Source organism: Ilumatobacter fluminis (genome assembly GCF_004364865.1).
GTDB classification, from domain to species: domain Bacteria; phylum Actinomycetota; class Acidimicrobiia; order Acidimicrobiales; family Ilumatobacteraceae; genus Ilumatobacter; species Ilumatobacter fluminis.
Genome location: NZ_SOAU01000001.1, coordinates 3,633,000 through 3,689,152, shown reverse-complemented (window position 1 = coordinate 3,689,152; position 56,153 = coordinate 3,633,000). Strand labels below are relative to the sequence as shown.

General features: G+C 68.8%; 59 protein-coding genes (2 of these 59 cut by a window edge). 33 read left to right on the top strand and 26 right to left on the bottom strand.

From position 1 onward, the window contains the following. A protein-coding gene (locus BDK89_RS16730; protein ID WP_133870037.1) for a DEAD/DEAH box helicase crosses the window boundary here: on the top strand, positions 1-215 show its 3' end. It extends 4,243 nt beyond the left edge of the window; the window shows 215 of its 4,458 coding nt (coding positions 4,244-4,458); its start codon lies off the left edge, out of view; it ends in the stop codon at positions 213-215. A 69-nt stretch (positions 216-284) separates the two neighbouring features. Here BDK89_RS16730 and BDK89_RS16725 read toward each other — a convergent pair whose 3' ends face one another. The 3 genes from BDK89_RS16725 to BDK89_RS16715 form a co-directional block, all read right to left on the bottom strand. Then, positions 285-1,286 (bottom strand): GGDEF domain-containing protein, encoded by a 1,002-nt coding sequence (locus BDK89_RS16725; protein WP_243839258.1) that lies wholly within the window; start codon positions 1,284-1,286, stop codon positions 285-287. A 91-nt stretch (positions 1,287-1,377) separates the two neighbouring features. Then, positions 1,378-1,971: a TetR/AcrR family transcriptional regulator gene (locus BDK89_RS16720; protein ID WP_133870035.1), complete on the bottom strand. Its 594-nt coding sequence runs from the start codon at positions 1,969-1,971 to the stop codon at positions 1,378-1,380. A 58-nt stretch (positions 1,972-2,029) separates the two neighbouring features. Continuing rightward, positions 2,030-2,293: a hypothetical protein gene (locus BDK89_RS16715; RefSeq protein ID WP_133870034.1), complete on the bottom strand. Its 264-nt coding sequence runs from the start codon at positions 2,291-2,293 to the stop codon at positions 2,030-2,032. Between the two features lie 68 nt (positions 2,294-2,361). Here BDK89_RS16715 and BDK89_RS16710 point away from each other — a divergent pair, with 68 nt between their 5' ends. After that, complete coding sequence (locus tag BDK89_RS16710; RefSeq protein WP_133870033.1) at positions 2,362-3,096, top strand: enoyl-CoA hydratase-related protein; 735 nt, start codon at positions 2,362-2,364, stop codon at positions 3,094-3,096. Positions 3,097-3,128: 32 nt separating this feature from the next. Beyond that, the gene (locus tag BDK89_RS16705) at positions 3,129-3,707 is read left to right on the top strand and encodes a DUF6886 family protein (RefSeq protein ID WP_133870032.1); all 579 of its coding nucleotides are present in this window, start codon (positions 3,129-3,131) and stop codon (positions 3,705-3,707) included. A gap of 102 nt (positions 3,708-3,809) precedes the next feature. Here BDK89_RS16705 and BDK89_RS16700 read toward each other — a convergent pair whose 3' ends face one another. Beyond that, complete coding sequence (locus tag BDK89_RS16700) at positions 3,810-5,501, bottom strand: sortase (protein WP_133870031.1); 1,692 nt, start codon at positions 5,499-5,501, stop codon at positions 3,810-3,812. A 141-nt stretch (positions 5,502-5,642) separates the two neighbouring features. Here BDK89_RS16700 and ccmA point away from each other — a divergent pair, with 141 nt between their 5' ends. From ccmA to BDK89_RS16650, 10 genes are all read left to right on the top strand, one after another. Next, positions 5,643-6,293: a heme ABC exporter ATP-binding protein CcmA gene (gene ccmA, locus BDK89_RS16695; RefSeq protein ID WP_133870030.1), complete on the top strand. Its 651-nt coding sequence runs from the start codon at positions 5,643-5,645 to the stop codon at positions 6,291-6,293. Then, positions 6,290-7,006, top strand: coding sequence for a heme exporter protein CcmB (locus BDK89_RS16690; RefSeq protein WP_133870029.1), 717 nt, complete (start codon positions 6,290-6,292; stop codon positions 7,004-7,006). Before ccmA ends, BDK89_RS16690 begins: the two co-directional genes overlap by 4 nt. An 11-nt stretch (positions 7,007-7,017) precedes the next feature. After that, entirely contained in the window at positions 7,018-7,788 is a 771-nt protein-coding gene (ccsA, locus tag BDK89_RS16685) for a cytochrome c biogenesis protein CcsA (protein WP_133870028.1), read from the top strand. Then, positions 7,785-7,940 carry a heme exporter protein CcmD gene (locus BDK89_RS16680; protein ID WP_133870027.1) on the top strand — a complete coding sequence of 52 codons (156 nt, stop codon included), beginning with the start codon at positions 7,785-7,787 and terminating at the stop codon, positions 7,938-7,940. The genes ccsA and BDK89_RS16680 overlap by 4 nt, the downstream gene beginning before the upstream one ends. Position 7,941: 1 nt before the next feature. Continuing rightward, positions 7,942-8,430 carry a cytochrome c maturation protein CcmE gene (locus tag BDK89_RS16675; protein WP_133870026.1) on the top strand — a complete coding sequence of 163 codons (489 nt, stop codon included), beginning with the start codon at positions 7,942-7,944 and terminating at the stop codon, positions 8,428-8,430. Further along, a complete protein-coding gene (locus tag BDK89_RS16670) occupies positions 8,430-10,472 on the top strand; it encodes a heme lyase CcmF/NrfE family subunit (RefSeq protein WP_243839202.1) in 2,043 nt (680 codons plus the stop codon). The genes BDK89_RS16675 and BDK89_RS16670 overlap by 1 nt, the downstream gene beginning before the upstream one ends. Continuing rightward, positions 10,465-11,094 carry a TlpA family protein disulfide reductase gene (locus tag BDK89_RS16665; RefSeq protein ID WP_166657643.1) on the top strand — a complete coding sequence of 210 codons (630 nt, stop codon included), beginning with the start codon at positions 10,465-10,467 and terminating at the stop codon, positions 11,092-11,094. The genes BDK89_RS16670 and BDK89_RS16665 overlap by 8 nt, the downstream gene beginning before the upstream one ends. Next, on the top strand, positions 11,091-11,636 hold the full coding sequence (locus tag BDK89_RS16660) for a cytochrome c-type biogenesis protein (RefSeq protein ID WP_133870024.1): 546 nt from the start codon (positions 11,091-11,093) through the stop codon (positions 11,634-11,636). The genes BDK89_RS16665 and BDK89_RS16660 overlap by 4 nt, the downstream gene beginning before the upstream one ends. Then, complete coding sequence (locus BDK89_RS16655; RefSeq protein WP_133870023.1) at positions 11,620-12,372, top strand: tetratricopeptide repeat protein; 753 nt, start codon at positions 11,620-11,622, stop codon at positions 12,370-12,372. Before BDK89_RS16660 ends, BDK89_RS16655 begins: the two co-directional genes overlap by 17 nt. Positions 12,373-12,526: 154 nt before the next feature. Further along, positions 12,527-15,364, top strand: a complete 2,838-nt coding sequence (locus tag BDK89_RS16650) for a beta-propeller domain-containing protein (protein WP_166657642.1) — start codon at positions 12,527-12,529, stop codon at positions 15,362-15,364. 31 nt (positions 15,365-15,395) lie between these two features. Here BDK89_RS16650 and BDK89_RS16645 read toward each other — a convergent pair whose 3' ends face one another. The 4 genes from BDK89_RS16645 to BDK89_RS16630 form a co-directional block, all read right to left on the bottom strand. Further along, entirely contained in the window at positions 15,396-15,863 is a 468-nt protein-coding gene (locus BDK89_RS16645) for a SixA phosphatase family protein (protein WP_133870021.1), read from the bottom strand. Between the two features lies 1 nt (position 15,864). Continuing rightward, positions 15,865-16,668, bottom strand: coding sequence for a DUF4328 domain-containing protein (locus tag BDK89_RS16640; RefSeq protein WP_133870020.1), 804 nt, complete (start codon positions 16,666-16,668; stop codon positions 15,865-15,867). Positions 16,669-16,874: 206 nt separating this feature from the next. Continuing rightward, positions 16,875-17,180 (bottom strand): metallopeptidase family protein, encoded by a 306-nt coding sequence (locus BDK89_RS16635; protein WP_166657784.1) that lies wholly within the window; start codon positions 17,178-17,180, stop codon positions 16,875-16,877. Between the two features lie 52 nt (positions 17,181-17,232). After that, positions 17,233-18,390, bottom strand: a complete 1,158-nt coding sequence (locus BDK89_RS16630) for an Mrp/NBP35 family ATP-binding protein (RefSeq protein WP_133870018.1) — start codon at positions 18,388-18,390, stop codon at positions 17,233-17,235. Positions 18,391-18,442: 52 nt separating this feature from the next. Between BDK89_RS16630 and BDK89_RS16625 the strand changes: the two genes are divergently transcribed. Then, entirely contained in the window at positions 18,443-19,168 is a 726-nt protein-coding gene (locus tag BDK89_RS16625) for a helix-turn-helix transcriptional regulator (protein WP_166657640.1), read from the top strand. A gap of 60 nt (positions 19,169-19,228) precedes the next feature. On the opposite strand, the gene BDK89_RS16620 is transcribed toward BDK89_RS16625, so the two are convergent. The 3 genes from BDK89_RS16620 to BDK89_RS16610 all read right to left on the bottom strand — a co-directional run bounded on the left by BDK89_RS16620 (position 19,229) and on the right by BDK89_RS16610 (position 22,241). Further along, entirely contained in the window at positions 19,229-20,443 is a 1,215-nt protein-coding gene (locus BDK89_RS16620) for an MFS transporter (RefSeq protein WP_133870016.1), read from the bottom strand. Between the two features lie 116 nt (positions 20,444-20,559). After that, complete coding sequence (locus BDK89_RS16615; protein ID WP_133870015.1) at positions 20,560-21,204, bottom strand: DJ-1/PfpI family protein; 645 nt, start codon at positions 21,202-21,204, stop codon at positions 20,560-20,562. A 50-nt stretch (positions 21,205-21,254) separates the two neighbouring features. Next, complete coding sequence (locus tag BDK89_RS16610) at positions 21,255-22,241, bottom strand: GlxA family transcriptional regulator (RefSeq protein WP_133870014.1); 987 nt, start codon at positions 22,239-22,241, stop codon at positions 21,255-21,257. A gap of 118 nt (positions 22,242-22,359) precedes the next feature. Between BDK89_RS16610 and BDK89_RS16605 the strand changes: the two genes are divergently transcribed. The 4 genes from BDK89_RS16605 to BDK89_RS16590 are packed head-to-tail and all read left to right on the top strand — an operon-like array spanning position 22,360 to position 25,922. Next, positions 22,360-22,590 (top strand): DUF3107 domain-containing protein, encoded by a 231-nt coding sequence (locus BDK89_RS16605; RefSeq protein WP_208294104.1) that lies wholly within the window; start codon positions 22,360-22,362, stop codon positions 22,588-22,590. A gap of 7 nt (positions 22,591-22,597) precedes the next feature. Continuing rightward, positions 22,598-23,545 (top strand): ArsA family ATPase, encoded by a 948-nt coding sequence (locus BDK89_RS16600; RefSeq protein ID WP_133870012.1) that lies wholly within the window; start codon positions 22,598-22,600, stop codon positions 23,543-23,545. Continuing rightward, positions 23,545-24,690, top strand: coding sequence for an ArsA family ATPase (locus tag BDK89_RS16595; protein ID WP_133870011.1), 1,146 nt, complete (start codon positions 23,545-23,547; stop codon positions 24,688-24,690). The genes BDK89_RS16600 and BDK89_RS16595 overlap by 1 nt, the downstream gene beginning before the upstream one ends. Then, the gene (locus BDK89_RS16590) at positions 24,687-25,922 is read left to right on the top strand and encodes a class I SAM-dependent rRNA methyltransferase (protein WP_133870010.1); all 1,236 of its coding nucleotides are present in this window, start codon (positions 24,687-24,689) and stop codon (positions 25,920-25,922) included. The genes BDK89_RS16595 and BDK89_RS16590 overlap by 4 nt, the downstream gene beginning before the upstream one ends. Positions 25,923-25,956: 34 nt before the next feature. Here the strand turns inward: BDK89_RS16590 and BDK89_RS16585 are convergent, their stop codons facing one another. Next, positions 25,957-26,559 (bottom strand): HD domain-containing protein, encoded by a 603-nt coding sequence (locus tag BDK89_RS16585; protein WP_133870009.1) that lies wholly within the window; start codon positions 26,557-26,559, stop codon positions 25,957-25,959. A gap of 172 nt (positions 26,560-26,731) precedes the next feature. Between BDK89_RS16585 and BDK89_RS16580 the strand changes: the two genes are divergently transcribed. After that, entirely contained in the window at positions 26,732-28,225 is a 1,494-nt protein-coding gene (locus BDK89_RS16580) for a sensor histidine kinase (RefSeq protein WP_133870008.1), read from the top strand. Positions 28,226-28,350: 125 nt separating this feature from the next. Continuing rightward, the gene (locus tag BDK89_RS16575) at positions 28,351-29,190 is read left to right on the top strand and encodes a mechanosensitive ion channel family protein (protein ID WP_133870007.1); all 840 of its coding nucleotides are present in this window, start codon (positions 28,351-28,353) and stop codon (positions 29,188-29,190) included. A 21-nt stretch (positions 29,191-29,211) separates the two neighbouring features. Here BDK89_RS16575 and BDK89_RS16570 read toward each other — a convergent pair whose 3' ends face one another. Continuing rightward, positions 29,212-29,517, bottom strand: a complete 306-nt coding sequence (locus BDK89_RS16570) for a WhiB family transcriptional regulator (protein ID WP_279586796.1) — start codon at positions 29,515-29,517, stop codon at positions 29,212-29,214. Between the two features lie 191 nt (positions 29,518-29,708). Here BDK89_RS16570 and BDK89_RS22215 point away from each other — a divergent pair, with 191 nt between their 5' ends. Then, positions 29,709-30,380, top strand: coding sequence for a glycerophosphodiester phosphodiesterase (locus tag BDK89_RS22215; protein ID WP_133870005.1), 672 nt, complete (start codon positions 29,709-29,711; stop codon positions 30,378-30,380). 13 nt (positions 30,381-30,393) lie between these two features. Here the strand turns inward: BDK89_RS22215 and BDK89_RS16560 are convergent, their stop codons facing one another. Next, the gene (locus tag BDK89_RS16560) at positions 30,394-31,308 is read right to left on the bottom strand and encodes a diacylglycerol/lipid kinase family protein (RefSeq protein ID WP_166657639.1); all 915 of its coding nucleotides are present in this window, start codon (positions 31,306-31,308) and stop codon (positions 30,394-30,396) included. Positions 31,309-31,432: 124 nt separating this feature from the next. Here BDK89_RS16560 and BDK89_RS16555 point away from each other — a divergent pair, with 124 nt between their 5' ends. From BDK89_RS16555 to BDK89_RS16545, 3 genes are all read left to right on the top strand, one after another. After that, positions 31,433-32,209, top strand: coding sequence for an electron transfer flavoprotein subunit beta/FixA family protein (locus BDK89_RS16555; protein ID WP_133870003.1), 777 nt, complete (start codon positions 31,433-31,435; stop codon positions 32,207-32,209). Between the two features lie 18 nt (positions 32,210-32,227). Continuing rightward, positions 32,228-33,193, top strand: coding sequence for an electron transfer flavoprotein subunit alpha/FixB family protein (locus BDK89_RS16550; protein WP_133870002.1), 966 nt, complete (start codon positions 32,228-32,230; stop codon positions 33,191-33,193). Between the two features lie 121 nt (positions 33,194-33,314). Then, entirely contained in the window at positions 33,315-34,520 is a 1,206-nt protein-coding gene (locus BDK89_RS16545; RefSeq protein WP_133871138.1) for an MFS transporter, read from the top strand. Between the two features lie 34 nt (positions 34,521-34,554). Here BDK89_RS16545 and BDK89_RS16540 read toward each other — a convergent pair whose 3' ends face one another. From BDK89_RS16540 to BDK89_RS16525, 4 genes are read right to left on the bottom strand one after another with little or no spacing between them, the layout of a single operon-like run. Beyond that, positions 34,555-35,550, bottom strand: coding sequence for a DUF6183 family protein (locus BDK89_RS16540; protein ID WP_133870001.1), 996 nt, complete (start codon positions 35,548-35,550; stop codon positions 34,555-34,557). Positions 35,551-35,566: 16 nt separating this feature from the next. Further along, the gene (locus BDK89_RS16535) at positions 35,567-36,337 is read right to left on the bottom strand and encodes an SCO1664 family protein (RefSeq protein ID WP_243839198.1); all 771 of its coding nucleotides are present in this window, start codon (positions 36,335-36,337) and stop codon (positions 35,567-35,569) included. Next, positions 36,319-36,843: a DUF3090 family protein gene (locus BDK89_RS16530; RefSeq protein ID WP_133870000.1), complete on the bottom strand. Its 525-nt coding sequence runs from the start codon at positions 36,841-36,843 to the stop codon at positions 36,319-36,321. Before BDK89_RS16530 ends, BDK89_RS16535 begins: the two co-directional genes overlap by 19 nt. Beyond that, entirely contained in the window at positions 36,840-37,487 is a 648-nt protein-coding gene (locus tag BDK89_RS16525; protein WP_133869999.1) for an MSMEG_4193 family putative phosphomutase, read from the bottom strand. The genes BDK89_RS16530 and BDK89_RS16525 overlap by 4 nt, the downstream gene beginning before the upstream one ends. A gap of 27 nt (positions 37,488-37,514) precedes the next feature. Here BDK89_RS16525 and BDK89_RS16520 point away from each other — a divergent pair, with 27 nt between their 5' ends. From BDK89_RS16520 to BDK89_RS16510, 3 genes are all read left to right on the top strand, one after another. Next, positions 37,515-38,234, top strand: coding sequence for a uracil-DNA glycosylase (locus tag BDK89_RS16520; RefSeq protein WP_133869998.1), 720 nt, complete (start codon positions 37,515-37,517; stop codon positions 38,232-38,234). Between the two features lie 88 nt (positions 38,235-38,322). Then, a complete protein-coding gene (locus tag BDK89_RS16515) occupies positions 38,323-38,646 on the top strand; it encodes a hypothetical protein (RefSeq protein ID WP_133869997.1) in 324 nt (107 codons plus the stop codon). Between the two features lie 78 nt (positions 38,647-38,724). Beyond that, complete coding sequence (locus BDK89_RS16510; RefSeq protein ID WP_133867369.1) at positions 38,725-39,873, top strand: IS30 family transposase; 1,149 nt, start codon at positions 38,725-38,727, stop codon at positions 39,871-39,873. 90 nt (positions 39,874-39,963) lie between these two features. Here the strand turns inward: BDK89_RS16510 and BDK89_RS16505 are convergent, their stop codons facing one another. The 3 genes from BDK89_RS16505 to BDK89_RS16495 form a co-directional block, all read right to left on the bottom strand. Further along, positions 39,964-41,157 carry a Coenzyme F420 hydrogenase/dehydrogenase, beta subunit C-terminal domain gene (locus BDK89_RS16505; RefSeq protein WP_133869996.1) on the bottom strand — a complete coding sequence of 398 codons (1,194 nt, stop codon included), beginning with the start codon at positions 41,155-41,157 and terminating at the stop codon, positions 39,964-39,966. Positions 41,158-41,519: 362 nt separating this feature from the next. After that, positions 41,520-42,623 carry a fasciclin domain-containing protein gene (locus BDK89_RS16500; RefSeq protein ID WP_133869995.1) on the bottom strand — a complete coding sequence of 368 codons (1,104 nt, stop codon included), beginning with the start codon at positions 42,621-42,623 and terminating at the stop codon, positions 41,520-41,522. A 120-nt stretch (positions 42,624-42,743) separates the two neighbouring features. Further along, positions 42,744-43,082, bottom strand: coding sequence for a P-II family nitrogen regulator (locus BDK89_RS16495; protein ID WP_133869994.1), 339 nt, complete (start codon positions 43,080-43,082; stop codon positions 42,744-42,746). Positions 43,083-43,334: 252 nt separating this feature from the next. Between BDK89_RS16495 and BDK89_RS16490 the strand changes: the two genes are divergently transcribed. Beyond that, complete coding sequence (locus BDK89_RS16490; protein WP_243839197.1) at positions 43,335-44,816, top strand: DEAD/DEAH box helicase; 1,482 nt, start codon at positions 43,335-43,337, stop codon at positions 44,814-44,816. Positions 44,817-44,935: 119 nt separating this feature from the next. Here BDK89_RS16490 and BDK89_RS16485 read toward each other — a convergent pair whose 3' ends face one another. From BDK89_RS16485 to BDK89_RS16475, 3 genes are all read right to left on the bottom strand, one after another. Next, on the bottom strand, positions 44,936-45,274 hold the full coding sequence (locus BDK89_RS16485; protein WP_133869993.1) for a P-II family nitrogen regulator: 339 nt from the start codon (positions 45,272-45,274) through the stop codon (positions 44,936-44,938). A gap of 42 nt (positions 45,275-45,316) precedes the next feature. Beyond that, entirely contained in the window at positions 45,317-46,684 is a 1,368-nt protein-coding gene (locus BDK89_RS16480; RefSeq protein ID WP_133869992.1) for an ammonium transporter, read from the bottom strand. Between the two features lie 322 nt (positions 46,685-47,006). Beyond that, positions 47,007-47,276 (bottom strand): helix-turn-helix domain-containing protein, encoded by a 270-nt coding sequence (locus BDK89_RS16475; protein ID WP_133869991.1) that lies wholly within the window; start codon positions 47,274-47,276, stop codon positions 47,007-47,009. Positions 47,277-47,404: 128 nt separating this feature from the next. Here BDK89_RS16475 and BDK89_RS16470 point away from each other — a divergent pair, with 128 nt between their 5' ends. From BDK89_RS16470 to BDK89_RS16460, 3 genes are all read left to right on the top strand, one after another. Next, positions 47,405-48,640, top strand: a complete 1,236-nt coding sequence (locus tag BDK89_RS16470) for an acyl-CoA dehydrogenase family protein (protein WP_133869990.1) — start codon at positions 47,405-47,407, stop codon at positions 48,638-48,640. Between the two features lie 198 nt (positions 48,641-48,838). Next, on the top strand, positions 48,839-49,618 hold the full coding sequence (locus BDK89_RS16465) for an ABC transporter ATP-binding protein (protein WP_133869989.1): 780 nt from the start codon (positions 48,839-48,841) through the stop codon (positions 49,616-49,618). A gap of 1 nt (position 49,619) precedes the next feature. Next, positions 49,620-52,157 (top strand): ABC transporter permease, encoded by a 2,538-nt coding sequence (locus BDK89_RS16460; RefSeq protein ID WP_133869988.1) that lies wholly within the window; start codon positions 49,620-49,622, stop codon positions 52,155-52,157. A 97-nt stretch (positions 52,158-52,254) separates the two neighbouring features. On the opposite strand, the gene BDK89_RS16455 is transcribed toward BDK89_RS16460, so the two are convergent. Both BDK89_RS16455 and BDK89_RS16450 read right to left on the bottom strand, forming a co-directional pair. Next, positions 52,255-53,490, bottom strand: a complete 1,236-nt coding sequence (locus tag BDK89_RS16455) for a cytochrome P450 (RefSeq protein WP_133869987.1) — start codon at positions 53,488-53,490, stop codon at positions 52,255-52,257. A 5-nt stretch (positions 53,491-53,495) separates the two neighbouring features. Then, positions 53,496-54,110 (bottom strand): winged helix-turn-helix domain-containing protein, encoded by a 615-nt coding sequence (locus BDK89_RS16450; RefSeq protein ID WP_133869986.1) that lies wholly within the window; start codon positions 54,108-54,110, stop codon positions 53,496-53,498. A gap of 81 nt (positions 54,111-54,191) precedes the next feature. Between BDK89_RS16450 and BDK89_RS16445 the strand changes: the two genes are divergently transcribed. Beyond that, a complete protein-coding gene (locus tag BDK89_RS16445) occupies positions 54,192-55,574 on the top strand; it encodes an MFS transporter (protein ID WP_166657637.1) in 1,383 nt (460 codons plus the stop codon). 36 nt (positions 55,575-55,610) lie between these two features. After that, positions 55,611-56,153: the 5' end (the start) of a transglutaminase family protein gene (locus tag BDK89_RS16435; protein ID WP_133869983.1), read on the top strand. Its footprint extends 2,802 nt past the window's final position; only the first 543 of its 3,345 coding nucleotides appear in the window; the start codon lies at positions 55,611-55,613; its stop codon lies off the right edge, out of view.

Here is a 56,153-nt window from a genome sequence, read left to right as displayed (position 1 = left end):
ATCACCTCGTCACCTTCCCGCACACCGAAGCGGAGCAGCGGTGGGCCGACGGTCTCGCCCAGATCGTGTCCGGCGGTCGACAGGACAGTGTCGAGGTGCGCAAGGTGAACGGTGAGCCGACGCCGACCGACGTGGCCGAGGCGCTGGTCGAGCGGGGATTCACGCAGGGCTACCGGGGCCCCGTCCTGCGCAACGAACGCGCCCGCCGCCGCTGAGCGGCCCCGTACCACGACGAAGGCCGGACCCCCTCGAGGTCCGGCCTTCGTCGTGGAAGTCGGTGTTGCTCAGGCGGGGCTGAGTTCGATCGAGGTGGCGTCGACGATGCGGTCGCGGCCTGCGGTCTTGGCGGCGATCAGCGCCTTGTCGGCGGTCTCGACGGTCGTGGCGACGTCGGTGGCCTCGACGTCGTCGGTGCGGGCGACCCCGACCGAGATGGTGAGGTTCGTCTGGTCGGGCAGCACGATGGTACGAGCAGCCTCGAGCACACGGTCGGCGACGCCTCGGGCGTCGTCCTCGGTGGCGCCGGGGAGCATGATGCAGAACTCTTCGCCGCCGTAGCGGTAGACGACGTCGTCGTAGCGGACGTGGGCCGAGAGCATCGAGGCGACCCGGCGGAGGATCTCGTCGCCCTCCTGGTGACCGAACCGGTCGTTGACCGACTTGAAGTTGTCGACGTCGACCATGATCACGGCGACGGGATCGTCGATGTCGTGCGAGGCGATGTCGTGGTCGAGGCGGCGTCGGTTGGCGAGGCCGGTGAGGCCGTCGCTCCAGGCCATGGCGGCCAGCTCGTCGTCCGACTCACGGCGACGCAGCGAGTTGGCGAGAGCGGCGGCCCCGAGCACGAGCAGGGACATGGCGGCGACGGCGAGCAGCCCGAGCGCCGGGCCGTTCGAGCCAGTCTCGGTCGGCAGCGCAGCGGCAGGCGTGGCCGAGATGCGCATCAGGTCGTCGAGCGCAGCGTCGTACACCTGCGACGGAGGAGCGAATCCCTGCCCCTGAGCGGGGAGCGGGCTGAGCACGGCGCGGGACGCTGCGGTCAGCTGGACCCCGAGCTCGTCGAACTGTTCGAGCACCATCGAGCCGGTGCCGTCGACGACCCGCAGGCGAGCGGTCGAGGCGGTCGGGTCGGTGGCGGCAGTCGCGACGAGCGTCTGCTCTTCGGCGACCAGTTCGGCTGCTGCGTCGGCGAGTTCGCGCACCGCGTCGTCCTCGGCGCCGGCGGCGACCGTGGACGGCGTGGCAACGACCGCCAGCGCCGTGGCAATGAGTGCGGTTCGGAACATCTTCACGCTGATTGCATCGGCCCCGCGGCGATTCGCCTTGAGCGGATTGACGACCTGTGAGCAGGCCTTGACGCAATCCAGAAGTTGGGTGTCAGCGACTCTTGCGATCGACGGCTCGGAGTCCGGCCCAGGCGAGTTGGCTGACGACGCGGGCGATCTCGTCGGGGTCGAAACGCTCGCCGGATCCGACGAGACGACGACTGGCACCTTCGGCGAGGCCGACCAACCCGTGCGCGATGGTCTCGCGGTGGGCGGGGTCGAGATCGACGTCGATCAGCCCGGCGATCGCGGTGGCCGCTGCGTCGTTGATCCGGCGGACCTGGGCGGCGAACTCGCCCTCCTGGCGGGCGCTGCCGCCGAACAGCAGGGTGAACTCCTGGTGGTGATCGGCGACCCAACCGAAGTAGGCGCCGAAGCCGCGTTCGGTTCGTTCGCGCCCGTCGGCTGCTTCGGTGGTCGCCTTGGCGATCGTCTCGATCAGGCGTGTGCCGACCTCGTCGAGCAGGGCTCGGTAGAGATCGGCCTTGCTGTCGAAGTGCTGGTATAGCACCGGTTTGGTGACGCCGGCGGCCTCGGCGATGTCGTTCATCGACGTGCCGAAGTACCCCGACCGCCCGAACTCGTCGATGGCGACGTCGAGGATCTGTTGCCGGCGTGCGTCAGCGGAAAGGCGGGGCGAACTCATGAGTTACCGAAGGGTAACCGATCGGTCGTCACAGCGGACGGCTCCGTACGGCGGCATCTCACAGTCCGCGTTCGACATCGTCGCGTTCGGCGGCCTTGACGGCATAGCCGAGCACGATGCTCGGTGCCAACAGGATGAACGACACGACGAGCGACCCTATGATCAGCGACGCCATCGTCGGGCTGAACCCGAACGCGAACGCGATCACGAACAGTGCCATCGCCAGCGCCAGGAGCAGGTAGCCGACCCGGTTGGCGATCAGCGTCCACTTGGCGACCTGGGCCCGCTTGCGGCGCACCGGGTCGTCGTGTCGATTGCTCACGGGGCGACCGAGCCGAGAATCGGGTTCGATGCGGGTGTCGACGGGCGGCTGCTCATAGTGTTCGCCACATGGTACGGGTCGAGCAGCGAGACGACATCGGCGACGGCGTGGTGTTGATCACGCTCGATCGCCCCGACCGACGCAACGCCGTCGACCACGAGACGCTGCTCGCGCTGGTGGACGCGCAGCGGCAACACGCCGACGCCCGCGTCGTCGTGCTGACCGGTGCGCCGCCCGCCTTCTGCGCCGGTGCTGATCTGCAGGGTGTTCGCGAGGATGTCTTCTCGGCCGATCTCCGGCGTGTGCTGCAGGGGTTCACGGAGATGGCGTGCCCGGTCGTCGCGTCGATCGACGGGCCGGCGCTCGGCGCCGGCGCCCAACTCGTCGCGGTCGCCGACCTCCGCATGTCGACACCGGGCTCGGTCGTCGGGATCCCGGCTGCCAAGCTCGGCCTCGTCGTCGAGCAGTGGACGATCGACCGGATCGCCCGCGAGTTCGGAGCCTCGGTCGCGAGGGGCATGTTCGTCGGCGCCGAGGTCTACCGGGGCGAACGGTTGCATGCGATGGGGGCGATCCACCGCCTCGGTCATCTCGACGATGCGCTGGCGTGGGCCGGCGAGTTGGCGCGGCTGGCGCCGCTCAGCCTCTCGGGGCACAAGATCGCACTCGAGGCGATCGCCGCAGGTCGGGTCGACGATGCCGATGCGGCGGCGGCGAAAGCCGCGGCCTGGGCGAGCGAGGATGCGGCCGAAGGGCGCCGGGCGTTCCTCGAGAAGCGACCGGCCGTGTTCCGCGGCCGGTAGCGGTTTCGTTCACCGTGCGCGAGAATCACGACGTGATCAGCGACGCGGAGCGCGACGAGCTCGTCCGACGAGCAGCGGCGGTGCCGAAGACGCACAGCCGGCCCGACGTCGTGTTCCACTACAGCGAGGACGGGTCGATCAAGCGGTTCGCGCCGCACCGACCGCCCTCCAACCCGAGTCATCCGCCGGCGGTGTGGACCATCGACGCCGAGCACGCGCCGCTCTACTGGTTCCCGCGACACTGCCCGCGCATCAGCGTGTGGGCGTACGACGACGAGCAGCAGGGTCGGCTGTCGGAGTTGTTCGAGACCGAGGCGTCGCGCATCTGTGCGACCGAGACGATCTGGATCGACCCGATGCGGGCGGCCCGGCTGTACGAGTACCGGTTCGACGGCAGTCGCTTCGCGCCGTGGACCGACGCCGACGGCCAGTACATCGCCGGCGAGGCGGTCTACCCCGACGAGGTCGTGATGCTCGACGACCTGCTCGCGCTGCATGCCGACGCCGAGGTCGAACTGCGGTTCACCCCGAAGCTCGGGCGCCTGATGGACCAGGTGCTCGCGTCCGGCCTGCCCTTCAGCTTCGTCCGCATCCGCGACGCCCGCCGCTGACGCCGCACCCGTCGGATGATGTCAGACATCATCCGACCAGCTGCCGGCGTCCGGCTACCTGGGTCCGTCGGATGATGTCTGACATCATCCGACGCCCGTGGCTCAGAGGCCCGGGGGCAGCAGCCGGTTGACGTTCTGGAAGAAGAAGTAGAGGGCGATCAGGAACGGGAAGATGCCGACCATGAACCCGATCGAGTCGTGGCGCGTCTTCTTGCTCAGCTGATAGGCGAGCAGTGAGATGATCGTCAGGATCGATCCCCACAGGGCGATCTGTGGCCAGGCCTCGTCGTCGTCGAACCAGCCCTCGCTGAAGGCGTCGATCTCGGCGTCGTCGGGGTCGACCACGGCGACCGGTTCGGCGTCGCTCTCCGACTCGACGTCGGCAGCCGCCGTCTCGGCCTCGTCGTCGGCGTCGCTCTCCGACTCGTCGGCAGCGACGGGGGACTCCGCATCGGCGGCATCGTCGTCGGAGTCGGGGGTCGGATCGAGGAAGACGGCGTCGGTGCGATCATCGCTCTCGTCGTCTTGGGACTTGGCACCCGTCGCGCCGTCGCCGTCGACCGTCTCCTCGTCGCCGTCGAACGTCGGGTCGTCGCCGCCGGTGTCGAATGTGGGGTCGTCGCCGGCGGGGCGGTCGGCATCGGCCGACTCGTCGCCGCCATCGACGTCACCAGCATCGACGTCACCAGCATCGACATCCTCGTCGTCGTCCGCCTCGACGACGACCTCGCGGGTGCCGGCGTCCCAGAACTCGGCCTGGCCGACCTGGGCCGACTTCTCGGGCACGAGCACACTGTGGATGACGAGCCGGTCGCGTGCGGTGTACTTCGGATGGCAGGTCGTGAGGGTGAGCTCGGCGACGTTGGGATCGCGGGTGCCGATCACCCACGAGTCGGCAGCGGTGACCACCTGCGAGCCGGTGACGCTGTAGACGAACTGGTCGCCGGTGATCATCGTGACGATGATCTCATCGCCCGCCTGGAGTTGGTCGACGTCGAAGAACGGGGCGCCGTAGGTGGTGCGGTGCCCGGCGATCGACGCATTGCCGAGCTGGCCGGGGAGCGGGGTGTCGGGGTAGTGGCCGGGCCCCTTCTTGAGGTCGTCGAGCTTGACACCCTGGACGACGAACAGGTCGTCGATCCCGATCCGGGGGATCTCCATCTTCGCGATCGCGTCGCCCGGCGGGACGATCGGCACGTTCTGCACGACCGCTTCGTCGGAGAGGTCGACACCGCCGGGGACGACCTCGCTCGGCGTTCCGCCGCCCACACCGTCGGCCGGTTCGGGCTCGTCGGCCGACTCGTCGGCATCGTCGATGTCGTCGGCCTCGTCGTCGATCGGTGTCGTGACGACCGGATCGTCGCTCTCGGCCTCGTCGTCCTCGTCGTCGGCGGCCTGGTTGGCCGCGACCGCGGCCTCGAAGGTGTCTTCGAGCGCGTTCTGCGCCCGGGCGGTCTCGATGCCGGTGCCCCACAGCTGGTACGCCACGAAGCCGAACATCAAGATGCCGGTGGCGATCAGGACCTTGCCGAGGGTGCCGACGAAGAACCGCCAGTCCTTCGGGTCGGGGGGACGGTCCCACTTGCTCACCCGGTTGCGGCGCCCATCGCGCCAGCGGCCCCAGGCCGACGTCGCGGTCGGCGATGCGGACGTGGTTGCATCGTCGGCGCGTTCGTCGGCAGCCTGCTCGTCATCGGCGGGTCGTTCGTCGAGGCGTGCGTCGTCGCCTGACTCCGTCGGCGCAGCGCCGACGTCGGATTCGTCGGTGTCGTTGCCGAGCAGGTCGTCCGTCACCTGCGTCACGTTACTGGCCGGTCGGGTCCGAGCACCGTCAGCGTCGCCGACGGAACACCTGAGAATCCGCTGATAGTCGCCGTCCGACGGCGCCGTCGGCAGTTCTCGGTGATCAGGGTGGCCGAATAGCGTGTCAGGGACATGTCCGCGCCCACTTCGCCCGTCGTCGAGCTCCGCGACGCCGTCGCCGTCCTCGGTGGCTTCCCGGTCCTCGCCGGCGCGACCCTGACGGTCGACCGGGGTGAGATCGTCCTGCTGCACGGCCCGAACGGCGCCGGCAAGACGAGCTTGCTGCGGCTGTGCGCAGGACTGCTCCCGCTCGAACGCGGTGAGGGGCGCGTGTTCGGCCTCGACCTGGCCAGCCACCAGGTGGCGATCCGGCCGCGAGTCGGGCTGCTCGGCCACCACAACGGCCTGTACCGCGACCTCACCGTCGCCCAGAACGTGCGCTTCTGGGGTGCCACCGTCGGCGCCACCGACGACGAGGTCGACGCCGCCATGGAACGACTCGGGGTGCGAGGTCGCCTGGCCGACGTCGGCGTGGCCCGGCTGTCGGCCGGACAGAAGCGACGCACGGCCCTGGCGTGTCTGGTCGCCCGCCGCGCCGAACTCTGGCTGCTCGACGAGCCGCACGCCGGCCTCGACGCAGCAGGCCGGGACGAACTCGACGCGACGCTTCGAGAGGCCGCCGCGGCCGGCGCCACGATCGTGGTGTCGAGCCACGAACTCGAGCGCGCTGCCGCCCTCGCCACTCGCCAGGTCGATGTCGTCGGCGGGCAGGTGGCCGCATGAGCCGCTGGTCGATCGCCCGTCTCGTCGCCGCCAAGGACCTCCGGATCGAGCGTCGCAGCAAGGTGCTCACGAACCAGGTCATCCCGTTCGCGGGGGTGACGATGGTGATCTTCGCGTTCGCGCTCGACGCCAAGTCGGCACGCACCGAGGACGGTTTCGTCCCCCTGCTCGAACTCGTCGCGCCGGGGCTCGTCTGGCTCGCCGCCCTGTTCAGCCTGCTCCTGCTCGTGCAGCGGGCGTTCGCCATCGAGGCCGACGACGGTGCACTCGACGCGCTGCGGGTGGCCGGGGTCGACCCCGTCGCCATCTTCTGGGGCAAGTCGGCGGCGCTCGCCGTCCAACTCGCCGTGCTCGACGTGATCCTGCTCGGCGCCGCCGTGCTGCTCTACGGCGCCGACGTGCCCGCCGGCGGCCTCGTCCTGCTCGTGGTGACCTTGGTCGTCGCGACGTGTGGACTCGCTTGCGTCGGTACGCTGTACGGCGGCCTCACCGCCGGGTTCAGCGGACGCGAGACATTGCTCCCGCTGCTGGTGCTCCCCGTGGTGGCGCCCGTCCTGATCGGGGCGACGCGAGCGGTCGAATCGGCGCTCGGCACCGGCGGGGTGGCGCTCTCGGAGGGCTGGCCGTGGATCGGCCTGCTCACCGTGTTCGCCATCGCCTTCGGCGTCGGAGGCGCACTGGCGTTCGGACCCCTGATCGACGAAGCGACCTGAGACGAGATGCGATGACGACCACGACCCCCGCCACCGACACGACGGCCTCGAGAACCCGCGGCACCGGCACGACGGCCACGCGAGCGCTGGGCATCGCCACGATCGTGATGCTCGCCTGGCTGGTGGCGTTCGGACTCGGGTTCTCGCCCGCCGACCGCGACCAGGACGAAGCGGTCCGCATCATGTACGTCCACGTGCCCACCGTCTGGGTCGCGTACGTGGCCCTCGGCGTGACGGCGCTCTGCTCGGCGCTGTACCTCTTCACGAAGAAGCACTCGCTCGGCTTCGACCGCTGGGCCGGTGCCAGCGCCGAGATCGCCGTCGTCTTCATGGCCCTCACCCTGGTGTCGGGCATGTTGTGGGGCAAGATCACGTGGGGCGTCTACTGGGCTTGGGACGCCCGGCTCACCTCGTTCGCCCTGCTGTTCATCAGCACGATCGGCTATCTCGCGGTGCGGAGCCTCGGCGGTTCGCACCAGCAGCGAGCCAAGCGCAGCGCGATCGTCGGCCTGCTCGTCGTGCTCGAGATCCCGCTCGTGCACTGGTCGGTCCGGCTGTGGAACAGCCTGCACCAGGAACCGTCGGTGCTCGACACCGACGGCGACGTCAGCATCGACGGGCTGATGCTGTTCTCGCTGTTCGTCGGCGTGATCGCGTTCACGCTGCTGTACGTGTGGCTGTTGCTGCACCGAACCCGTTCGATGGCGATGGCCGATCTGCTCGACGACGTCGGGCTCGACCAGGCCCTCGCCGACCGCCGCGCCGAAGGAGCATCGTCATGATCGCCGTCTTGATCGGAATGGAGAACGCCTTCGAGATCCTCGGGAGCTATGCGATCACGTTCGCCGTGATCGGCGGTTTCACGTGGCGAGTGCTCCGCCAGGGCCGACGTCTCGCCGACCAGGTCGACGACGACCAGAAGTACTGGACCTGACGTGACCGACCTCACCCCCCGCACCCAGCCCGACGGCGCCGGCCCGACCGCCAAGCCGCGACGCAAGTGGCTCCCGATGGTGCTGATCGCCGCGGTGCTCGTCGCCGGCGGCGTGATCGTCACCCAGTTCCTCCGCTCGGCGATCGACTACTACTGCAACGTCGACGAGATCGGCGAGCGGTCGGGGTGCGACACCGACAGCCGGCTCCGCATCCAGGGTGTCGTCGACAAGGGCTCGGTCGAGTCGGCGGGTGGCGACACCAACTTCGACATCTCGTTCAACGAGGCGACCGTCGCCGTCTACTACGACGGCGACCCGGGCGGCATCTTCAAGGAGTGCATCCCCGTCGTCGTGCACGGCACCTTCGACGAGGCCGGCACCACGTTCCTCGGTGACCGCGTCGAGGTCAAGCACTCCGACGAGTACGTCTCGGTCAACGACGAGCGGCTCGACGAAGCCGACGACCTCGCCGTCGACTGCGCGACCTGATGACCACCATGCTCGCGGTCAGCTTCAACGGTGCGCTCGGCCACGCCGGTCTGCTCCTGGTGCTCGGCGCGTCGCTCGTCGGCGCACTGTCGACCGGGTTCGCGATCCGCACCGGCAACCGGGTCGGGTTGCGCCAGACCCCGGTCTACGCGTGGCTGATCCTCGCCGGGGCGCTCGTGTCGACGGTGGCGATGCAGCGGGCGCTCGAGGTGCGCGACTTCTCGCTCGCGTTCGTCCAGCAGGTCGGCTCGTACAACACGCCGGGCATCTACAACGTCGCCGCGATGTGGAGCGCCCTCGAGGGCTCGATCCTGCTGTGGGTGCTGGTGCTCGCCGGGTTCACCGCCGCGATGGCGTGGCGCTTCCGCGACCGGTTCGACGACGAACTCGTCGGGTGGGCGATGGTCGTCATGTTCGTGATCTGCACGTTCTTCGCGATCGTGGCGTTCGGCCCCGCCAACCCGTTCGCCGCCGGCCCGCCCTGGCCCGTCGGCCAAGACGGCCCCGGCCCGAACCCGTTGCTCCAGGATCACATCCTCGTCCTGTTCCACCCGCCGATCCTCTACCTCGGCTACGTCGGTTTCTCGGTACCGTTCGCGTTCGCGATCGCCGCGCTGATCACGGGCCGGGTCGGCGAGGGCTGGCTCATGGAGACCCGTCGATGGGCGCTCTTTGCCTGGGGCTGCCTCACGATCGGCATCCTGCTCGGTGGTTGGTGGAGCTACGAGGTGCTCGGCTGGGGTGGCGTCTGGGCCTGGGACCCGGTCGAGAACGCGTCGTTGCTGCCGTGGCTGACCGGCACCGCCTACATCCACTCGGTGCTCGTGCAGCAGCGCCGTGGCATGTTGCGGGTCTGGAACCTGAGCCTGCTGATCGCGACCTTCGCGCTGACGATCCTCGGCACGTTCCTCACCCGTTCCGGCGTCATCAACAGCGTTCACGCCTTCGCCGCCGGCCAGGTCGACGGCTACTTCCTCGGATTCTTCGCCGTGGTCGTGGTCGTGTCGCTCGGCCTGATCGCCTGGCGCGGCGATCGTCTCCGGGCGCCCGGCGTCATGGACTCGCCGGTGTCGCGTGAAGGTGCGTTCCTCGCCAACAACGTGATCTTCTCGGTGTTCGCCTTCATCGTGCTGCTCGGGACGGTGTTCCCGCTCATCGTCGAGGCGTTGCAGGACCGTCGCACCGTCGTCGGCGCCCCCTACTTCGACCGGTTGTCGATCCCGATCGGGATCGCCCTGCTCTTCCTGATGGCCGTGGCCCCGGTGCTGCCGTGGCGCAAGGCATCCGGCGAACTGCTCCGCGAGCGCTTGTTCTGGCCGGCGTGGTGCGGGGTCGGCGCGATCGTCGTCGCGCTGGCCGCCGGCGCCGACGGTCTCTGGCCGCTGATCGGATTCGGTCTTGGCGGTTTCGCCGGTGGCGCCGCCATGCGCCAGATCGTGTTGGCCACCCGACGCCAGGGATGGCGGGGCCTCGTGGGCCGCGCCAACGGCGGGATGATCGTCCACCTCGGCGTGATCATGATCGCGGTCGCGATCGTCGCCTCGAACGCCTACACGAGTTCGACCGACCTCTTGCTCACCCAAGGCGAGGAAGTCGAGTGGAACGGTCACACCTTCGAGTTGGTCGAGGTGGTCGCCGAGACCGACGCCCGTGCCGATGCGATCGTCGCCAACGTGCTCGTCGACGGGGTCGAGCGCGGCCCGGCGATCACGACGTACCTCAACATGGGGCAGTCGATCGGCACCCCGAGCGTCGCCACCAGCCTGACCAACGACGTCTACCTGACCATCGCCGGCACACAGGCGCCGCAGCCTGGTGCGACCGAGGTGCGCCTCGAGGTCTTCTCGAAGCCGCTCATCATCTGGTTGTGGATCGGTGGCGTGATGATGGCGGTCGGCACGATCCTCGCCGCCTTCCCCGGCCGGCGCCGCCGACCGATCGATCCGGTGTCGTCCCCGATCCCGACCGACGACGCCGAACTCGACGCGCCTGCCGATGACGAGTCGGGTCAGTCCGATCCGAAGGAGGTCGCCGGTGTCTGACCTGACCGACGCACCCGCCACCGCACCGGGCGCGCCCGGCGACACCGCCGAGACCGCCCAGACGAACGGGAGCGGCCGCCGTCGGGTTGCGCCGATCGCCGCCGGCCTCGTCGCGCTCGTGGTCGTCGGGCTGTTCGCGATCCTGCTCATGGCCGACTCGTCGCAGGACTCGACGGCGGGCTCGCCGCTGCTCGGCAATCTCGCGCCCGACGTCACCGCCACGAACGAGGACGGGTCGACGTTCGAGCTGTCGCGTCGCAAGGGCAGCTGGGTCGTGCTCAACTTCTTCACCCACGACTGCGTGCCCTGCATCCGGGAACACCCCGAACTGATCGAGTTCGTCGACCAGCAGCAGGCCCTCGGTGCCGAGGGGGCCGAGTTCTACTCGGTCGTGCGCGACTCGACGAACGAGCAGGTCGAGGCGTTCTTCGCCGAACGCGGCGGCGACTGGACGATCGTCTACGACACCGACTACGAGTTCGTGAACGGCTTCGGTGTTGCCCAGGTGCCCGAGACGTGGATCGTCGACCCGAACGGCTTCGTGCGACGTCGCTACATCGGCCAGGTCACCTCCGACGGGCTGAGCGCGACGCTCCAGGCGATGCGAGAGGGCGCAGCATGACGAGCGTCAACCGGAAGCTCAAGCGGTGGCCGGGGTGGGTGCTGCTCGGACTCGCGGTCGTCGCCCTGCTCGCCGTCGGCGCTACCCGCGACACCGGGCCACGTACCCCCGACGAACGGATCGAGGCGATCTCGAAACGGCTCGCCTGCCCGATCTGCCAGGGCGAGAGCGTGTACGAGTCGCGCAACACGGCGTCCGTGCAGATCCGCGAGGCGATCAAGCAGGACGTGAACGACGGCATCAAGTCGGACGAACAGATCATCCAGGACATCGTCGTGGCGTACGAGGGCGAGGAACTCCTCGTCCCGACAGCCGACGGCGTCGAGGCGCTTGCGTGGGCCCTGCCGGCCGCGGCGTTCGTCATCGGCGCGACCGGGCTCGGGTTCGCGTTCCGCCGTTGGCAGCAGAGCGCCCGTGCCCTGGGGGAGGCGACCGACGACGACTACGCGCTCGTCGCCGACGCCATGGCCAACTTCGACGAGCACGAGGACGAACCGGTGCCGGTGCGCGCCGAGGCGAGCGACGATGCCGACGACGCGTAACGGAGTCGATCCCGATCGGTTGGCCGAGCTCGAGGAGGAACGTCGGTTCCTCCTGCGGTCGCTGAACGATCTCGAGCGCGAGTTCCGCGCCGGTGACATCGACGAGGTCGACTATCAGGAACTGAAGGACGGCTACACGGTGCGCGCCGCGGCAACGCTCCGTGCGATCGAGGACCGCAAGGCGGCACTGCCGACCAAGCCGCCGGTCGACTGGAAGCGACGGATCGTCACGGGTGTCGCCGTCGTCGCACTGTTCGGCGTGGTGTGGTGGGCGCTCGCCGCCTGGTCGGCGCAACGCCTGCCCGGGCAGACGGCGACCGGTCTCGATCCGCGTGACGAACAGACGGTGCTCGTCGCTCAGGCCCGAGCGCTGATGTTCGAGCAGCCCGGCGCCGCTGCCGCGTTGTACGCCGAGGCACTCGAGAACGAACCCGACGACGTTGAGTCGCTCACCTACCGGGGATGGACGCTCGCACTGTCGACCCGGGCGATGGAGGACTCGACCGACGTCACCGACGCATTGAAGACATCGATCGACTCGCTGGGCCGCGCCGTCGAACTCGATCCCGAGTACCCCGACGCGCACTGCTTCATCGGCATCGTCCAGATCCGGTTCCTGCAGTCGCCGACGAACGCGGTCCCGTACCTCGAGCGTTGCCTCGAGTACAACCCCCCGGCCGACGTCCGCACGCTCGTCGAACCCCTCCTCGACGAAGCCCGAGCCGACGCCCCCTGACCTGTCGGTTGATGTCAGACATCAACCGACCAGGTCTGCGATGCCGGACGGTCACGACCGTCGGTTGATGTCTGACATCGACCGACCATCGCGACTTCCTGGGAGGACGGACGTTATCCATCGGCGGGTCGTCCGGCGATGTAGCGTCTCGGCGATGCGGGTGGGACCGGGGACTGCAGGATTGATCGCGCTCGTCGTCGCGGCGACGTCGATCACGGTCGGAGCGACGTCGGCGGCACCGCCCACCGAGTCGGCCGGCGGGGGGATCCGGCTCGGGCCACTCGAGACATCGTGCATCCCGGTGCCCGACGCCGAGATCGGCGATCTCGCGCTGATGAACGTGACCGCGGTGCGTCCGACCGCGAGCGGTCACCTCACCGCCCATCACGAACTCGCCGACCCGAGCGCCACCTCCACCGTGAACTTCCAGGCGGATGCGACGGTTCCCGCGCTCGCTGCAGTGGCGATCGGGGAGCATCGGGTCGCGTGCGTCACCAACTCGATCCACGCCGCCGCGCACGTGGTCGTCGATCTGGCCGGGCTCCTTCCCGGGGCCGCCGTCGACGGGTCGTTCACCGGATCGACACGTGTCTTCGACTCGCGACGCGGCCCTTCGTCGCGGGTCGAGCCGGGTGAGACGGTGTGCAGCGAGCCCGTCGAGGCCGGCCCGGGCGCCGTCGTGCTCGCGAACGTCACGGCGGCGAACCCATCGTCAGCCGGACACTTGGTCGCCCACCCGAGGGGCGCCGCCGACACCACCTCGACGTCGACGCTGAACTATGTCGCCGGCGCGAACCGCGCCAACCTGACCGTCGTCGAGCTCGGGGCCGACTCGTCGATCTGCGTCACGCTGTCCACGCACGCGTCCGCCAACGTCGTGATCGACGCCGTCGCGGTCCTCGACTCGACGCTGTTCGAACGGACCGATGCCGGGGGCCGATTGCTCGACACGCGTGAACCCGACGCAGGCACGGCCGGTCGACGGGTCGCGGCAGGCGGCACGGTGTGTACGACCGATCCGGTCGGCACGCCGGGCGCCGCCGTCGTCGCAAACGTCACCGCCGCCAACGCGTCGGGTCCCGGCCACCTGAACACGCATGCGCTCGAGCAGGCGAGCGACGGTTCGTCGACCCACAACTACACCGCCTCGACCAGTTGGGCGAACCTCACGGTGACACGACTCGGTGACTCCGGGCGACTTTGCGTTTCGGCGTTCGTGAACCCGTCACACGTCGTCATCGACCTGGTCGCCGTGATCGCTCCCGATCACACCGCCACGATCAACCCGGTCGGTGACCGGCTGATCGACACCCGCCGGATCGAGCGGATCCCCGGACGGTTGGCGGCGTCCGATCTGACGTTCGGCGCGTCGTGCGATGCGATCTACGACGCATTCGTCGACGCCCACCTGGGCGATCTGACTGCGTACTCCTACCCGACACTGCCGGCGACGAACGGCAACGGGGCGACGACGGTACCCGACCACTCCGAGACGAACACCCAGGTCGACGGGGTCGACGAGGGAGACTTCGTCGAGACCGACGGGCGATACCTCTACCGCGAGTCCGAGCCGGGAACGCTCGAGATCATCGACCTCCAACGCAACCGGGTCGCGTCGACGGTCGCACTCGACGGCGACCATGCCGAGATGATCCTGTACGGCGATCGGCTGATGGTCACGACGACGGGCTACTCGGCCGACACGTCCACCACGAACGTCCTGGTGGCAGACGTCACCGATCCGTCGAATCCGACCGTGCTCGAGCGCTACGGCGTCACCGGCGTTCGTGAGGCGATGCGCGGGATCGACGGGCGGGTCCATCTCGTCCTCAAGTCGTACCGGATTCCGTACCAGCGGTATTGGGACGACGTCGAGGTCCCACTCGGCCAGATCGCCGCGTCCACGATCGACGACTGGCTGCCGCTGCAGTACGACATCCGCGACGGCGCGTACACCGCCGAGCGGCCGGCGATGCCGTGCGAGCGGGTCGGCCTCCCCGCCGCGTCCGCGGGCGGGGAGCTGCTGTGGGTGTCGAGCATCGATCTGGCACGCCCCTCCGCGGGCCAATCGGGTACCGCCGTGATGACGAAAACCGGGACCACCTCGGTGATGGCGACGGCCGATCGGCTGTACGTGTCCACACAGAATTTCGAGTGGTGGGACTGGTGGGGGAACGGCTCCTTCGTGACCGGTATCCATCTGTTCGACCTCGACGGCGCCTCGGCCACGTACGAGGCGTCCACGGATGTGCCGGGCCGGGTGCTGAATCAGTTCTCGATGAGCGAGTACGACGGGATCCTCCGGGTCGCCGTGACGTCCGGATGGTGGAACGAGAGTTCGTCGGCCGTGTTCGCCCTCCGGCGGTCCGGCGACTCCTTCGAACGGATCTCCGCCGTCGGCGAGCTGGGGCCGGGTGAACGGATCTACGCGGTGCGACACGTCGGCGAGTTGTCGTACGTGGTCACGTTCCGCGAGACCGACCCGCTCTATGTTGTCGACTTCGCCGATCCGCTGCGGCCGGTGCTACGCGGTGAGCTGAAGATCCCGGGGTTCTCGACCTACCTCCACCCGCTCGGCAACGGGCGACTGCTGGGTGTCGGCCGCGACGCCGACCCGGACACCGGAGAGGTGATCGGGTCGCAGTTGTCGCTGTTCGACGTCGCCGATCCCGACCGGCCGACGCGCACATCGCAGATCGAACTCCCGGGCTGGACGGAGATCCACGACCACCGGGCCGTGCTCGTGTGGCCGGCAGCCTCCACCGTGGTGCTGCCGGGCTATATCGACAGCACGGGCGGTTCGGTACTCCACGTCGGTCGGTACGTCGGTCAGCGGCTGATCTACGCCGGCGCCGTGTATGCGCCGAGCTGTTCGAACTTCACTCGCGGGGTCGTCGTCGGTGACCGGTTGATCGCCGTCGGCAGCGGCCCGGTGCAGATCGTCGATCTGACGACGCTCGCCCCGATCACCACCATCGGTTCCTGCTCCTGACCGTCGGTTGATGTCTGACATCGACCGACGGTTAGAGGACGGGGGGTGGCCAGGCGGTTGCCTTGACGATGTGGCCGTGCTTGCTGCGCTGGAGGACCCACACCGACGACTTGCGCCAGTCGGGCTGGGTGGCGATCTTCGCACCCGCCTTCTTCAGGCGCTGGAGCGCCGCCGGGATGAGATCGCCGTGGCTGCACATGACAGCGCCCTTCGGCGCTTCCCGGATGAGTTCGAGGAGCGGCTCGACCGGTTCGTGTTCGGTGAGGCGCTCGTCGACCTCGACCTGCAGATCGAGTCGTTCGCCCAGCGGTTCGAGGGTCTGGATGCAGCGCACATACGCACTCGACAACAGCACGCTCGGATCGTGCTTGGCGAGGCGCTTGCCGACCAGCTCGGCCTGCTTCCAGCCCTTCTTGCTGAGCGGACGCTCGATGTCGTCCGCGTTCCAGAGGCGCCGCTCGCCCGCCTTGGCGTGTCGGACGAGGTACAGCTGGGCCATGTCAGGCCTCTCCGATCAACCGCCGATGACGCTCGGTCAACTGGCGGGCCATGAGGATGAACAGGACGGCTGCGACCGCACCCACGACGCCCGCCAGAGCCGCCGTGTCCTGCGCGTCGATCACTTGCTGTGCGAGATCGCGTTCGGTGCCGCCCATGTTGAACCCGGCGCTGGCCGAGACGATCTGGACGACGATCGAGATCGGTCCGTAGACGACGAACCACGCCGTCACCACCCACGACACCGGCCGGGACTTCCACTCGCCACCGACGGGCACCTCGGGGTCGGACGCCTTCCACAGCTCGCGGAACATCAGGAACGGGATCACGTACAGCAGCGGCGGCAGGAACCAGCCACCGATCGCCCAGCCCGGTGCCCAGCGGCCGTTGCGGTGCATGGCCTTGAGGTTCGCGGCGAGGCGGTACATCCAGATCATGACGAGCACGACCGAGGCCAGCGTCGCGACGGCTTGGACGAGGGTGACGACGCCATAGGGCGCCATCGACCGTGCGAAGTCGTCGGACGAGGACTCGCCGTCGAGGAACGCCTCGGCGTCGTCGACGAGCGGGTAGTTGAGGAGCGCGGTGAGCAGCGCGAACCCGCCGGCGATCCCGACGAGGATCATCGCCGCCCTGGCGACGGCGCCGACGCGCTTGAGCTGCATCGACGACATCGGTGAGCCCGAGTACCCGACGTACCCGGACGGCGCAGCGAGTTGTGCGCCCGGGGTCGGAGGTGGGGGAGGAGGTGGTGGCGGCGGAGGGTTGAACCCGCCGCTCGGAGGCGGCGGTGGCACGTCGGTCACCCGGACAACGGTACCGCTTCCACGGCACTCCGACGTCACCTCGGGTCGGGTGTCGGAGGGAACGGCGGCGGAGTCGACGTTTCCGGAGATCACCCGACCCGGGAACGCTGCTTGGCACGGGTCGGGTGATCTCCCGAAACGCCTCGGCTGCGCCTCGTCGTTCCGTACGACACCCGACCCGGTTGGTTCCGGCGGGGCCGGGTGGGTCAGGCCCAGCCGAGCTCGTGGAGGCGGTCGTCGTCGATGCCGGCGGCGTGGGCGATCTCGTGGATCACCGTGACGAAGATCTCCTCGTTCAGGTCGTCGAGGTCGTCGCACATCTCGCACAGCGGTACGCGATAGATCGACACGACGTCGGGTGCCTCGTCACCGATCCGTTCGGTGTGCGGCGTGCCCTCGTACAAACCCAGCAGATCGGGCTCGTCCGGGTTCCGGTCGTGGATCTGGACGACGACGTTGTCGAGCACCGGGACGAGTTCGTCGGGCAGGTCGTCGAGCGCGTCGACGACCATCTGCTCGAACTTGTAGCGCGGCACGATCTCCACGGTGACCGCCGGCCGAAGGTCAGAGGACCTTGAGTTCGGCGTTGAACCGCTTCTTCGGCTGCAGATCGACGGCGATCGTCTGGGCCATCGTGCGGAACGCCTGCGCAGCCTCGGACTCGGGGTCGACGGCCGTGATGGGGGCACCTGCGTCGGAGCCCTCGCGCAGCGCCGGCACGAGCGGCAGCTGACCGAGCAGCGGCACGCCGAGGTCGTCGGCCAGCTCCTGGCCGCCACCGGCACCGAACAGCTCGTACTGCTTGCCGTCGTCGCCGGTGAACCACGACATGTTCTCGATGATGCCCATCACCGGCAGGTTGACCTTCTTGGCCATCGCCGCCGACATCGCCGCCACCTTCTGTGCGGCGGGCTGCGGGGTCGTGACGACGTAGACCTCGCCGCGCGGCAGGTACTGGCTCAGGCTGAGCGCGATGTCGCCGGTGCCCGGTGGCATGTCGATGAGCAGGAAGTCGGGCTCGTCCCAGTACACGTCGGTGAGGAACTGCTCGAGCGCCTTGTGCAGCATCGGACCTCGCCAGATGACGGCCTCGCCGGGGGGAGCGAAGTAGCCCATCGAGATGCAGCGCACGCCCCACTTCTCGGGCGGCACGAGCATCTGGTCGATGACGGTCGGCGGACGATCGGTGCCGAGCATCCGCGGGATCGAGTAGCCGTAGATGTCGGCGTCGACGACCCCGACGGAGTGGCCGAGCTGGGCCAGCGCGACGGCGAGGTTGGTGGTGACGCTCGACTTGCCGACGCCGCCCTTGCCGGACGAGATGAGCAACGGACGGGTCTTCGAACCGGGATCGGCAAACGGGATGGCACGACCCTCGGCGTGCCCGTGGGCGTGCGAGTGGCCGGCGGTCGACGCGGCGTCGCCGTGCAGCATCTTGCGGAGTTCTTCGCGTTCGTCGTCGGTCATGACGGTGAACTCGAGGGCGACGTCGGTGACACCGTCGACCTCGGTCGCCGCGCTCGACACCCGGTTCTGGATCTCGTTGCGCAGCGGGCACCCGGCGACGGTGAGTGCCACCAGGATGTGCGCCGTGCCGTCGGCGCCGAGTTCGGCACGCCGGAGCATGCCGAGGTCGACGATCGATCGGTGGAGTTCGGGATCCTCGACGGGGCGGAGCGCGTCGACCAACTGCGGGTTCATCTGCTCGGACACGGCGTCCATTCTGGCGGCGACCGCCCGGCATTTGCACTACGCGGATAGTAGAATCTCGACCGTGCCCGGTTCTGCGTCCAGTTCTGCGTCGTTCAACGCCACCGTGTCGGCGATCACCGACGCGTTCGGCGACCCGACGCGACGGGCGATCTACCTGTACGTCCGCGATCGCGGTGGCGACCTGGGTGCCACGACCTCGGCGGTCGCCGGTCACGTCGGCGTGCACCCGAACGTGGCTCGCCACCATCTCGACAAGCTCGCCGCCGGCGGCTACCTCGAGGTCCAGACTGGCAAGGTCGCCGGCGGGGGAGCGGGCCGTCCGTCGAAGCGGTACGTCGCCGTCGCCGATGCCGTGACCGACTTCCCGGTCCGGTCCGATGATCTGCTGCTGTCACTGCTCGGTCGGGCGCTCACACGGATGTCGCCGGCCGACGCCGAGGCGATGGCCGAAGAGGTCGGCGCCGAATACGGCCGGGCGATGGCGGCCGGTCTGCGCGGCGAGCAACTCGAAGCCGGTCACCGATCGTTGCGCTCGGCGATCCAGGCGGTCGCCGACGCGTTGACGGCGCACGGGTTCGCCGCCCACGCCGAGAGCCGCAACGATCAGCTGCGCATCATCAACGACCACTGCCCGTTCGGCGACGTCGCGACGGAGCATCCGGTCATCTGCGCAGTCGACCGTGGCATGGTGCGCGGCATGCTGAGCGAACTCACCGACGGCGACCTCGACGTCACCACCCAGTCGAGCCTCGCCGCCGGCGACACCTTCTGCACCACCGCCGTCTGAACGCCCGGTCGGTTGATGTCGGATGGGGTCAGACCCCAACCGACCAGCATGCTCGGACGCTCACCCGACGGAGGGTCGGTTGGGGTCTGACCCCATCCGACCGGGGAGCCAGGCGATCACCAGCGTGCCGGCGATGGCGAGGAGGACGAGGGCGGCGAGGAGGCCGGGTGTCGGGTCGTCACCGTCCGACATGACGGCGACGACGGCGAAGAAGGTCATGCTCACCACGCCGCTCCCGAACCCGCGAACGCTCGTGACCGTCGCCCGCACCCGAGGCGACGCTCGTTCCTGCAGCCGGGCGTCGGTCGGGATCCACGCGACTTCCTGGATCCCGTACCCGACCGCCACCAGCGCGAGCGTCCAGACCGGTTCGGTGAGCAACGCCGTCGCGGTGATGCCGGTGCCGAGGATCAGCGCCGAGCCGACCGTCACGCCGCGCACGTCCGGACGGCGTGCGGCGATCTCGCCGCCCACCAACAGGGCGACCCAGACGACGAACACGATCAAGGGTGCGGCGCCGTCGGACCCGCCACGAGTCCGTGACAACAGCGGCACGTACTCGTCGAACAGGAACAGGCCCTCGAGGAGGGCGCCGAGCACGACGAGTTTGCCGATCACCGGGACCCGCTTCGCCTCCCCGACGCCGGCGCGCAGGGTGCCGACGTACGCCCGGAAGGACGTGGGTTCGCCGGTGTCGGTGACCCAACGCACGTCTGGCATCGTCGTGACGAGCGAGATCGAACCGGCGTGTGCGGCGACGGTGAGCCAGCCGAGCGTCGCCAGCCCGACGACGATCCCGACGCGCTCGCTGAGGAGGACGGCGCCGAGCAGGGTGCCGGCGGCGACGCCCAGATTGCTGAACTGACTGATCCGCGCCATCACGGTCGGATAGCTCCGCTCGTCGTCGACCGCGGTCAGCTGGTCGTGGATCATCGCCTCCCACGTCCCGCTGGCGAGTGCGTCGTGCAGGGCCCACAGGGTCGTGCCGACGAGCAGCCCGCCGACGGTCGGCCAGATCAGCCACACCGACAGAGCGGCTGCTCGAACCGCGAAGGCGGCCGCGAGCAGGCGACGTCGGTCGACGCGATCCGCGAGGGCGCCGCTCGGGATCTCGAGGACGAGCACGATCAGGGCCCAGATCAGGAACGCCGTCGAGATCTGCCCGGTCGACACGTCGTTGTCGTTGAACCACAGCGTCCAGACGGCGTAGACGGGACCGAACTCGTCGACGAAGGCGAGCGCATACAACCGCCGCCGTAGCGCCCCCGTCGTCATCGACCCATTCTGACGGCCGATGTCGGTCGATGTCGGTTGATGTCAGACATCAACCGACCAGGTCTGGGAGGCCAACCGTTCGGGACGGTCGGTTGATGTCTGACATCAACCGACCGTTACTCGCGGGCGGCGGCCCACTCGACGACGCGGGGCATGACGTCGGGGCCGGCTTTGGCGACGGCGCCGGCGTCGAACGGCGGCTGGGGGTCGTACTCGATCATCAGCTGGCTGGCCTCGGCGGCGACGCGGTCGAACAGCAACTCCATCAACCGCAGCGCCATGTCGATGCCGGACGACACGCCCGCCGCGGTGATGATGCGACGGTCGAGATGTTCGACGACCCGATCCGACACCGGCGTCGCGCCGGTGGCCTCGAGCGCGTCGTAGGCGCCCCAGTGGGTCGTCGCGGTCAGGCCGTCGAGCAGACCGGCGGCGCCGAGCACGATCGACCCGGTGCACACCGACGTCGTGAAGCGTGTCGTCTCGTGGGCGGTGCGAACCCAGTCGAGGACTCGGTCGTCGTGCACCAGGGGACGGGTCCCGACGCCGCCGGGGAACACGATCAGATCGGGGTGCGGGATCTCCTCGAAGGTGGCGTCACGGGTGATGCCGAGGAAGCCGTTCTCCGAGCGGATCTCGCCGCGTTCGTGGCCGATGAACGTCACGTCGATGTCGGGTGTGCGCTGCAGCACCTCGTACGGCCCGATGCCGTCGAGGGCGGTGAACTTCGGGAAGAGGGGGATGACGGCCTGGAGTGCCATGGGGTGCCTTTCGGGTGGAGGTTGGGTGAGCGGTGGAGGACCGGCGCGGATCAGGTGGCGACGCGGAACCGTTGCCGGTACTGGTCGGGGCTGGCACCGAGCCGGCGGTGGAAGGTGCGCCGCATCGTCTCGGCGGTGCCGAACCCGCAGTGTCGGGCGATCGACTCGACGGTGTCGGTGCTCGTCTCGAGTGACCGTTTGGCGGCTTCGAGTCGGACGGCGGCGACGTAGCGGGCTGGGCTGACGCCGACGTCGTCGGTGAAGCGGCGGACGAAGTGTCGCTCGCTCATCCCCACACGAGCGGCGAGCAGTGCGACACGATGGTCGTCGCCCGGCGATGCATCGATCGCGTCCTGTGCGGCGCGGATCGGGCCGTGGTCGGCGCGATCGCTCCACACCGAGGTGGCGAACTGGGTCTGGCCGCCGGGGCGACGGAGGAACATCACGAGCCAGCGTGCGACGATCTGAGCGACATCGGCACCGTGGTCGTGTTCGACGATCGCGAGCGCCAGGTCGATCCCGGCGGTCACCCCGGCGGACGACCACACGCGGCCGTCGTGGATGAAGATCGGATCGGCGTCGACCTCGAGGTCGGGGAAGCGACGTCGGAGCGCCTCGGCTCGGGCCCAGTGCGTCGACACGCGCGCTCCGTCGAGCAGACCGGCCGCCGCAGCGACGAATGTGCCCGTGCACACGGTGACGACCCGGGTGGACCCATCGACCAGCGCTCGCGCGGCGGCCAGGACGTCGGGGTCGTCCGCGGCGGCGGGTGCTGCGATGCCGCCCGGGATCACGAGTGTGTCGACGGCGTCGAGCCCGGCGACCGGCTCGGTGTTGATCGACAGATGGCTCTCGGTCTCGAGCGCTCCGCCCGCTGCGCTCACCACGATCGTCTCGTACCCGCGCCGACCCGGGTGGTCGTGGCGCAGCACCGTGTTGGCACCGGCGAAGACCTCGAGCGGCCCGACCAGGTCGAGACCCTGGATGCCGTCGTAGGCGAGCAGGGCGACGCGGTGCGGCGTGGCGGTCGGGGTCATGGCTCCACCTTGACCGCACGGTCGCGTGGCGTCAATGACACAGAACCCACGATTCGTGCCATCACCTCCGCTGTGGTCGAGGTGCCGCTGTGTCCGTCCAGCCGGTACCGTTCGAGGCGTGGACGTACGGATTGGTGTGACGCAGGCCCCTCGTGAGATCACGGTCGAGGTCGCCGACGACGAACGCGACGATCTCAAGGCGAAGGTCGAAGCCGCGCTGTCGGGCGCGACCGACGTGCTGTGGGTGACCGACAAGCGCGGCCGCGACGTCGGCGTCCCCGCCGCCAAGATCGCCTACGTCGAGGTCGGCTCGGCCGACGGCGACCGCCGCATCGGCTTCGGCGGCTGATCGGGCCATGCCCGACCAGGTCGAGGACTCGCTCCTCGACCGACGCCTCGTCTTCGTCACCGGCAAGGGTGGCGTCGGCAAGACATCGACCGCCGCTGCGATCGCCGAACTGGCCGCACGCAGCGGGCGTCGCACCCTGGTGTGCGAGATGGACGCCAAAGGCGCACTCGCCGACGCGCTCGGTGCCTCACAACTGAGGTTCGACCCCGTCGAGGTCGAACCCGATCTGTTCGCCATGGCGATGAACACCGAGGACTCGCTGCGCGAGTACCTCCGCCTGTTCGTCAAGGTGCCCCTGATCGGCAAGATCGGTCCGTTGGCGCGCACGTTCGACTTCGTCGCCGACGCCGCCCCCGGGGTGAAGGAGATCCTCGCCGTCGGCAAGATCTGCCACGAGGTCAAGATCCGCAGCTACGACCTCGTCGTGGTCGACGCCGAGGCGACCGGGCACATCGTCGCCCAGATCGGCGCCCCCAAGGTGATCCGCGATCTGGTCCAGGTCGGCATGGTCCGCGACCAGACCGACTGGATGCTCGACATCCTCCACGACCCGGTCGTCACGGGCGTCGCGATCGTGACGACGCCCGAGGAGATGCCGGTCACCGAGACGCTCGAACTCGTCGGGCGACTCGAGGACGAGACCGGCGTCGCACCGACGACCGTGGTCGCGAACCGGGTGCTCGAACCGTGGTTCGGCGACGACGAGTCGTGCCGGGTCGTCGAGCAACTCGTCGACCATCGGGCCGAACTCGTCGATCAGGTCGGTCGTGGTGCCGGCGCCGTCCTCGACGCAGCCCGCGTCGCCGAGGCGCGTCGGGCGATCGGTGACGGTCATCTCGATCGGTTGCGTGACTCGATCGACGTCCCGATCGTGACCGTGCCCGAGTTGTTCACCCGGGCGACCGGCCGGCGCGTGGTCGCGCTCGTCGCCGACGCTCTCGAGGGGCGCATCTGATGGCCGCCGATCTCGTTGCCCTCCTGGCGGCGAAGGAGATGGTGCTCGTGTGCGGCTCGGGTGGTGTGGGCAAGACCACGACCGCTGCTGCGATGGGCGTTGCAGCGGCGATCAACACGAAGGGTCGGGTGCTCGTGCTCACGATCGACCCGGCACGGCGCCTCGCCGATGCGCTCGGTATCGGAGCGCTCGGCAACGAGGCGACCCGGGTGCCCGACGACGCGTTCGCCGACGCCGGCGTCGAGCCGCGCGGTGAACTCTGGGCGGCGATGCTCGACACGAAAGCCGGGTGGGACGAACTGATCCGTCGCCACGCTCCCGACGCCAAGGTCCGTGACTCGGTGCTCGCGAACCCGCTCTACCAGAACATCACGAGCCGGTTCGTGCACAGCCACGACTACCTCGCGATGGAACGGCTCCACGAACTCCACACCTCGGGCGAGTACGACCTGATCATCGTCGACACGCCGCCGTCACGGAACGCGATCGCCTTCCTCGACGCCCCGGGCCGCATGAAGGAGTTCTTCGGGTCGACACTGCTCAAGTGGCTCACCGTGCCGTACCGATCGCGGCTCTTCACCATGGCGTCGAAGCCGTTCTACCAAGTCGCCGATCGCGTGCTCGGCAGCCGCTTCCTGCAGGACATCGCCGAGTTCTTCATCCTCTTCCAGGCCATGGAGCGCGGCTTCGTGCGTCACGCCACCGAGGTCGAGAAGATCCTCAGCGATCCGCGAACCACGTTCGTCGTCGTCTCGACCCTCGAGGCGGCCCCGACGCACGAGGCCACCTATCTGGCCCGCGCACTGCGCCGCCGCGACCTGCACCTCGGCGCGATCATCGCCAACCGGGTCCTGCCGAAGTCGTTCACCACGAAGTCGGCCAAGCAGGCGGCCCGCAAGCTCGTGAAACGATCCGACGAGTGGGCCGAGGCGCTCGACATCGACGCCGACGCCGACGAGGTGTCCCGCGTGCTCGCCGAGATGGGGCGACGATTCGACGACGTCGCCGTCGTGGCGAAGCGCGAAACCGAGCGCTCGTCCGAACTCTCCTCGATGTCGTCGCTCGTCGTGTCGGTGCCCGTGCTCGACCGCGACGTCGACGACCTGACCGATCTCGTCGAACTGACCGGAAGCTTCGGAGCATGAACCTCGACCACCTGCCGACACCGTCCGACAAGCGCATGGCCGTGCGCGTCACCCGTGACGCACTGCGTCAGATCCGGGGTGGGAGCCCCTGGCTCTACGACGGCTCGATCGAGTCGATCAGCCACGACGGTGCCATCGGCGACCTGGCCGTCGTGTTCGATCACGACCGCAAGTTCGCTGCGATCGGCCTGTACGACCCGACGTCGCCGATCCGCGTGAAGATCCTGCATCAGGGGTCGCCGCGGCAGATCGACGACGATTTCTGGCGCGAGCGCATCGCCGCTGCGCTCGATCGCCGCTCGGGTCTCGCCGACGATCCCGAGACGAACGCGTACCGGATGGTGCACGGCGAGAACGACGGGCTCCCGGGTCTCGTCGTCGACCGCTACGCCGGCACCCTCGTCGTCAAGCTCTACACCCCGGCGTGGTTCCCGCACCTCCGACGGATCGTCGACGCGCTCGCGGCGACGCAGCGACACGACCGTGTCGTCCTCCGACTCGGGCGCTCGGTGGCGTCGGGGGAGACGTTCGGCCTCTCCGACGGTGACGTGATCGTCGGGCCCCCCGTCGACGGGCCGGTCACCTTCGTCGAACGCGGCCTGACGATGGAAGCCGACGTGGTACACGGTCAGAAGACCGGCCACTTCCTCGACCAGCGCGACAACCGGGCGCTCGTCCGCGGCATGGCCGCCGGACTCGACGTGCTCGACGTGTTCTCGTCGACGGGCGGCTTCGCGCTGTCGGCGGCCGCCGGCGGCGCGACGTCGGTGCACCTCGTCGACCAGTCGGCCCCGGCGCTCGAGACCGCCGAACGTAACATCGCCCACAACCGGCAGCTCGGTGAGGTGCGTCGCTGCGCCGTGCACACGACCGTCGGCGATGCATTCGACGTGTTGACGACGCTCGCCAAGCGCGACGAGCGTTTCGACCTCGTCATCGTCGATCCGCCCTCGTTCGCCTCGAACCAGGCAGCGGTCGACCGGGCACTGGCGGCGTACGCCCGGCTCACCCGGCTGGCGCTGGCGGTGACCGAACGCGGCGGCACCCTGGTGCAGGCGTCGTGCTCGAGCCGGGTCACCACCGACGACTTCGTGCAGACGGTGCTCGACGCCGCAGCGTCGGCGCATCGCGAGGTCCATCTCACGCGCCGCACCGAACACGCGGTCGACCATCCGATCGGCTTCGAGTTCGGCGCCTACCTGAAAGCGGTGTACCTCCGCGTCGACCGCTGACCGACGCCGGGTCGTCGGAGCGACCGGGGCCGGGTCAGGTGTCGGCCTGGTAGCCCGCCAGTCCGTCCGGCACGAAGAACTTCCGGATCAGCGGTTCGTAGTGATCGAGCGTGGGGCTCGTGTAGTCGGGGTCGAACGCCGTCTGGTCGTACTTGGCGCAGAACTCCTCGGTGTACTCGTAGTACGGGCTGTCGGTGTACTTGTCGCGCGTGTTGCGGTCCATGCCGATGTGGTGCCAGAAGTAGTAGCCCTGGAAGATGCCGTGGTGCTCGACCATCCAGTGGTTGGCCTCCGAGACGAACGGCTTGACGATGCCGGCGGCGACGGCGGGATGGTTGTACGGGGCGAGGGTGTCGCCGATGTCGTGCAGCAGCGCGCACAGGACGTACTCCTCGTCGCGTCCGTCCTCCTCGGCACGGGCGGCCGTCTGGAGCGAGTGCTCGAGACGCGAGACGGGGAACCCACCGTGGTCGCGTTCGAGCATCCGGAGCTGGGTGATGACGTTCTCGCCCGCCATGGCCTGCGTGACCGGGAGCTGCGACGCGATCAGCTGCCAGTCGTCGGCGGTCGATCCCTCGAAGCTGGTGAACGCGGCGCGCGGTGCGGCCGCAGCGGCCTGGTGCAAGGTGTCGCTCATGTCCCGAGCGTACGCCACCCCCGCAACCGACGTCCGACCGGAACAGAAGGGGTCAGGCACCTTCCGTTCAGCTGACCGTGGGTACCGGCAGGTCGGGGAACAGAAGGTGCCTGACCCCTTCTGTTCGGGAGATGTCGGTGGGCGGGGTGGGGATCGGTAAGACTCGGGGGTGATGGCAAAGCTCTCCGAACTGCTTCGCGAGCACACGACCCTCGACCGTGACCAGGTGGGCCACCTCAATCGCCTGGTCTCGGAGTGGGGGATGCTGGCCGACTTCTGCTTCAGCGACTTGATGCTCTACGTGCCCACCACCGACGGTCGATGGGGGGTGGTCGCACAGGTGCGCCCCGCCACCGGCCAGACGATGTATCACACCGACTTCGTCGGCGCGTGGGCGAGCGAGTCCGAGACCGCGTTGCTCGACAAGGCGTTGTCGTCCGGGCAGCCGGTCGAGGGCGAGATCACCTCCGACGAGGTGCCGCCCGACACCCACCTGCTGGCGATCCCCGTCGCCTACGAGGGCAAGCCGATCGCGGTCCTGAGCCGCGAGTGGATCGAGCAGGGCGGCCGCCGCCAAGGCGAACTCGAGCGCGCCTACTGGTCGATCTTCGAGCGGTTCGAGAAGATGGTCGTCGACGGGGTGTTCCCGTTCCCGCAGCGTGCGGGCGACTCGAGCGCCGCGCCGCGTGTCGGCGACGGCGTGATGCTGCTCGACGGCAACGCCGAGGTGCAGTACGTCTCGCCGAACGCCAACTCGGCGCTGCACCGCGTCGGCATCCAGGCGAGCGCGATCGGGATGCGGCTCTCCGAGCTCGGCTTCCACGACGGTCCGGTGCGCCAGGCGTTCGAGCGCCACGAGCCCGTCATCGAGGAGTTCGAACAGGCGCCCCAGATCACGCTGCTGTGTCGCGCCGTCCCGTTCCTCGACGGCGACGACGTGCCCGGCGCCGTCCTGCTGATCCGCGACGTCACCGAACTCCGCAAGCGCGATCGCCTGCTGCTCAGCAAGGACGCCACGATCCGCGAGATCCACCACCGGGTGAAGAACAACCTGCAGACGATCTCGTCACTGCTGCGGCTCCAGGCCCGACGGCTCACCCACCCCGAGGCGATCGCCGCCGTCGGCGAGTCGGTTCGCCGTATCCGCACGATTGCGCTCGTGCACGAGGCACTCTCACGCGAGCCGGGCGACGACGTCACGTTCATGGAGATCGTGCGACCGCTGCTCCGCCTCGCCGAAGAAGGCTTGCAGTCGCCCGACCGCCCGGTCCGGTTCACGGTCCAGGGTGACGGTGGCCGCATCCCCGCAGCGATCGCCACCCCGCTGTCGGTCGTGCTCACCGAACTCCTCCAGAACGCGGTCGACCACGGCTTCCCCGAGGGGTCGGGCGGCGGCTCCGTCGTCGTCCGCCTGTCGAACGACGGCGATGCCATGCACGTCCAGGTGATCGACGACGGACGCGGCGTCGACGGCAACTTCAAGCTCGACGATGCGACCGGCCTCGGCCTGTCGATCGTGCGCACCCTCGTCACGACCGAACTGAACGGCACGATCGACATGCGGCCCCTCGCTCCCGCCGACGCCGCGGCGGCCGGGCTCGATGTCGAGACGACCAAGCGCGGCACGGTGGTCGAACTCTCGGTCCCGGTCCACGACGAGGAGTGACGCCGCCCGGCACCGGCCGGCAGCGGACCATCCTGGAGATCACATCAGATCACGTCGACTGAAACGGTTCTGTAACATTCGTCACCTGACTGTCATGTCGCCGGATTCGGTGACACACTGCGCTGGTGCTCCACGAACTCCTCGACTTCCTCGCCGGGCATGCGGTCACCCGCCCCGGCACCGTCGTGATCATCGTCGCCTCGGCGATCATCGCGTCGCGACTCGCCCGGGTCGTGTCCCGGCGGGTCATCAAGCGGCTCGCCGTCCACAGCCGCCCCGGCCACGGCCTGTGGCGGACCCGGGCCCGACGGATCGGTGGTGAGACGACCGAAGCCGGCGAACAGCGTCGCCGGCAACGCATCGACGCCGCCTCACGGATGGTCAGCCACCTCGCCTCGGTGGCGATCTGGCTCGTCGCCACGATCGTGATGTTCAACGTGCTCGACGTCGACCCGGCGTTCTTCCTGTCGAGCGCCGGCTTCATCGGCGCCGGGCTGGCGATCGGTGGCCAGCACAAGGTGAACGACTACCTGACGGGTCTGTCGGTCCACTTCGAGGACCGGTACGGCGTCGGCGACCTCGTCGAAGCCGACATCGGCTGGAACCTGCCGATCCGCGGCGTCGTCGATCACGTCGGCCTGTTCAGCACCCGCATCCGTGCTGCCGACAGCACGATGCACCTGCCCAACAACGCCCTGGTCAACATCCGCAACCTCTCACAGGAGCCGACGTCGGTCGAGCTCAACGTGAAGGCTCCCGACGACGCCGACGCTCAGGACGTGGCAGCGATGCTGAAGCGGCTCGCCGGGACCGACGGGCTCACCGACGTCGTGTTCGTCGGTGATCTCGACGCCGACCGTGACGAGGCCGGGGAGATCCGGGTTCGGGCGGCGACGGCCGCCGGACTCGACGACCGGCGTCGAGCAGAACTGGTGCAGCGTGCCGAGAGTGCGCTGTACCCGTGAGGGCCGCGCCCGATGGGTTGCTCAGCTGGCCTGCTGGCGTGCCGCGCGAGCGGCTGCGGCGCGCTGGCGACGGATGGAGCGACGCTCCTCCTCGGTGAGGCCGCCCCAGATGCCGGAGTCCTGGTTGGTGTCGAGTGCGTAGTCGAGGCACTCCTGCTGGACCGTGCACTCCTGGCAGACCTGCTTGGCGTGGTCTTGCGAGACGAGCGCCTGGCCGGTCGTGCCGACCGGGAAGAAGAGTTCGGGGTCGGTGTCGCGGCACAGAGCGTGATCGCGCCACACGTCGTCGGCGGCGGCGAGAGCGAGGGCGGACGCGAGGTTCGACACATGAACTCCTGAGAAACGGTGGGGGGCGGGAACCTGAATCGGCGTCATGCCGAGTCGCCGCTCACAGTAGATCCCACCTGCGGCGATGGCAAGAAGATAGATAGAAGGCATACACCCATCTGTTATCCAGATGGAGTCCTGGCGCGCCATCGGCGCGCCAGCGGCCGACGGCGACGTGCCAGCATGTCGAGGTGACCCTCGTCATCGCCCACCGCGGCGCCTCGCGCGCCGAGCCCGAGAACACGATCGCTGCGTTCACCCGTGCCGTCGAGATGGGTGCCGACTGCGTCGAGCTCGACGTGCGTCGCACCGCCGACGGCCGCCTGGCCGTCCACCACGACGCCCACCTCGCCGACGGCCGGGCCATCTGCGACACGAATCGCACCGACCTGCCCGACCAGGTCCCCGATCTGGCAGCGTCGCTCGACGCCTGTGCCGGAATCGCCGTCAACATCGAGATCAAGAACGACCCACGCGACCCCGACCACGATCCGTCCGACCGGGCCGTGGAGCAGATCGCGAGCGAACTCGGACCCGGCTCGGCGCGTTGGCTGTTCTCGTCGTTCCGCTGGGACACGGTGACGCGATGCCGGGAGCTGTTCCCGACCGCCCGGACGGCGTTCCTGACGTCGACGATCGACGCCGCCACGATCGAGCGCACGGCAGCCGCCGGTCACGAGGCGATCCACCCCTGGGACCGCGTCGTCGACGAGGCGTCGGTTCGTCACGCACACTCGCTCGGGCTCGCGGTCAACGTCTGGACGTGCGACGACCCGGACCGGATGCGCGAGCTGATGGCGTGGGGCGTCGACGGCATCTGCACCAACGTGCCCGACGTCGCCCTCGACGTACGCCGACGTTGACGGGACACGTCCGCTACTCGGCGGGGAAGACGAGTTGGACCGCGTCGGGGACGTGTTCGAACTCGAGCCGGTCGACGGCACCGAGGTAGTCGCCGTCGAGCTGGTAGGGGAACGGCTCGGCACTCGACACCGTCATCCGTGACACGTCGGTCCATTCGACGAGTTGCTCGCTCGTCGTCACGCCGCCGCCCTTCAGGGCGCCGCCGAGGCCGCGCAGGATCGGCAGGACCTGCATCGTGCGGAACGTCAGCACGACGAGACCACGATCGAGTCCGGCGTCGGGGGACAGGTCGAGTGGGCGGTTGCCGAGAAAGGTGTACGGATTCGTGTTGAGCACGATCGAGAAGTAGCCGTCGTCGATCTCGCCGTGCTCCGACGACAGCCTGAAGTGCGGCTGCGTGCGGTCGTAGCCGCGCAACCACGTCGTGAGCCCGGCGGTGATGAAGAGAGGATGGCCGAGCCAGCGTTTCAGCGACGCACGCTGCTCGACCGCCCGCACGACGGCGGCGTCGAAGCCGATCCCGGTGTGGAAGCAGAAGAAGCGACCGTTCACCTTGCCGAGGCCGATCGGACGCAGATCGGCGGCGTCGATGCCGCGCGCCAGGTGGTCGGCGGCCTCGACCGGATCGTTCGGCAGGCCCAGCGTCCGGGCGAACACGTTCGTCGAACCGCCGGGCAGCACGCCGAGCGCGGTGTCGGAGCCGGCGATGCCGGTGGCGACCTCGTTGAGCGTGCCGTCACCGCCGTAGCCGATCACGACGTCGAAACCCTGCCGAGCGGCGTCGAGCGCGAATCGGGTCGCGTGGCCTCGCCGATTGGTCTCGACCACCTCGACGTCGTGGCCGCGCGCCAACCGCCGGTGCACGATCACCGTGTTCCGGGCCGTCACGGACGACGCGAACGAGTTGACGACGAGGAGGATCCGCAAGAACGCGAACCGTATCGCGTCGCTCCGGTCGTGCCGCCCGATCGCTCCGGCAGGCACGCCATCGCGCGAAACGATGCGCTCCGACTTTGGGCGCGGGAACTACCCACGGGTAGCTTGTGAATCCATGAACGTGATCGTGTGCGTGAAGCAGATCCCCGACCCGGCACTGCCGGGCGAGCTGGATCCCTCGACGAACACGCTGAAGCGAGAGGGCAAGCTCATCCTCGATGAGTCCGACAGCTATGGCGTGGAGATGGCCCTTCAGTTGGTCGACAAGGCGGGTGAGGGCGAAGTCAGCCTCATCTCCATGGCGCCCAACGGTGAGGTCTCCGGCTTGCGCACGGCGCTGGCGATGGGTGCGGCCAAGGCCGTCCTCGTCTCCGACCCCGAGCTCGCCGGTTCCGATGCGCTGACGACCGCCAAGGTGTTGGCGGCCGCAGCCCAGAAGCTCGGCGACGCCGACCTGATCATCGCGGCGACCGAGTCGTCCGATGGGTACACCGGCACCGTGCCCGAGCAGATGGCCGAGGTCCTCGGCATGCCGTCGATCACCTTCGCCAAGAGCGTTGCGGTCGAGGGCGGCACCGTGAAGGTCGCCCGCCAGACCGAAGCGGGCTACGACGAGGTCGAGTGCCCGACCCCCGCACTGGTCAGCGTGACCGCCGGCGTGGTCGAGCCCCGCTACCCGAGCTTCAAGGGCATCATGGCCGCGAAGTCGAAGCCGGTCGAGGAAGTCACCGCCGCCGATCTGGGTGTCACCCCGGTCGGTTGGGCCGGCGCCGACCAGCAGATCACCGACGTCGCACAGGCCCCGGCCCGCGAAGCCGGCGAGATCATCGAAGACGAGGGCGAAGCGCACCTCAAGATCGTCGAGTTCCTCGAGGGACTCAAGGTCATCTGAGCAAGGAGACGAACAGACATGGGAATCAACAACATCTGGGTCTTCGCTCAGGAAGCCAACGGCGCGCCCACCCCGGCGACGCTCGAACTGCTCACCAAGGCCCGTGGTCTCGGCGGCACCGTCTCGGCGTTCGTCGTCGGCGACGGCGCCCCGATCGCCTCGGCGCTCGGTGAATACGGCGCCGCCAAGGTGTACTCCACCGGTGCCCTCGACGGCGACCTGCCGGGCGCGGCTGGTGCCGCCGCCATGAAGGCCGTCATCGACGGTGGCGACAGCCCCGACCTCATCATGTTCCCCCAGAACTACGAGGGCCGTGACATCGTCAGCCGCCTGTCGGTCAAGCTCGACCGCACGGTGCTCACCAACAACACCCAGATCGAGGTCGACGGCGATTCGCTGAAGGTCACGACGCCGGTGTTCGGTGGCGAGCAGCTGGTCACCACGACCTTCACCGGCGAGGGCCCGTTCCTCGCTGCGTTCCGCCCGAAGTCGTTCGAGCCCGAGGCCGGCGGTGCCGGTGCGGGTGAGGTCGTCTCGGCACCGGTGCCCGACCTCGGTGCGACCGGCGGGGCCAAGGTCACCGCCGTCCACGTCGAGGAGACGACCGGTCCGAAGCTCGACGAGGCCGCTGTTGTGGTGGCCGGTGGTCGCGGTCTCGGCCAGTCGGAGAGCTTCGAGATGGTCGAGAGCCTCGCCAAGATCCTCAAGGGCGCTCCGGGCGCCTCGCGTGCGATCGTCGACGCCGGCTGGGTGCCCTACTCGATGCAGGTCGGCCAGACCGGCAAGGTCGTGAAGCCGAGCGTCTACATCGCCGCCGGCATCTCGGGCGCCACCCAGCACATGGTGGGCATGAAGGGCTCGAAGAACATCATCGCGATCAACAAGGACGCGGAGGCGCCGATCTTCGGTGTCGCCGACCTCGGCATCGTGGGCGACGTCCACAAGGTGATGCCCAAGCTGATCGAGGCGCTGCAGGGTCGCTGACCCGCCCGAACCAGTACACCGTCGAGACCGGCCCGGCCTCCTCCTCCGGAGGAACCGGGCCGGTTTCGTCGTTTTCGGGCCGGTAGCGTCGGCGGGCGTGTTGCGGCCGGCCCGATACGTGATGCGGGCCGCCGTGCCCGAGCGGTTGGGGAGCCGCTTCCGATGGCTGATGTCGTCGGTCTGGGTCAGCAACCTCGGCGACGGCGTCGTGCTGGCGGCCGGGCCGCTGCTCGTCGCCTCGCAGACCACCGACCCGTTCCTCGTCGCCGCGGCGACGATGTTGCAGCAGCTGCCGTGGCTCCTGTTCGGACTCGTCGGCGGGGTCACGGCCGACCGATTCGACCGGCGACGGCTGGTCGTCGCGGCGAACCTGGGCCGGGCGATCGTGTTGGCGGTGCTGGCCGCCACCATCGTGACCGACGTCGTGAACGTCACCGTGGTCCTGACGGCGATGTTCGTGCTCGGCACCGCCGAGACCTTCAGCGACACCGCCGGCGGCACCTTGCTGCCGATGCTGGTCGACCGCGACGATCTGGGCATCGCCAACGCCCGGCTCCGCTTCGGGCAGATCACCCTCAACCGGTTGGCCGGGCCGCCGCTCGGCGCGTTCTTGTTCGCCGGGGCCATGGCCGCGCCGTTCGCGATCGACGCCACCCTCCTGGCGCTGTCGGCGGCGCTCGTGTGGCGGATCGGACACACCCCGCCGATCCCGCGCGACGAACACTCGACCGCCCGTGCCGACATCGCCGCCGGGCTGCGATTCGTGTGGGCGCACTCGGCGGTTCGCGTGCTCGTCATCACGATCTTCGCGTTCAACATCACCTTCGGTGCGACATACGGGATCATGGTGCTCTACGCCGCCGAGCGGCTCGGGCTCGACGAAGTCGGCTACGGCTTCCTCGTCACCACCAGTGCCGTCGGCGCGGTCGTGGGCACCATCGTCTACGGGCGCCTCGAGGCGTGGCTCGGTCGGTCGGGGATCATGCGTGTGGGGCTGATCATCGAGACCGGCACCCACCTCGTCCTCGCGCTCACCACGGTGCCGGCCGTTGCCTTCTCGACGATGTTCGTGTTCGGCATCCACGAAGCGGCGTGGGGCACGACGGCGTCGACGATCCGGCACCGTGTCGTCCCCACCGAGTTCCAGGGACGGGTCGGCGCCGTGTACGCCGTCGCCGTGTTCGGCAGCCTCGTGGTCGGCTCGGCGCTCGGCGGCGTGCTCGCCGGTGTGTGGGGGATCACCGCACCGTTCTGGTTCGGCTTCGCCGGATCGGCGATCATCCTCGCCGTGATGTGGCGCAGCTTCGGCCACCTGCTCGACGCCTGAGGCGAAACGCCGGCCACGGGTCGGGTGGCGCAGATCAGGCGTCGTCGCGTGCGTTGAAGGCCCAGGCGACGCCTTCGGTCGTGTTCTCGACGGCGAGCTGCACCCGCCACCCGCCGTCGGGTTCGTGGGCGTCCCAGCGGTACCAGGTGAGTTCGTCGAGCAGCGTCTCGACCTCGTCGACGGTCGGGGGCCAGTCGTCGTGGAGGTCGCCGAGCGCACCGAGCAGCCACCAGGTCGAGAAGCGGCCCATCGCCGCCCCACGCCGACGGCCGTGCGCGCCGCCGGACGCGCCGGCCCACGCCAGCGTGGCGAGCGCCTCATCGGCCGGGATCTCGACGATGCGGATCGAGTGCAGCCCGAGTGCGGCGACCGCGTCGGCGGCGGCGCCTTCGACGCACACCGACTCGGCGCGACCGGTCGACGACGCGGTCCACGTCTCGACGAGCTGGCGCAGCGCGAGCTCGGTCGCCTCGTCGTCGACGACCTCGGCGGATGACGTCACCTCGGTGTCGACCGGTACGCCGCTCGACGCCGGCATCTCGTGCTCGACCCCTGCGTCGCCATAGGTGGCGACCGTGTACGCCGGCTCCCACGACTGGAGCGCTGCCGGGATGTCGAGCACCGGCGGCAGCGGCGCCAGCGACGACGGATCGATCGACTCGCCGCGGATCGCACGCTCGTGGGCGACGAAGAGCGAGATCGGCACGGCGTCGAGGTGCGGTCGCAGATCGGCCCAGGTGTGGTGTTGAGCGGCGACCTCCGACAGCGGTCCGATCGTGAACCGTCCCGCCTCACCGTCGAGCACCGTTGCCGCCCACTCGGGCGGGGCGAGCAACGCCAGTCGGTACTCGGCCAGTGTGGCCGCCGGCCACAGCTGCCGACCGGTCTCGCGGGTCGCCGCCGCGCATCGATCCCGGAGGCGGAGCACGCCTGCCCAGTCGCGGTCGGAGCAGCGGTCGTCGATCATGCGGACGAGGCCGTCCAGGTCGACCGAGTGAATCAGTGCGTCGAGGCGTTCGTCGTCGGCCATCCGCCGTCTCGCTCCCTCAGACCAGCGGCCACGGGTAGTGGTGGTAGTCGCCGTCCTCGGCGGGGAGTGCCCGCTCGGTGACGAGCTTGGTGGCACGATGCTGCATCGCGACGACCTCGTCGTCGTCGAGGAGCTCGGCGATCTCGGCGGGGACGTCGTCGAGGAGTGTCGCTGCACGTGCCAACACGTCGTCGTCGATCGTGTCGCCGGCGAACTCCCAGATCACGGTGCGGACCTTGTACGGCGCCGCGAAGCACAACCCGTTGTCGATCGCCCAGACCCGGTCGAGCGAGGGGTCGTCGTCGGCGCCCGGTTGCAGCAGGCAGTGGCCCGACTTGCGATCGGTGTTGTTGGCGATGATGTCGAGCACCGCCATCTCGCGCAGACGATCGTGGAGGTGGCCACGGGTCTCGTAGATGGTGAAGTAGTGCTCGCTGTGGTCGGCCGGCACGAACCACTGGAGCGAACCCTCACCGAGCGGGCCGTCACGGATCACCGTCGGCGGCACCAGCCCGAGTCCGAGATGCTCCGACAACAGAAACATCGCACGCTCGCGTTTGTGGAGGCCCGGTTCGAAGTCCCACAGCGGGCGCTCGCCGCGCACCGGCTTGTAGATCGCCTGCTGCTCGATCGCGCCGTCGGGTCCGTCGCACCGCAGCGTCGTCAGGAACGTGGCGTTCGAGCTCCATGGCATGCGACCCTCGATCTCGACCTCGGCCTCGGTCAGGAACGCGAGCGGGTCGGCGAGTTCGTCGGGCGCCATGGGCGTCAGTTCATCCGCGGGCACGGATGACCGTCGGGGTCGATCGGCTGCCCGCACCACTGACAGTCGGGCCGGCCGGCCGCCACGATCTGTTCGGCGCGCTCGCAGAACGAGGCTGCCTGGCCGCGGGTCACGTACAGCCGGATGTGGCCGTCGGTGTCGGTGTCGTCGTCGTCGATCGTGCCCTCGGTGAGGTCGTCGTCGTCCTCGACCCGGAACTCCTCGAGTTGCACGACCAGCCGATCGGACGAGCGGTCGTATCCGAGGCCGATCGGTCCGAGCACGAACGCCTCGTGCACGGGTTCGACGAGCTCGAGTGCGCCGGCCACGGGGCGGTCGTCGGGCGGCGGCAGATCGTTGAGCACGGTGCGCAGGTACTGGGCGATCGCACTCACCTGCTGTTTCTCGCACTTCACGGCAACGCGCTGCTTGCCGTGTCGGGCCTGCAGGTAGAACACCCGCGATCCGGGTTGGCCGATCGTGCCGGTCGTGAAGGCGTCGACGTCCTCGAACTCGTAGAAGACGCTCATGACGGCGCCAGGTCTTTCAGCGAGCCGCCCGTCGAGTTCACCGCCAGGACGATCGGGCCACCCGACGTGTACGACACGGCGCTGATCGAGCAGGTCGAGATCACGATCCGCTGGAACAGGTCGATGTGGGTGCCGAGCGCGTGGGCCATCGCCGCCTTGATCGGGTCGGCGTGGCTGACGCACACGATCGTGCCGCCGGGATGCTCGGCCGCGAGCTGTTCGATCGCGGTGACGATGCGCACCTGCATCTCGGTGAAGCTCTCGCCGCCCGGGAACCGGAACTGCGACGGCGCCTGCTGCACGGTCTTCCACTCGGGGAGCTTGAACAGATCCTTCAGCTGGGCGCCGGTCCACTCGCCGAAGTCGCACTCGAGCAGGCCCTTGCGGACCTTCGGGGTGAGGCCGAGCGCCTTGCCGATCGGCTTCGCCGTCTCACGGGTGCGTTCGAGCGGCGAGCAGTACACCGCGTCGACCTTGTTCAGCTCGGCGAGGCGTTCGGCGGCACGTTCGGCCTGGCGGACACCGGCGTCGGCCAAGTGCAGCCCGGGGGCGCGCCCCGGGAGCGACTGGCCGGTGGTCGGCGTCTGGCCGTGCCGGACGAGCAGGACCGTGGTGGGTTTGGCCGGGGGAGTCTTTCGCGCCATCTCCCGTTCAACCTACTGTCGTTCGACGTGACACGCGCTGCCGACCCCGACCGTTCCGACACCTCGGCCTCGGCACGCGCGCCGCGCGACACGCTGCGTCGACTCGAACGCGACGTCGTGGGCTGTCGAGCCTGTCCGCGACTCGTCGCGTGGCGGGAGCAGGTCGCCGAGGAGAAGCGGGCGGCGTACCGCGACGAGGACTACTGGGGGAAGCCGATTCCGGGATTCGGCGACGGGAAGGCCCGCATCGTCGTGCTCGGGTTGGCACCGGCCGCCCACGGCGCCAACCGGACCGGGCGGGTGTTCACCGGCGACCGTTCGGGCGACTGGCTGTTCCGAGCGATGCACCGGGCCGGCCTCGCCAACCAGCCGACGTCGGTGTCGGCCGACGACGGGCTGGCGCTCACCGACGCCTGGGTGACCGCCGCGGTGAAGTGCGCGCCGCCGGCCAACAAGCCGTCGACCGACGAACGCGACACGTGCGCCCCGTTCCTGGAGCGTGAGATGGCGTTGCTGCGCCGAGCACGGGTCGTCGTGTGCCTCGGCGGCTTCGGCTACGACGCCGCCGTGCGGCACTTCGGGGTGCGTCCGAAGCCGAAGTTCGGGCACGGCGTCGAGGTGGCGCTCGACGGTGGGCCGACGTTGCTGTGCTCGTTCCACCCCAGCCAGCAGAACACCTTCACCGGCCGCCTGACCGAACCGATGCTCGACGACATCTTCCACCGAGCCGTCGAACTCGCAGGCTGACCGGAAACGCCGACGAATGGGGTCGGATACGTTTCGTCGGTCCCGACGAAACGTATCCGACCCCATTCGTCGATAGCCTTGCTCCACTGTGAATCGCCGTCGTTCGATGCTCGCCGTTGCCGTTGTCTCGCTCGGGTTCCTGACCGCCTGCGGGACGGCCCCGCCGCCGAGTGACGAGCTCGCGCACGAGATGATCGACGCCGCGAACGGCCCCGACGGTGAGCCGTTGAGCGAGGCCGAGCGCGACTGCATGCACGAGCAGGTCGACGACTTCGAGTTGACCGACGACGAGCAGGCCGGCTTCGGCGATCTCGACGATGTCTTCAACAAGGCGGCCGACGGCCAAGAGGCGGCGATGGAGATCGTCGCCCGCTTCCAGGCCGACCTCACCAGCTGCCGCGGCCTCGGCTGACGCAACTCGCAGACCGACAGAAGGGGTCAGGCTGGGTTCCGAGGGTCGTTGCAACACCTTGATCTTTTGGAGGTGTTCATGCCGAGACAGCGTGTTGCTGATGAGGTTCGTTGTTGGGTGTGGTTGTTGGTGGCCGATGGTCACACACAAGCTGGGGTGGCTCGACGGTTCGGGTTGTCTTCGACAACGGTGCGTCGGATTGCTCATGATCCCGAGGTGGAGAAACAGGTTCGTGACACATCAGTGAGCCGGTTGACGTTGACCGACCGGGAAGAGATCTCTCGTGGGATCGTGGAAGGGGTTTCCAACGCTGAGATCGCGCGTCGGATTGATCGGCATCGTTCAACGGTGGGCCGTGAGATCAACAACAACGGTGGCCGCGACGAGTATCGGGCGGTTGCTGCGCATCTGGCCGCTCAGCAGCGTGCGAAGCGACCGAAGTTGTTCAAGTTCGAGCAGTTCCCGTTGCTGGCGATGGTGGTTGCGTGCTGGCTTGATCTCGAGCAGTGGTCGCCGGAACAGATCAGTGCCAGGCTGGTGCTCGAGTTTCCCGACGACGAGACGATGCGAGTGTCCCCCGAAACGATCTATCGAGCGTTGTATGTGCATGGTCGGGGCGGGCTCCGTAAAGAACTCGCTGCGTGTCTACGTACTCAACGTCAGCATCGCCGGGCCCGCCCGGTCACGGCTCGGAACCGGGACCAGTCCTCGATCCCGGACCTGGTGTCGATCGCGGAACGTCCCGACGACATCGAGGACCGTCTGGTGCCTGGCCATTGGGAAGGCGATCTGATCATGGGTCGCAACAACGGCTCCCAGGTCGGCACGCTCGTGGAGCGCACCACCGGACTCGTGATGCTGTCCAAACTTGGCACCAAACAAGCCGATCACGTCGCGGACGCGATCGCAGCACGTGTCCGAACCCTGCCGGCCGTGCTGCAGGGAACACTCACCTGGGATCGCGGCACCGAAATGGCTGCTCACCGCCGGTTCACGATGGCCACCGACATGAAGGTGTACTTCTGCGACCCGCACGCTCCCTGGCAACGAGGCAGCAACGAAAACATCAACGGGCTGCTACGCCAATACCTACCCAGAGACAGTGACCTGTCCCAGTTCAGCCAAGAACAACTCGACGCGATCGCTCACAAACTCAACAACCGGCCACGCAAACGCCACAGCTTCCTGACACCATTAGAAGTCTTCGACCAACTCGTGTTGCACTGACCACTGGAATCCAGCCAGGCACCTTCTGTTCGTCCGTTCTGCGCCGGCCCGTAATGGCCGGCTGCACAGAAGGTGCCTGACCCCTTCTGTTCAGGGTTTGGGCGCGGCGGCGGCCTTCTTCTTCTTGGGCGGGGGGACACCGATGGCGGGGGCCGGGTCGGCATCGTTCGGCCAGCGTCGGCGGCTGACGATCGACAGCAGGCGCAGCAAGCGCATCGCCGTCTCGTCTTCCTGAGCCGGCTTCGCCTCGATCGAGCCGTCGGCGATCATCCGGTCGATCACTTCCTCGCCGAGTTCGGTGCGGACGATCGTGAGCGTCCAGTCGTTGTCCTCGCCGATGCCACCGGTGGAGATGTCGGCGTGCTCGGCAGCAAAGTCGGGGCAGTGCATGCAGCCCTTGCGCGTCCAGGCGTGGCACTCCTTCAGGTCGATCTCGTGGTACGAGCCGTCGTCCATCCAGATCTGGAACACGCCCTTGATGTTCATCTTCTTCATGTTCTGCTTCTTGAGGCCGTACTTGGCCTCGAACAGTTCGGTGAAGATGGCATCGTCGAACGTCTTCGAGCAGAGCAGCCCGATGTTGAACAGGAACGGCTTCGAGACCTTGCCGGCCTTGCGGTCCCACATCGTGGGCGGCGACGACGTCTGGCAACCCATACCGACCAATGCCAGGCGCTCGAACCCGCGCTCGCGGGCTTCGGGGAGCGCCAACGGGTTCGCGCAATAGGTGTAGCGGCTCCCCGCCGTGGCCAGGATCTCCTCGCGGTTCGTGACCACCTGCGGCTTGGCCTTCCAGCGGTCGTCGTCCTCGACGCCCGACACCAGCGCGGCCTCGATGTAGTCGTGCTCCTTGAGCCAGATCAGCATCGACGACACGAAGCCGCCGTCCTGGCCGATGTCGTGGACGGTCGTGTCGGAGGCCCGGGTGAGCAGCAGCTTGCGCCACATGCCCGCCATCTCGTCGGGTTCGCGGACCTTGCCGAACAGGTGCATGTCGGCGGCCGGCTCCCACGCACGGAAGCGGGGGCAGGCACGGGTGCAGGTGGTGCAACCGCCCTCTTCGCCGAAGCCGTGGATGCAGTTGTCGGCGCCGAGCGATTCCTCGAGGTGGAACGGCAGATACTTGCCCTCCTCGTGCTCGTACCCGATCACGTCGTGCGGGCAGGTCACGACACAGGCCGAACACCCGGTGCACAAGCCGGTGTCGACCACCTCGGCCTTGAGTTCTCTCCACTGGGCGGTCCAGCGCTCGCTCTTGGCGGGGGCAGCGGCGGTGTCGGTCATGTCCTCAACTTAGGCGACGGGGGTTCGGGCGGGGCAGACGAGAACGCTGCCGGGAGGCGAGCACGTTCGGCAGACGAGAACGGGCGTCCGGTCGCGGGACGGCCGGGCGACCGAGGCGATGGGTGCTCCGGGAGCGAGCTCGGCCGTGCAACCGAGGCGACGGACCCCGGACGCGAGAACGGCCCGGCGCTCCTGGTCGGAGCACCGGGCCGGACCCGATGAGGTGACTGGCGACTTCGTCGCCGCCGGGCCGCACGGCGGGAACGGCGACCCGGCGACGACTGACCGACCTCGAGAGGACGGTCCTCGTGGGGCGGAACCGAGAACCCAGCGAACGGTTCCGCCCCACGTCTCCAGCCGGCTCAGCCGGCCGGGGGAACCAGCACGGTGTCGATGACGTGGATGACGCCGTTGCTGGCGTCGACGTCGACGGTGACGACCGTGGCGTCGTTGACCATGACGGTGTCGCCGTCGACGGTGATGTCGATGGTGGCGCCGTTCAGGGTCTCGACCGATTCGCCGTCGAGCTCGACGACGTCGGCGGCGAGGACCTCACCGGCCACGACGTGGTAGGTGAGGATGGAGGTCAGGGTCTCGGTGTCGGCGAGGAGTTCCTCGGCGGTGAGGCCGAGCGCCTCGAGGGCGGCCTCGAAGGCCTCGTCGGTCGGGGCGAAGACGGTCAGCTCGTCCTCGCCGGACAGGGCCTCGACCAGGCCGGCGGCCTCGACGGCGGCGACCAGGGTGTTGAAGTCATCGGCGGCGACGGCGACGTCGACGATCGTGTCACCCTCCATCGACTCCTCGGCCATCTCGTCCTCGGCCATTTCGTCCTCGGTCATCTCGTCCTCGGCCATCTCGTCCTCGGACATGCCTTCTTCGCTCATCTCGTCATCGGCCATGTCGTCGCCGGCCGGCGGGAGGAGAACGGCATCGATGACGTGGATGACGCCGTTGCTGGCGTCGACATCGGCGGTGACGACCGTGGCCTCGTTGACCATGACGGTCTCGCCGTCGACGCTGATCTCGACCGAGGCGCCGTTCAGGGTCTCGACCGACTGCCCGTCGAGACCGACGACGTCGGCGGCCATGACCTCACCGGCCACGACGTGGTACGTGAGGATCTCGGTCAGGGTGTCGGTATCGGCGAGGAGCTCGTCGGCGGTGAGGCCGAGTGCGTCGAGGGCAGCGGCGAAGGCCTCGTCGGTCGGGGCGAAGACGGTGAGTTCGTCCTCGCCGGACAGGGCCTCGACCAGGCCGGCGGCCTGCACGGCGGCGACCAGGGTGTTGAAGTCGTCGGCGGCGACGGCGACGTCGACGATGGTGCCGGGCTCGTCGGCCATGTCGCCCGACTCGTCGGCGACCTCGGTGGTGTCGGCGGCGTCGTCGTTGCCGTCGTCGCCGCAGGCGGCCAGGGTGAAGGCCAGGGCGCCGACGACGGCGATCGAGGTGAGTGAACGGTTACGCATGAGATCCTCCGGGATGGGGGTAGGGAGTTATGCCCTCCCCTACGGAGCACCACAAGCGTGCGGATGCAAACAAATTTCGAGCAGCCGACGAACGGGGGCCGACCCCGGTCGTCGACGGTGCTAGACGGCGTCGCCGCCTTCTTCACCGGTGCGGATGCGGACGATCCGGCCGACGTCGGTCACCCAGACCTTGCCGTCGCCGATCTTGCCGGTGGCCGCCGACGACACGATCGTCTCGACGACCTGGTCGGCGTCGGCGTCGTCGACCACGACCTCGACGCGCACCTTCGGGACGAAGTCGATCTTGTACTCGGCGCCGCGGTAGGTCTCGGTGTGGCCGCCCTGGCGGCCGAAGCCACGCACCTCGGTGACGGTGATGCCGGCGATCCCGGCCTGCTTGAGCGCGTCCTTCACGTCGTCGAGCTTGAAGGGCTTGATGACGGCGGTGATGAGCTTCATGGCGTCTCCTCGGTGTGACCTCGTTGTCCCCATCATCATGCCCGGATCGGCGCGACGATGCGAACACCGGACGTCACGGAGCGATGGGACGTCGGTCCTGGTCAGCGCCCCGAGAGGGAACCGGGGCGGTCCGCGCTAGCGTGGCAGCGCTTCGAGCGGCCCGTTCCGCTCGTCGGGTTCGCAGACGATGTGGTTGCTCGTCGAGGTGAGCCACCAACCTCCAGACCACATCGACGCCGGCAACGTGCCGGCGTGGAAAGCGACATCATGACCCCCTCCTTCGCCGATCTCGGCGTGCCTTCCTTCATCTCCGACGCGCTCGCGGCGCGCGGGATCACCCATCCGTTCGAGATCCAGGCGGCCACCGTCGCCGACGGGCTCGCCGGTCGAGACGTGTGCGGCCGTGCGCCCACCGGCTCGGGCAAGACCATCGCCTTCGGCGTGCCGCTCGTCGCCACGACCGAGCGGGCCGCGCCGGGCCGACCCCACGCCCTCGTGCTCGCCCCGACGCGGGAGCTGGCCGACCAGATCACCGCCGAACTGCGTTCGTTCTCCGGCCGCTTGCGCGTCGATGCGGTCTACGGCGGCGTCGGCTACGGCAAGCAGGTCTCGGCGCTGCGGCGTGGCGTCGACATCCTCGTCGCCTGCCCCGGCCGCCTCGAAGACCTGATCCAGCGTGGCGACGTCTCGCTCGACGCCGTCGACAACGTCGTGCTCGACGAGGCCGACCGGATGGCCGACATGGGCTTCCTGCCCGTCGTCCGTCGACTGCTCGACCAGACCGCCGACGATCGCCGCACCATGCTGTTCTCGGCGACCCTCGACGGCGACGTCGCCAAGCTGACCCGCGACTACCAGCGCGACCCGGTCCGTCACGAAGTCGGCGACGAGACGCCCGACGTCACCTCGGCCGAACACCGTTTCGTGATGGTGGACCGTCTCGAGCGGAACGCGATCGTGGCCGAGACCGTGAACGAGGCATGGCCCTCGATCGTGTTCACCCGTACCCGGCACGGCGCCGACCGGCTCGCCCGCCAGATGACCAAGCTGGGCTTCGCCGCCAGCCCGATCCACGGTGGGTTGAGCCAGAACGCCCGCAACCGGGCGCTCGACGCCTTCACCGACGGCAAGGTGCACGCCCTGATCGCCACCGACGTCGCCGCTCGTGGCATCCACGTCGACGGCGTCGCCTCGGTCGTGCACTACGACCCGCCCGAGGACCACAAGACCTACATCCACCGTTCGGGTCGGACGGCGCGGGCCGGTGCCGGTGGGCTCGTCGTGTCGCTCGTGCAGCCCGACCAGCGCTCCGACTACCGCAAGATCCAGCGCAAGGTCGGTCTCGACGAGGCGCTCGACGACCGACGCTCGGCCGACGAGCCCGAGGTCGTGCAAGCCTCGGTGCCGACGCTCGCCGGCGTCGACAAGCCGAAGCCGCAGCCCCGTTCGAAGAACGGCAAGGGCGGCAAGAACGGCAATCGCAACCGGAACCGCAAGAACCAGAACGGCCAGAACCGCAACGGTGAGAGCCGCAATGACCGGAACCGGAATGGCGAGAGCCGGCAGCGTCGTGACGACCGCCAGGGCGAGTCGTCGGAGCGCTCGGGTGATCGTCGTCCGTCGAATCAGGGCGGCCGCAACGAGCGCCCCCACGGCGGCAAGGGTGGCGGCCAGAACCGCAACCGGAACCGCAATCGGAACAACCGCAACGCCAACTCGTCGCGCAGCCGCTGACCCGGCGCTGACGAAACGGGCCTGAAAAAGGGGACATCCCGGGCCACATCGCTGTGACCCGGGAGTGCCCCTACCCCGCAACAGCGAGGTGACGCTGCGAGCGTCGGACGGCGAAGCGGCTAGACCGCGTCGCCACCTTCCTCGCCGGTGCGGATGCGTACGAGACGGCTGACGTCGGTCACCCAGACCTTGCCGTCACCGATCTTGCCGGTGGCGGCTGCCTGGATGATGGTGTCGACGGTGGCGTCGGCCGCCGCGTCGTCGACGACGACCTCGATCGACATCTTCGGGACGAAGTCGATCTTGTACTCGGCGCCGCGATACGTCTCGGTGTGGCCGCCCTGACGGCCGAAGCCGCGGACCTCGGTGACGGTCATGCCGGCCACGCCGGCCGCCTTGAGGGCGTCTTTCACGTCGTCGAGTTTGAACGGCTTGATCACTGCAGTGATGAGTTTCATCGTGTTGCTCTCTTTCGATTCGTTGTCAGTGGTTGCCGTCGATCAGACGCTGACCGTGTCGCCCGAGTAGCCGGCGAGGCCGTGCTCGAGGACGTCGAGGCCCTCGATCTCTTCCTCGGCGCTGACCCGGAGACCGATGGTCGACTTGATGGCGAAGAACAGGGCGCCCGTGGTCACGGCGACCCAGACGAGGATGATGACGAGCATCAGGGCCTGCATGAGCAGCTGATCGATGCCGCCGCCGTAGAGCAGGCCGGCGTCCTCGCGGCCGAGGAAGGCGTCGTCGTACTTGGCGAACAGACCGATCGACAGCAGGCCCCAGGCGCCGCACACGCCGTGCACCGAGATGGCGCCGACCGGGTCGTCGATCTTGATCTTGTCGAAGAAGAAGACCGAGAAGACCACGAGGACGCCGCCGATGCCGCCGATGATGAAGGCGGGGAGCGGGTCGACCGTGCCACACGGAGCGGTGATGGCGACCAGGCCGGCGAGCACGCCGTTGCCGATCATGGCGACGTCGGGCTTGCCGGCGACCAACCAGATCGTGATCGTGCAGAACAGGCCACCGGCCACGGCGGCGAGCATCGTGTTCACACCGACGGTCATGACGAACTCGTCAGCAGCGAGCTCCGAGCCGGGGTTGAAGCCGAACCAGCCGAGCCACAGGATGAACACACCGACGATGGCGAACGGGATGTTGTGGCCAGGGATCGCACGAGGCTTGCCGTCGGCGTCGTAGCGGCCGATGCGGGGTCCGAGGAACAGGGCGCCCATGAAGGCGGCGATGCCACCGGTCATGTGGACGATGCCGGAACCGGCGAAGTCGGAGTAGACCGCGTCGCCGACGCTCATGCCGGCGATCCAGCCGCCACCCCAGGTCCAGTGGACGACGACGGGGTAGATGATGGCGCACATCACGGTGGAGAAGATGAGGTACGAGCTGAACTTCGTCCGCTCTGCCATGGCGCCGGAGGCGATGGTCACGGCCGTGGCGGCGAAGACCGCCTGGAAGAAGAACGACGTCGCGTTGCTCAGGCCGCCCTCGGCGGGGATGAGCAGATCGGCGTCGGACAAGAAGAACTGCCCGGAGCCGATGAAGTCACCTCCGTCGGGGCCGAACGCGAAGGCCCAACCGACGGCGAACCATGCGGTGATGCCGACGATGGCGTCCGCCATGTTCTTGGCAAAGATGTTGACGACGTTCTTCGCTCGGGTCAGACCGGCTTCGACGAGAGCGAAGCCTGCCTGCATGAAGAACACCAGGATGCCGGCGATGAACACCCAGATGTTGTCCAGGTAGGCCTGGGTGTCGGGTCCGTCCTGGGCAAAGACCGACGAGGGAGCGATTGCCACGAAAGCGGCGACGCCACCCAGGCCGGAGATGATTCGAAGCGCACGTTTGTTGCGCACGAGGTCCTCCTCGGGGTTTGGTGGGGATTGATAGGGGCAATCCGGCGAGGGCCTCGTTGCCAGCCGGATCGGTCGGCAAGTTAGAACCGCGTCATTTCTGCAACGTCCGAGCAATGTTTCGTCTGTGTGACCAGTTCGTCCGGGTGCGCAATGTCGGACGGATGAGGTCAGACCCCAACCGACAGCGCGATCGAGCGCGCGAGCGTCGGGGCGAGTCGGTTGGGGTCTGACCTCATCCGACGGGGCGCGGCACCGCCGCAGCCCGAGGGGGTGGCTGCGGCGGTGGAGCGCTCTCTGGTGAGAGGGCGGGAGGCGGGTGGTGTCAGGCGACGAGCATCCAGCCGCGTCGCCGCACGGTTCGCACACGGTCGGCGCCGATCGAACGGCGGATGCCGACGATCAGGGAGTCGCAGCGGCGCGCGCTCAGGTCGGCGATCCCGGCCCGGCGGGCCAGCTCGGCCCGACTCAGGACCCGCCCGGCGTTGGTTTCCAGCACTTGGTACACGGCCCGCTCCTGCGGAGTCAGATGCTCGAGGGGGTGAGGATCCGTCTGCCGACGTTCGGGTGAACTCACAGGAGCGGGCCGTGCCATGACGACGATGCAACTCCCGCAACGTCACAGCGAGGTTCGATCGGTGTGAACGTCGTGTGAACGGCGCCGCCGGGCGGTGCACCGACCTGACTTGACCCGCGGGTCAAGTGGAGTGGCAGAATGGGGACATGGATCTGACGTACCCCGCCGAGGCCGAGGAATTCCGCACCGAGATTCGTGCGTGGCTCGAGGAGAACCTGCCCGATGGCTGGTTCGACGACGGCTTCGAGATGACCGACGAGGAACGCAAGCAGTTCAACCAGGAATGGCCCCAGAAACTCTTCGAGGGCGGCTGGATCTGCGCCACCTGGCCGAGCGAATACGGCGGCAAGGGCCTCAGCACGATGCAGGGCGTCGCGCTCGCCGAGGAGTTCGCCCGTGCCAAGGCCCCGATGCGCGGCGACTTCTTCGGCGACACCCTCGTCGGACCCACCCTGTTGCAGTGGGGCACCGAGGAACAGAAGCAGGAGTTCCTGCCCGGGATCCTCAAGGGCCAGACCAGCTGGTGCCAGGGCTTCTCCGAGCCCAACTCGGGCTCCGACCTCGCGTCGCTGAAGACGACGGCCGTGCTCGACGGTGACCAGTGGGTCATCAACGGTCAGAAGGTGTGGACCACGCAGGGCCATCACGCCGACTACTGCTTCCTGCTCACCCGCACCGATCCCGACGCCCCGAAGCACGCCGGCATCTCCTACATCCTCGTGCCGATGAAGCAGGAGGGTGTCGAGGTCCGCGGCATCACCCAGCCCGACGGCACCGCCGAGTTCTGCGAGGTCTTCTTCACCGACGCCAAGGCGCCGAAGGAGAACGTAGTCGGCGGCGTCAACAACGGCTGGAAGGTCGCCAACTCGACGCTGGCGTTCGAGCGGGGCCAGTCGGCCACGACCGGCTATCGCCGCTTCGAGGAGGAGTACCGCCTCATGGTCGAGGCCGCCACGGCGAACGGCACGATCGACGATCCCGGCATCCGCCAGCGCCTGATGCAGTACTACACGAAGATCCAGATCCTCCGCATCAACGGGCTCCGCAACCTGACCACCGCCGTCACGGGCAAGAAGGACATGGGCACGGTCGTGCTCGGCGCCACGAACAAGATGTTCTGGTCGGAGATGCACAAGGCAGCGATGGAGCTCGCGCTCGACATCTGGGGCGCCGAGTCGATGCTGGTCGATGCCGGACCCGAGTCGGGGTCGTGGCCGGGTGCCGGACGCGACAAGCGGCGCGACGGCTACCCGGTCAGCCCGATGATGTCCGCGTTCTTCTTCTCCCGCTCGGAGACGATCTGGGGTGGCACCAGCCAGATCCAGCGCAACATCGTCGGTGAACGCGTCCTCGGCCTCCCCAAAGAACCCAAGCCCGCCTGACCGACCAGCCGGGTCGGGTGTCGGACGATGTCGGTTGATGTCTGACATCAACCGACTCGGTGGTGGTGCTGTCAGGTCGTGATCGGTCGGTTGATGTCAGACATCAACCGACCGGTGTCGACGGTGGGGGAAACCCCACCTCGGGGGCACCGGGTGACGCCATTCACCCGGTGAGCGGGCATCCGTACCGTCGACGGTATGGACACCCAGCACGCAGCCGCACTCCTCGATCCTCCGTCACCGGTCCCTCCTCGGGCGCCTGCCGCCCGCGTTCGCGGCGCCGTCAAGCGCTACGGACGTGGCGACACCGCCGTCACTGCGCTCGACCACGTCGACCTCGACGTCCCTGCCGGTCGCTTCACCGCGGTCATGGGGCCGTCGGGCAGCGGCAAGTCGACGCTGATGCACTGCCTCGCCGGCCTCGACACGCTCACAGCCGGCAGCGTCCACCTCGGTGACGTCGAACTCGGCTCGCTGAGCGACCGCGAACTCACCCGGGTCCGACGGGAACGGATCGGTTTCGTGTTCCAGTCGTTCAACCTCGTGCCGACCCTGACGGCTCGGGAGAACATCGTCCTCCCGTCGAGCCTTGCGGGGCGCAAGCCCGACGCCGACTGGTTCGAGCAGGTCGTGCGCACCGTCGGCCTCGGTGATCGGCTCCGGCATCGACCCTCCGAACTGTCGGGCGGCCAGCAGCAGCGCGTCGCCGTCGCCCGGGCGCTCGTGTCGCGCCCGGAGGTCGTGTTCGCCGACGAACCGACCGGCAACCTCGACAGCCGGTCGGGCACCGAGATCCTCGAGTTCATGCGATCGGCGGTGCGCGGCATCGGCCAGACCATCGTGATGGTCACCCACGATCCTGCGGCGGCGTCGTACGCGGACTCCGTCGTGTTCCTCGCGGACGGCCGCATCGTCGACTCGATCGACGAACCCACCGCGGAGCGAGTCCTCGATCACATGAAGCGGATCGGAGCCTGACATGCACTCGCTCGTGTTCCACAACATCCGGTCCCACAAGCGGCGGGCGCTGGCAGCCGGCGTGGCGGTCGTGATCGGCATCGCGTTCCTCACGGCAACGCTCCTGCTCGGCAACGCGATGACCCGCGGCATCGATGATCTCTTCGCCGAGGGGTACTCGGGCACCGATGTCGAGGTCCGCTCGACCGAGGTGATCGCGAGCGGTGAGCGCGACATCGCCGCGACGATCGACGAGGCGCTCGTCGACGAACTGGCGGCAGCGGACGGAGTCGCCGCCGCACTGCCGGTCGTCGAGGGCATCGCGCAGATCGTCGGATCCGACGACGAACCGATCGGTGGCAACGGCCCACCGACCATGGGCGTGAACTGGGTCGACTCCGACCGCAACCCGTACGTCGTCGTCGACGGGCGCGCCCCGGTCGCCCCCGGCGAGGTCGTGATCGACAGCGGCGCCGCCGACACCGGCGAGCTCGCCGTCGGCGACGCCACGACCGTGCGCGTGCCCGAACCGGTGGCGGTGACCGTCGTCGGGATCGCCGAGCTCGGCTCGGGCGAACAACTCGGTGGTGTCACGTTCGCATGGTTCGACACTCCGACTGCTCAGTCGCTGCTCCTCGGTGACCCCGACGGTCTCTACGCCGTCGATCTGCAGGCCGAGCCCGGCGTGTCCGCCGAGGAGCTCCGATCGACGATCGCCGGCTCCCTGCCCGCCGATCTCGAGGCGCTGACCCGACAGGAGCTGATCGACGAGGAGATGGCGGCGTTGGAGGCCGACTTCCTCGGCTTCTTCAAGACGTTCCTGCTCGCGTTCGCCGGCATCGCCCTGCTCGTGGCGACGTTCAGCATCCACAACACGTTCGCGATCGTGGTCGCCCAGCGCACCCGCGAGACCGCCTTGCTGCGGGCGATCGGCGCCTCCCGCCGCCAGGTGCTCACCGGCGTCGCAGCCGAGGCGCTCACGATTGGCACGCTCTCGGCCGTGGTCGGCCTGGGTGTCGGCGTCGGGCTGGCGATCGGCCTCAACGCTCTGCTGGGCGCCCTCGGTGCCGGCATCCCGACGGCCGGGCTCGGCCTCACCGTGGGTGTCGCACTGACGGCGCTCGTGATCGGTGTCGTCGTCACCCTGGTCGCGGCGATCGCTCCGGCGCTCAAGGCCAGCAAGGTCGCCCCGATCGCTGCGCTGCGAGAGGCCGCCATCGACCAGTCGGGGAGTTCGGTCGTGCGGGCGATCGCCGGCGCCGCCGTCACCCTGGCGGGTGCAGCCATGCTCGTGTTCTCCACCGACATCGGGTCGTCGCCGATGCAGATCGCCGCACTCGGCGGGCTCGGCGTCTTCGTCGGTGTGATCCTGCTCGGCCCGGTCGTGGCGCGTCTCGCCGCCGCCGTGATCGGCGCGCCGGTCGCTGCGCTGCGCGGGCAGAACGGGGTGCTGGCGCGACGGAACGCGATGCGCAACCCGAAGCGGACGTCGGGAACGGCGTCCGCGCTGATGATCGGCACGGCCGTCGTCGCACTGTTCGCCTCGCTCGGCACCTCGATCAAGGCATCGCTCGGCGACTTGATCGACGAGTCGTTCGGCGGCGATCTGGTGATCACACCCGAAGGCTTCTCCGGCGCCGGTCTGAGTCCGGCGATGTCGGCAGAGATCGCCGAGGTGCCGGGGGTCGAGTCGATCGCCCGCCTGTCGGTCGCGGCGATGCTGATCGACGGTCGCAACGACGAACCGCTCGCCACCGATTTCGAACAACTCGCCGGGGTCGCCGACCTCGACGTCGTCGAGGGCGACCTCGCCTCGATCGGTGACGGTGGGTTCGCCGTCGGTGTCGACTACGCCGAGGCGTACGGCCTCGCACTCGGCGACGAGCTCACGGCCCGGTTCCTCGACGGGTCGACCGAGCCGCTCACGGTCGGGGCCGTCTACGCCAACGACGATCTGATGGGCGACAACATCGTCGACGCCCGGGTGTGGGAGCGGCACGCCGCCACGCCCGAGGACATCGTGGTGATGATCGACATCGCCGATGGGGCGTCGCTCGCTGCAGTGCGCGCCGACGTGCAGACCGTGGTCGACGGGTACGGCAGTCCGCTGCTCCAGGACAGCGACGAGTACCTCGAGGCACAGGGCGAACAGATCGACCAGATGCTCGGCCTCGTGTACGGCCTGCTCGGGCTGGCCGTGGTGATCGCCCTCGTCGGGATCGCCAACACCTTGTCACTGAGCATTCACGAACGGACTCGGGAGATCGGGTTGCTGCGGGCGGTCGGTCAGACCCGGGCGGCGGTTCGATCGACCGTGCGGTGGGAGAGCGTCATCATCGCCGTGTTCGGCACGGTCGGCGGCCTCGCACTCGGCACCACGATCTGTTGGGGTCTGATCCGGGCGATCGCGGCGACGGAGGGTTTCGGCACGTTCGCCCCGTCGGTCACCACGCTGGTGGTCGTGCTGGTCGTGGCGATGGTCGCCGGTGTCGTGGCGGCGCTCCGACCGGCCGGTCGAGCCGCCCGCCTCGACGTCCTCGACGCCATCAGCAGCGACTGACGCTCAGCACGGACCTGTTCAGTCGGATGAGGTCAGACCCCATCCGACGGACCGTGAACGAGACCTGACCTGCCTGCTCGTCGGATGGGGTCTGACCTCATCCGACGTCGAGGTGGAGGGACTCGAGGCCTCGGATGACGAAGGTGGGGTGGTAGGTCGGGTCGTCGACGAGGGCGACGTCGGGGAAGCGGCGGGCGATGGCCTCGACCGACACCGCCACCTCGACGCGGGCGAGCGGGGCGCCGATGCAGAAGTGGATGCCGCCGCCGAATCCGATGTGTTTGGTGTCGCCCCGCCCGACGTCGAAACGGTCGGGGTCGGCGAATCGGTCGGGGTCGCGCTGGGCGCAGCCGAACAGCATCGCCACCTCGTCGCCGCGTTCGAGTGGCCGGCCGGCGATCGTGACGTCGTCGTCGAGGACGTACCGGTCGAACAGCTGGGTCGGCGAGTCCCACCGCAGCATCTCCTCGACCGCGTCGGCCGGGTCGACCTCGCCACTCGTGACCCGGCGCCACTGGTCGGGGTGATGCAGCATCGCCCGCATCCCGTTGCCGAGGGTGTTGACCGTCGCCTCGTGCCCGGCTTCGAGCAGCACCATCGTGGTGGAGGTGATCTCGGGCACGGTCAGGGTGTCGTCGTCGTCCTCGACCCGAACCAGTTCGGACAGCAGCAGGTCGTCCGGTTCGTGGCGCTTGCGGTCGATCAGCGCGTGTACGTACTCGATGAACTCGCCGGCCGCCTCGTCCGCCGCGACACGTTGTTCGTCGGTGGCGTGGAGCTCGTACATCTTGACGATCGCGTGCGACCAGTCGAGGAGTCGTTGCGTGTCACTGTCGGGCACGCCGAGCATGGCGCAGATCACCCCGACCGAATACGGCTGGGCGTAGTCGGCGATCAGGTCGATCGTGCCGCGTTCGGCGCAGCGGTCGAGCAGCTCGGTCGCCCGTCGTTCGATCGTCGGCCTGAGCGCGTTGACCGATCGTTGGGTGAACACCTTCGAGACGAGGCGACGCAGACGAGTGTGGTCGGGTGGTTCGAGCGCCAGGAGCGACCAGGCTTCGTGCTCGTGGAAACGCGCCCATCGCGGATCGGGTTCGGGGCGTCCGAACTCGGCGTGGTCGAACGACTGGGTGTAGTTCCGGCCGAGCCGCCGGTCGCGCAGTGTCGCATGGACGTCGGCGAACCGGGTGATCAGCCACTGTCCGCTCCGCGGGTCGCGCCCGATCGGCATCGCAGCTCGCAGCGCCGCGAAGTCGGGGTACGGGTCGGCGATGAAGGCCGGGTCGTCGGGGCGGAAGTGCCGTTCGATCAGCTCGTCGTGGTTCGCCGTCATCGCGGTCAGGTGGTTTCGGGGAACACGGCGATGAAGACGCTCGTGCGGATCGCTTCGGGGTCGTCGTCGGGGAGGTCGGAGTCGAACTCGCCGATCACCTCGCGCAGCCGTGACAGGAGCTCGTCGCGACGTTCGGGCGAGTAGTGGCCGGTGCCGAGCGACAGGATCGAGTGTTCGTCGTTGGTGTCGGAGCGCAGTGAGTTGCCGTGCTCGACCTCGCGTTGGAACTGCAGCTTCGCCACGTCGAACAATGCGCCGAGCGCTGCGGCGAGTTCGGCCTTGTCGGCCGAGGTGAACAGGTGGTCGGCGATGCCGAACGACTTGGCGGTCACCTGATAGCGGCGCTCGGTCACGGCGGCGACTCGACGCGTCGCGACGACGCGGATGAAGCCGAGATCTTCCAGGCGGTTGATGTGGTGATAGAGGCGAGTGACCGGCATGTCGAGCTGCTCGGCGACCTCGGCGACGGTTCTCGGTTGCTTGAGGGAGCGAAGGATGCGCGACCGCATCGGATGGGTGAGCTCGCCCAGCAGGCCGAGGTCGTCGAGGTCGAGTTTGTCGACCGGGTCGCCCGCATCGGGTTGCGGTTCCCAGGTCGAGTCGAGGTCGTCGTCGCTCACCGTCTCCAGGGTAGTGGGACCGTCGATCCGTTCACCGGCCGTGAATGTTCATTCAGGAGACTTGAATTATATGGTTCAATCGTGTTGAATGACGACATGGATGGCATGCACGCCTCGGCCGGACACGACACGCCGGCACGTCCGCCGCTCGGACACCGATTCCTGATCGTGTGGTTCGGCCAGACGGTCTCGGCGATCGGCAGCACCGTGTCGGGTGTCGGTGTCGCCGTCTGGGTGTTCCTCGAGACCGGCAGTGCGACGTGGCTCGGCCTCCTGACCGCACTCACCGCGCTCCCGGCCCTGCTCACCAGCCCGCTGCTCCCACTCGTCGACCGGTTCCCGCGACGACCCGTGATCGTCGGCGCCGACACCTTCGCCGCCACCGGCACGTCGATCGCCCTGGTGGTCGCACTGACGGGACAGCTCCAGGTGTGGCACCTCGCCGTTGCCGGCTTCGTCGCCGGCGTCGGCTCGGCGCTCCAGTATCCGGCGTTCCAGGCGGCCGTGCCGACGCTGGTGGTGCCGGAGGCGCTCGGCAGGGCGAACGGCCTCAACCAGCTCGGTCCGGCGGTCGGCGTCGTGATCGGTCCGATCATCGCCACGCCGCTGGTGGCGTGGCAGGGCATCACCGCCGTCCTGATCGTCGACGTTGCGACCTTCCTGGTCGCCATGGGATGCACCCTCGCCGTCCGCTTCGGCGATCGCCGCAACGCTCCCGACGCCACCGACGACGGCAGTTGGAGACCGGCACTGCGCTGGCTCTCGACCGATGGGCGACCGCTCCTCGTGCTGCTCGTCGCGATGGCGACGACGAACTTCTTCCTCGCGTTCTTCAACGTCGCCATGATCGGCCTGGCCACGACGGTGTTCGGCGCCGCCCGGTCCGGTCTCGTGTTCGCCGTCGGTGGCGTCGCCATGCTCATGGGCAGCCTCGTGCTGGGTCGCCGAGGCGTGCCCGACCGGCGGGGCCGCGCGCTCTTCCTCGGGCTGAGTGGCGTCGCCGGCGGTTGTGCGATCCTCGCCGCCCGGCCCTCGGCGGGGGTGCTGATCGTCGGCGCGGCCTGCGTCCTCGCCGTCGTGCCGCTCGTCAGCTCGACCGTCGCGACGATCTACCACGAACGGGTGCCCTCGTCGATGCAGGGGCGGGTGTTCGGCGTGCGCGCCGCCGTCAGCCGGGCGCTCGACCCGATCGGCGCGGCCCTGTCCGGGGTCGTCATCACCCGCCTCGCCGAGCCGGCGATGCGAGACGGCGGTTGGGGTGCCGACACGATCGGCCGGGTGATCGGCAGCGGCGCCGAACGCGGTCCGGCGCTCGTGCTCGTCCTGGTCGCGATCGCGATGGGTGGTGTCGCCTGGTGGGTGCGCACGACCGTCGGCGCGTCGCTCGACCGGGCCGACGCGACGACGGGCGACGCATCCGTCGACCCCACGGTCGAGGCCGTCGCTGCGCCCACCACCGCCTGACGCCTCCGCGGGCGGACCGCTACGCTCGGCGCGGACATGGGAATTCACGTCGGCATCGAGCACCGCACCACCTATCGGTTCGATCGGCTGACGACGATCCATCCACACGTGCTCCGGCTGAGGCCGGCACCGCACTCGCGGACCCCGATCGTCTCGTACAGCCTTCGCGTCGAACCCGAGGATCACTTCGTCAACTGGCAACAGGACCCGTTCGGGAACTATCTCGCCCGGTTCGTCTTCCCCGAGCCGGCTCGAGAACTCGACGTCACGGTCGACCTCGTGGCCGACATGACCGTGATCAATCCGTTCGACTTCTTCGTCGAGGAGTCGGCCGAGCACTACCCGTTCGAGTACGAGCCGGAGGTGCGGCGCGACCTCGAGCCGTATCTCCGCCCGGCCACCGACGACGACCCGGTGTTCGACCGCTGGATGACCGGGGTGCGTCACCGCGACGACGGCACCGGCATTGCCGACTTCCTCGTCGACATCAACCAGCGCCTGTACGGCGACATCGAGTACTCGATCCGGATGGAGCCGGGCGTCCAATCACCGACGCAGACCCTCGAGCGGGGGATCGGC

Bases quoted from the DNA above. Each gene is read 5' to 3' on its own strand.
- BDK89_RS16500 (WP_133869995.1), bottom strand. From the start codon at position 42,623: ATGCGTAACCGTTCACTCACCTCGATCGCCGTCGTCGGCGCCCTGGCC.
- BDK89_RS16650 (WP_166657642.1), top strand. From the start codon at position 12,527: ATGCGGGTGGGACCGGGGACTGCAGGATTGATCGCGCTCGTCGTCGCG.
- BDK89_RS16620 (WP_133870016.1), bottom strand. From the start codon at position 20,443: ATGACGACGGGGGCGCTACGGCGGCGGTTGTATGCGCTCGCCTTCGTC.
- BDK89_RS16595 (WP_133870011.1), top strand. From the start codon at position 23,545: ATGGCCGCCGATCTCGTTGCCCTCCTGGCGGCGAAGGAGATGGTGCTC.
- BDK89_RS16550 (WP_133870002.1), top strand. From the start codon at position 32,228: ATGGGAATCAACAACATCTGGGTCTTCGCTCAGGAAGCCAACGGCGCG.
- BDK89_RS16530 (WP_133870000.1), bottom strand. From the start codon at position 36,843: ATGAGCGTCTTCTACGAGTTCGAGGACGTCGACGCCTTCACGACCGGC.
- ccmA (WP_133870030.1), top strand. From the start codon at position 5,643: ATGTCCGCGCCCACTTCGCCCGTCGTCGAGCTCCGCGACGCCGTCGCC.
- BDK89_RS16630 (WP_133870018.1), bottom strand. From the start codon at position 18,390: ATGGACGCCGTGTCCGAGCAGATGAACCCGCAGTTGGTCGACGCGCTC.
- BDK89_RS16635 (WP_166657784.1), bottom strand. From the start codon at position 17,180: ATGGTCGTCGACGCGCTCGACGACCTGCCCGACGAACTCGTCCCGGTG.
- BDK89_RS16590 (WP_133870010.1), top strand. From the start codon at position 24,687: ATGAACCTCGACCACCTGCCGACACCGTCCGACAAGCGCATGGCCGTG.
- BDK89_RS16610 (WP_133870014.1), bottom strand. From the start codon at position 22,241: ATGACCCCGACCGCCACGCCGCACCGCGTCGCCCTGCTCGCCTACGAC.
- BDK89_RS16545 (WP_133871138.1), top strand. From the start codon at position 33,315: ATGCGGGCCGCCGTGCCCGAGCGGTTGGGGAGCCGCTTCCGATGGCTG.
- BDK89_RS16555 (WP_133870003.1), top strand. From the start codon at position 31,433: ATGAACGTGATCGTGTGCGTGAAGCAGATCCCCGACCCGGCACTGCCG.
- BDK89_RS16600 (WP_133870012.1), top strand. From the start codon at position 22,598: ATGCCCGACCAGGTCGAGGACTCGCTCCTCGACCGACGCCTCGTCTTC.
- BDK89_RS16505 (WP_133869996.1), bottom strand. From the start codon at position 41,157: ATGACCGACACCGCCGCTGCCCCCGCCAAGAGCGAGCGCTGGACCGCC.
- BDK89_RS16690 (WP_133870029.1), top strand. From the start codon at position 6,290: ATGAGCCGCTGGTCGATCGCCCGTCTCGTCGCCGCCAAGGACCTCCGG.
- BDK89_RS16720 (WP_133870035.1), bottom strand. From the start codon at position 1,971: ATGAGTTCGCCCCGCCTTTCCGCTGACGCACGCCGGCAACAGATCCTC.
- BDK89_RS16485 (WP_133869993.1), bottom strand. From the start codon at position 45,274: ATGAAACTCATCACTGCAGTGATCAAGCCGTTCAAACTCGACGACGTG.
- BDK89_RS16455 (WP_133869987.1), bottom strand. From the start codon at position 53,490: ATGACGGCGAACCACGACGAGCTGATCGAACGGCACTTCCGCCCCGAC.
- BDK89_RS16585 (WP_133870009.1), bottom strand. From the start codon at position 26,559: ATGAGCGACACCTTGCACCAGGCCGCTGCGGCCGCACCGCGCGCCGCG.
- BDK89_RS16660 (WP_133870024.1), top strand. From the start codon at position 11,091: ATGACGAGCGTCAACCGGAAGCTCAAGCGGTGGCCGGGGTGGGTGCTG.
- BDK89_RS16525 (WP_133869999.1), bottom strand. From the start codon at position 37,487: ATGGCGCGAAAGACTCCCCCGGCCAAACCCACCACGGTCCTGCTCGTC.
- BDK89_RS16470 (WP_133869990.1), top strand. From the start codon at position 47,405: ATGGATCTGACGTACCCCGCCGAGGCCGAGGAATTCCGCACCGAGATT.
- BDK89_RS16670 (WP_243839202.1), top strand. From the start codon at position 8,430: ATGACCACCATGCTCGCGGTCAGCTTCAACGGTGCGCTCGGCCACGCC.
- BDK89_RS16645 (WP_133870021.1), bottom strand. From the start codon at position 15,863: ATGGCCCAGCTGTACCTCGTCCGACACGCCAAGGCGGGCGAGCGGCGC.
- BDK89_RS16710 (WP_133870033.1), top strand. From the start codon at position 2,362: ATGGTACGGGTCGAGCAGCGAGACGACATCGGCGACGGCGTGGTGTTG.
- BDK89_RS16615 (WP_133870015.1), bottom strand. From the start codon at position 21,204: ATGGCACTCCAGGCCGTCATCCCCCTCTTCCCGAAGTTCACCGCCCTC.
- BDK89_RS16475 (WP_133869991.1), bottom strand. From the start codon at position 47,276: ATGGCACGGCCCGCTCCTGTGAGTTCACCCGAACGTCGGCAGACGGAT.
- ccsA (WP_133870028.1), top strand. From the start codon at position 7,018: ATGACGACCACGACCCCCGCCACCGACACGACGGCCTCGAGAACCCGC.
- BDK89_RS16680 (WP_133870027.1), top strand. From the start codon at position 7,785: ATGATCGCCGTCTTGATCGGAATGGAGAACGCCTTCGAGATCCTCGGG.
- BDK89_RS16725 (WP_243839258.1), bottom strand. From the start codon at position 1,286: ATGTTCCGAACCGCACTCATTGCCACGGCGCTGGCGGTCGTTGCCACG.
- BDK89_RS16655 (WP_133870023.1), top strand. From the start codon at position 11,620: ATGCCGACGACGCGTAACGGAGTCGATCCCGATCGGTTGGCCGAGCTC.
- BDK89_RS16495 (WP_133869994.1), bottom strand. From the start codon at position 43,082: ATGAAGCTCATCACCGCCGTCATCAAGCCCTTCAAGCTCGACGACGTG.
- BDK89_RS16580 (WP_133870008.1), top strand. From the start codon at position 26,732: ATGGCAAAGCTCTCCGAACTGCTTCGCGAGCACACGACCCTCGACCGT.
- BDK89_RS16465 (WP_133869989.1), top strand. From the start codon at position 48,839: ATGGACACCCAGCACGCAGCCGCACTCCTCGATCCTCCGTCACCGGTC.
- BDK89_RS16540 (WP_133870001.1), bottom strand. From the start codon at position 35,550: ATGGCCGACGACGAACGCCTCGACGCACTGATTCACTCGGTCGACCTG.
- BDK89_RS16460 (WP_133869988.1), top strand. From the start codon at position 49,620: ATGCACTCGCTCGTGTTCCACAACATCCGGTCCCACAAGCGGCGGGCG.
- BDK89_RS16510 (WP_133867369.1), top strand. From the start codon at position 38,725: ATGCCGAGACAGCGTGTTGCTGATGAGGTTCGTTGTTGGGTGTGGTTG.